Genomic DNA, 57671 nt, shown 5'->3' on the forward strand with positions numbered 1-57671 from the left:
CTATTTTTATCCAGGTATTGATGTAGGCTATCAGTTGGGTGATGGGCATAAAGTTTTTGGAAACCTTGCCAAAGTAAATAGAGTGCCTTCATTTTTTGATATGTACTACATTAGCGGTACCGAACTGGGCAACCCAGACCTAAAACCAGAAAGTGCCATTTCCTACGAAGCAGGTTATCAATTCCTTAAAAACAACACCGAAATTAAAGCCAGCTACTTCGTGAGAGATTCTAAAAATGGCATCGATTGGGTGCGAAATGCTACTGCCGACCAATGGCGTTCTCAGAATGTGGGCAACCTCTTCACGCAAGGTATAGATGCAGAAATCAGCCAACGATTCCACGGCTTAGCAGAAAAATTCTCCGTAGGCTATACTTATATTGATACCAAAATAGACCAGCAAACCAGCTTCTCCAAATACTTAGCAGAGCATTTTCGCCATCAGTTGGTAGCAAAATGGGACGCTAAACTGGGCAAATACTTCCATAATCAGCTAACCTACCGTTACCAAGAACGCATCACGGGCTATAGCTACAATCTTTTAGATGAAAAACTGAGTTTCCAGAAAGACAACTGGACGGTGTATGTCCTCATCAACAACCTTACCAATGCAGACTATGTAGAAGCCTTTGGCGTGCCAATGCCTAAGCGATGGTTTCACCTCGGGGCAAGCTGGGATATAAAGTTTAGAAAGTAATCTTCTCTAATAACCACCACACTTAGAGGGTAGCAGAGTTACCACAAGGCGGTTTCCCAATGCTAACAAAGCTACGGAGTATCCCGCAGGGGTCTTTCTTTACAGCGAGAGCCTTGCGGGAGTTTCCGCAAGTGTCTTTCCGAGCGGCGAGAAGGTTTCGGAAGTTCCGCAGGAGTCTTTCTTTACAGCGAGAGCCTTGCGGAGTTTCCGCAAGTGTCTTTCTGAGCGGCGAGAAGGTTTCGGAAGTTTCCGCAGGAGTCTTTACATAGAGCTTTGCGATTCTTGTCATCTTAGCGGTTGATGATTTTTTTCAATAGGGTCGGGTTTTAACCCGACTTTTGATATGTCTTGTCCAAAAGGCTTTAGCCAAATTAAAAAAATCTTGCAGGGACAGCATTTCGTATGATAAATGGAATTACCGCTTAAAGCCCCCTGCATAATTTGATTCAAGGTTTAAGGTTGAAATATTCAAAGAATTAGAGGTAAAATAATCTCATTGTACATTCCCTCTCTACGATTTTTAGCAATTGATATTTTTTACCGCAAAGGACAAGCCCCCTAACCCCGAAGGGGAAACCACCAGCCACCGACGACCAACAACCATCAACTAATTCCAATATTCCTTTTTTTATTACCCTACAATTTATATCTTCGCTAAAAATAAAATGTTCCAATGAAAAAAATAACAATTTTTGCCTTTTTACTCAGTGGTTTTTGGGGATTTTCGCAAAGAAATCTCACCATTGCTGAGGCTACATCGGGTGCCTACACCTCGTTTAGAGCAGAAAACATCGTGGCTCCTCAATGGAAAAACGATAAAGCATTTACACATCTAAGCAATGATTATCAACAGCTAATGGTAGCTTCGGCAGATACCAACTGGAAGTCGAACGCCTTGCTTTCTAAAAACGATATTCAAGAGGCTTTGAAACAAAAATTCCCTTCAGATACCTTTTCGCTCAACATTTTCCCTTACGAATACGAATGGCTTTCTGATGGCGTGATTCAGTTTAAAGTGGCTTCAAAATCGCACCAATACGATGTGATTTACGATAGCAACAGTAAGAAAATCACTTCTGCCTTTGCCTTGGGCAACGATGCTAAAAACCAAATCTTTTCAAAAGACAGAAAATATGCCGCTTGGCTTATCGATAACAACATTGTTTTGACCGATGAGGCTGGAACGCTTACACAGGTAACGCAAGATAAAGACAAAGCCATCCTCAACGGTAGCGACTATGTGCACCGTCAGGAGTTTGGTATCAACCGAGGAATGTGGTTTAGCCCCGATGGTAAAAAACTATTGTATTACAGAAAAGACGAAACAATGGTTGCCCACTACCCTTTGGTAGATTTCAGCACGAGAATCGCTACAGAAAACGACCTTAAATACCCTATGGCTGGTGAGAAAAGCGAGGAGGTAACTTTGGTGGTTTTTGATATTGAAAACAAAACTTATACAACATTACAAACCGGATTGCCAAAAGAGCAATACCTCACAGCGGTAACTTGGGGTGCGGATAGCGAAACGGTATATGTAGGCGTGCTCAACCGCGGACAAGACCATCTGAAACTCAACAAATACCACGCTAAAGATGGGAAATTTATCGCTACTTTGTTTGAAGAAAAATCCAATAAGTATGTAGAACCTCAGCACCCATTGTACTTTAACCCTGCCAACGGAAATGAGTTTGCCTACCTTACGGATAAAGATGGCTACAGACAGTTTTACCTCTACAACACCAATGGTAAGCTATTGAAAAAATTAGGGTATCAAGATGTAGTGGTCTTAGAATTTATCGATTTCAAAGACAACAAAATTTGGTATAAAGGAACGGCTAACAAAGGACTAGACAATCACCTCTATGCCGTGGATATCAAATCTGGAAAAACAGAAAAAATCACCGACGAATCTGGCGTACACGATACCTACCTAAGCACCAACAAAACCTATTATATAGACCAATATTCCAATACCAATATCCCCAATGTGGTAGATGTGGTGGCAACAAAATCGGGTAAAGAAACCAATCTTTTGGAGGCTAAAAATCCGTATCAAGGGGTTATCCATATGCCGAAGACAGAATATATAACCCTGAAGGCTGCAGACGGAAAAACAGACCTCAACGGACGATTGATTTACCCTACCAATTTTGATGCGTCTAAGAAATACCCTGTAATGATTTATGTCTATGGCGGCCCTCACGCCCAGTTGGTAACCAACTCTTGGCTGGGTGGTGCTTCGCTTTTTGACTATTATATGGCACAGCAAGGTTTTGTAGTATTTACGCTAGACAACCGCGGAAGTGCCAACAGAGGTAGAGATTTCGAACAAGTGATTCACAGGCAATTGGGCGTTAATGAAATGGCAGACCAAATGAAGGGGGTTGAGTTCTTGAAATCCAAATCTTTTGTAGATGCGGATAAAATTGGGGTGTACGGTTGGTCTTTCGGAGGATTTATGGCAACTTCGCTAATGCTTCACCATCCAGAAGTTTTCAAAGTAGGTGTGGCAGGAGGCCCTGTTATCGACTGGAAATGGTATGAGGTGATGTATGGCGAACGCTATATGGATACGCCTCAGGACAACCCTGAGGGCTATGCCAAAACTTCTACCCTAGACAAGGTGCACAACCTCAAAGGGCGATTGCTGATGATTCACGGAGCCCAAGACCCAGTGGTGCTACAGCAGCATAGTATGGAGTTTATAGAAGCCTGCATCAAGGCTGGTAAACAAGTGGATTATTTCCTCTACCCTACCCACGAACACAATGTACGCGGCAAAGATAGAATCCACCTCAACGAAAAAATCGCAGATTATTTCATCACCCACCTGAAGAAATAGTTTTTGCAATTCATACACAACAAAAGAGGTTGTCCGAAAAAGGACAACCTTTTTTGATAATTTTGCTCATAAAGATAACTTTACTGTAAGGAAAGAAGAATCTCAAATAACTAGATGAGATAATAGCTTTTTTACTTATAGTTATTGATGAAATCATAATTTATTGATGCTGTATTATGTCTTTTTTTATATCAAATAAAAAAGGTGTACCTCTGCACGATAATTAAATATTACGATTATTTCATTTTTAAATGATCGATTGATAAGTAACATTTTAAACACTTTTTATATATGAACACATCTTTAAAACAAGCCCTATGGCTTTTAGTATTGTTCTTTACTAGTATCGGTATACAGGTAAAGGCACAGACAGTAGAGTTTCTCCGTATGGATAACTCCTTGATTACAGACCTAAATGAGGTTTATAATGGTGGTAATGGACAAAATATCCAGATTAAAGTAAGGGTAACTTATCCATCGGATGCCACAAACAAAAAAATGAAACTTACTTTAGGTAACTTCTTATCATTATTAGATGATGGGACTTCTGATGAAAATACAAATTTATTTATCAATGGGATTACCCCAAATATAAAACAAAACCAAGCAAGAGTTTATACCAATTCTATAGTACCTAATGCTGGCGGACAGTATTATAATGCAGTAGGAGTGGTATATACTTCTATACCTACAGCAGAACAGTATGTTTATACGATGAATGACGTCGTTAGTGTAACCATTCCTCTTACCTTTAAACTAAATCCAGATCTAAGATTAAATGGTATTGCAACAGACGGAACTATTAATGGTTCTAGTGAGGGAATTGAAAAATCAACTCCTATTACCGCTGAAGTATTGTACGACCATCAAGGAAGTTCTTATGCACAAAGTGCGGTCTTAAATAAGATTAAAGTTACTCCATTGTATTCTCGTAAAGTAGATGTATATCGTGAGATTTATAGCAATGCTACAAGTCAAAATGGGAATACAGAACATATGAGATTTGTCCTCATCAATACACAAGGGTATTCTATGCCACCATTCATAGAAGAATTTGAATATGAAATGCTATTGCCTCAAGGAATTTCTATAAATGTACTAGATGCACTTACAAGAAATGCTTTTGATATCACTACAGAAGTTTTAGGTACAGGTCAAACTAAAATGACTTTCGTGAAAAAGCCAACCTATTCGTATTCATCTAGAAATGTAGCAATGAATATAGCCATTGCTGAAAGTTTGGTTGCGGATGTACCAGCTGGAGGAACTAGAACCTTTAACATAGAAGTTACTTATAAAAAAATTAGATTAAGAAACTTTACAGCAGATACCAATCTTGCTAATAATTCTGGTTCAATAGGAAATGTTACAAGCTACTCCATCTTTCCTGTAACATATACAAGACTATCTGACACTGAAACAATAGGATATTTTGGTACGACACAGGGAATGGCGATTAACAGCGAACAAATCACATCAGGTATTATATCTTATGTAAGATCGGCTAATACTGTAAATAACTATACTGATTTTTATACAGCCTTAGGTTATCTTCCTTATGATTTCTTTTTGGTTAATATGGATACTCAGAATGCCACCCGTCCTAAAGAGGTACTTTTTGAATTTCCTACATCAGATAAGTTTGAAGTAAAAGGAATACGCTTGTGGAAAAACACGGGTTATACAATGACAACCATAAAAGTAAAAACCAAAAACAACCCTACTCAACAGACACATACCGTAAATTATAGTGGGAATGATTTGAAATTTGTAGATGTGGTTTCTTTAGGATATAGTGCAGATGATGTGCTTACGGAGGTAATTATGCCTATTGGAGCCATTCCTGCCAAAGGGAGTATTAAACAAGATAAGTTTGGTCGCCAAGCAGATGTTTTTGGTATATTAAAGGTACCATCAGCTATATCTAATTCTCCTATTCAATTAGACAAGATTACTATAAGAGACGAAAACTATGATGCTAATAGTGTAGATAGAAATTATTCTCAATTAGCATTAAAACAATTAGTAGAAATTAGCAATGGTTCCACAAGAAATAATGTGCGCATAGATATGCCTAATTCTCAAGTAGTAAATGGCTATGAAACTGCTACTTTAAATTATATTATAAAAAACAAAATACTAGATGGTGGACAACACTGGGGAGATCAGAATGGTTTTACCGAAGTGTCTAAAGTAGCTGTTGTTTATCCTAAGGAAATTACTGTAAAATCGATAACTTTTACCAATAGCAATGGTGTCACCATTACAGCTACCCCACTAGCAGTAAGAGAGCAAGATGATAAAAAAATCTATACTTATGATCTAAGTCAGACTTCCGGCACAGATAATATTATAGGTTGGATAGGTACGCCTGGGCAAGGTTTTAATGAAAATTTTATCACCGCTAAAGTAGAAATAGAAAATACTTCATTTTCTACTACAATTTATCCACTTACCAAAACCCTTTATGTAGAAACTTTACAAAATAGACATTTCTTCAATTCAGGCTTAGTGGCTAGAGGGCAAGATATTTATGACATCAACCAAAATGGTGCTACCAATGATGCAACTGTATATACAAATGCCTCAAGCAGTAATACGCTAACTTTAGTAGCAATAGAACGTGTACAACTGGGAATTGAAGCAAAATTAGAAAACGAAACCAATTATCAACCGCTACAACAAGGTGAAAGTTTTAACCTGAAAAGTACAACAGATAGAGTAAATATTAAGTATAACATATCTAACCCAACCAACAAAGAATTAGGGGATATAGACTTGTTTTTGCCTATTGCTAAACTTAATCAAAACTGGGGAACAAACTTCCAAGATGAAGCATTTAAGTTTGATATGAACTTACAAAATACTCTAGTAGGGGATACTACTTTCAACCAAATATTTGATGTAAGTTATGCTCATATCAGTAATCCTCAACAATACTCTATCGATCAGCTAAAAAATTTCAATTGGGGAGTTTATACGGGAGAGTCAGCCAATATGATACGTATCAAGACTAAAACTGGTCAAAAATTGGCGGCTAATACTACATATCCTATTACAGGAACATTTCAAGTAGCAAATGCTGAAAATGCAGTAGATGGGTCTATGAATTCGTGGAATGCATTTTATCGTATGATATTGGATAGCTATGGTTCTTTGGATGTAAAAACAGAAAAACTCAATGTAAAAATTGCTCTTGGACGCATAAATGTAGTAGCTTTTAACGACATCAATATGAATGGTATAAAAGATACTGGCGAAGTAGCAATAGAAAATCTGAACATAAAAGTACTATCTCAAAATCCAACTCAAGGAGAAACTCCAATAGTAGAAGGAAGTACAGATAATGCTGGGAATATGAATATTCAAGGATTAGTATCACAGACTACATATACTGTAAAAGCAAATAACCTAGATGTTGATACATATCGATTTACTAATGGTAATACAGATGGTAACGAAACTGCAACATACCAAATTTCGGCAACTGGAATAGGGCAAAATGTGCCTACTGTATATGTGGGAATTACCAATGCAAAAGCAGTAGTAAAATTCATTACAGAAATAGACAAAGGATTATTTTCAGATGACGATACAGCCCTCCTAACAGAAAAGACCGTTACCAAGTTTTGGAATGAGAAAATCACACCAGTACCAACAATTGTAAACCAAGGTACTTTTACCTTCAACGGATGGATAGACTCTGTGACAGGAGCAATATTGCAAAACAGTGCAATAGAAACAATGGACTTAGGTCGTTATGTAGGTAGAACTTTCACTGCTAACTACTCTGATATCCAAGCTAATTCATATTGTATTACTACACGAATTCCAGATCCTTTAAAGCAAGGTGATGAGGCAGATGCAGCACTATATATAGAACCATCTGGATTACCAGAAGGGGTTACATATGAGTGGATGGATGGTACACCATCTACTTGCCCTCAGACATCTGGAGTATATTATACAAAACAACGAGTAAAAGTAACCTTTCCAGCAGACCAATCAGCTAAAATAATTGATGTCGTTGTACTATTGGAACCTCGTAATGATTTATATGGAGTAGAAAATATTACACACGAACTTCGTACAGGGCAAATATTAACTCTCACTACAGGAGTAACTCCATCTGAAGACGATTTTACTTATCAATGGGAAAAAAGTACCAATCTATCAGAATGGACAGCAATAGAAAATGCTACTGCTCCTACTTATGAAGTAATAAATCAAGAAGTCGTTACTACTTATTATAGAAAAGTATCCACAAGAAATAATTGTAATATCACAAGTTACCCTATAAAAGTAACCGTAAAACAAGCAAGAGCATTCATTAATGCAATCGGGACAAAAAGATAAAATTTTTACCTTTTTGAAAGAAATAAAATATAACAAAAAAAAGAAATAAAATGAATAAATATATTATCATAATTTTGATGCTATCAGGAGTATTAGCTCACGCACAGGAAGGGAATGTAGGAATTAATAATATGAACCCTCAGGCTACTTTACATATTTCAAAATCAAGTATATCAGGAAAGAATCAAGGATTAATTATTCCGAATGTAGAAAAAAGTGACATTAAATCATTCAGTAGCAATGTGGAATCTACTTTGCTATACGCTACATCTGGAGATATATCTGATACGAGTGCAAAAACTCAAGAAATAACCAAAAAAGGGTTCTATTACTATGATGAAAGCTCTAGTAAATGGGTTAGTCTAGCTCCTAAAGCCCAATTTTATATGCCATCAATAGAAATACCTATGACAAGTAATATAACCCATAGTATTGATTTGTATGACCAATATCAACAACAGTATGATACTCAGGTGGTAGCTAAAAACCCGAGTGCCAAAAATCTACGAGTATTTTCTAGAACAGAGTTAGATTATTATATAACATACAATTCTGGAGTATTTATAGATGTTATGGTAAGTGATGATGGAGTATTAACTTACAAGGTATCCGCTACAGCGACAGCAGATCAGCTAGATAGAGCTTATATGAATGTTGTATTTCAAGAGAAATAAATTATTTAGCCTAAGTTCGGATTAAGGAAAGTTTAGAAACAATTGACCGTCATTCACCTTTTAAAGGTTGAGTGACGGTTTTTTTAATAAATAGTATTCACAACTATCCGAAACTTTAAAAATAAAAATTGCCTGAGAATGTCGTATATTTGAAATATACTGTCCCCCAAATTTAGACCACAGTTAAGCGGATTTAAGTTGATAATTGGGTTCAAATTGAATTAAATCTTTTGGTTTTTGATAGTTAATTCCTTGATGTTTTCGGTTGTTGTATCCTGCAATAAATCCCTAATCCCTTCGTATAGTTCCAATCCTGATTCCATAGGATTGAGATAAATATAATCATACTTTATCTTCCTGCTTTTTTCATTTTTCCACGAGTCAAAATCAATATTTTTTTAACTTAACTCGTGGTCTGATATTTTTGGAGAACATTATAATCATCCAAATACGAAAAAAAGGAGTTGAACGATTCTTGCAAAGATCTCATATTTTTAGAAAAATTAGCCTCCCAAAATTTAATGGCATAAAAAAAGCTGCCCTTTTCGGACAGCTTCCTACATTACGAAATCCATTGGTCTTCTCCGAAGTTTGGCTTTCGCTTCTCTAAAAAGGCATTGCGACCTTCTTTGGCTTCGTCGGTCATATAGGCAAGGCGGGTGGCTTCTCCGGCAAAAACTTGTTGACCTACCATTCCGTCGTCGGTGAGATTCATTGCAAATTTTAGCATACGGATAGAAGTTGGTGATTTTGCCAATATCTCTTGAGCCCACTCATAAGCCGTGTTTTCCAGTTCAGCGTGAGGCACTACTTTATTGACCATACCCATTTCAAAGGCTTCTTGTGCAGAGTAGTTTCTGCCTAAAAAGAAAATCTCGCGGGCTTTCTTTTGCCCTACCATTTTTGCTAAATATGCCGAGCCATAACCACCGTCAAAACTAGTAACATCGGCATCGGTTTGTTTGAAAATAGCGTGTTCTTTGCTTGCCAGCGTGAGGTCGCACACCACGTGAAGTGAGTGCCCGCCACCTACTGCCCAGCCGTTTACTACGGCAATCACCACTTTGGGCATAAAGCGAATGAGGCGTTGCACTTCTAAGATATTGAGACGATGTCTGCCATCTTCCCCCACATAGCCTTGATGTCCGCGTGCCTTTTGGTCGCCACCGCTACAAAATGCGTGTCCGCCATCTTTGGGGCTTGGACCTTCGCCGGTGAGTAGCACTACGCCGATGCTTGGGTCTTCATACGCATCGTAAAAAGCATCGTAAAGCTCCGATGTAGTTTTTGGGCGAAAAGCATTGCGAACCTCTGGTCGGTTAAAGGCGATTCTTGCCACGCCACCTGATTTCTTGTAAGTAATATCTTCGTATTGTTTTACGGTTTTCCAATTTTTCATTTCAATAAATTTTTGGGTAAAAATAAGGAATTTTAGCGTGATGAGAGCAATATACAGAGTCCATTTTAGACAAAAAAGGCTTCAACATTGCTGTTAAAACCTTTGGTATGCTATGGCGTTAGAAGGTCAGGCTCTATCAGATTATTATTTCGCTTTATGGATTCTTTTGCTTGTGTTTCTCTTTTTCTTATAAATTCATTCATATCTATCGGATTGCCGCTGGCATCTTTAACATACATAGTTGCTCCACTTTGATACATCATACGGAGAGATTTAATAGGGTCTTTTCTATAGTCTGAAATCGCCTTTTTATATTGTTCTCGTTTTATAGGAATATATTTTTTGCTGCCACTTTGCTCTGCTTCACTTTTCCATTCTTGGTCTTTTAAAGATTTTGAAGCTTTTAGTTCCATTTTATGAGAGCCTGTAGCATCTTCCACTTTCACTATTAAGCCTGGTAAGCCGTGAAATTTGTAAGGTCCATCTACAACGGGAATTTCCGTAGCAAACCACGCATACCAAGTTCTCCCCCAAAGTTGAGTTTTGGCTTTCTGGGCATCAAATTCTCCTATTTTTTCTTTATCTGGTAAGATTTCCCAATTGATTTTTAAGTTTTCCTTCACCAAATATTTATCTGAACTAACACTATTGAAGAATTGTATTTCAAAATCTGGATAAGTTTTCTCTACGATATACCCCACTTTTCCTACTTTAATCCCGCTCATATCAATGCGAACATCAGTAGATTTTGTGGCAAATTGCTTTTGGATTTGTGCTTCAACGATAGAATCTGATTTATATTTCCCATAGCTATAATATTTAGAGCCTTTGGGAGAAATGTCCAGATACATTATTTCTTCTGATATTTTTTCTTTGTTGGTAGAATCTTGAATCCATCGGTATTCATACACGAATCTTTGATTTTGAGCTAGTAGCCAAGTGGTAAAACTTAACATCACTAATGTCATTAATCTTTTCATATTTTACTTGTTTTTAAAATTAACGCTACTAATATAATATTTTTTTGAATACCCAAAAAAAGCAACCCATCTCTGAGTTGCTTTTGTTGTTCTGATAAGATGTATTATTTTCTTAATCCTAATTCTGCGATGATCGCTCTGTATCTTTCGATATCCTTATTTTTAAGATAATCTAACAATCTCTTTCTCTTACCTACCAATTTCACCAATGATCTTTCAGTAGCGTAATCTTTATGATTAGCTCTCAAGTGCCCTGTAAGGTGGTTGATTCTGTAAGTGAACAATGCGATTTGTCCTTCCGCACTTCCTGTATCTTGTGCAGATTTTCCGTGTTTTGCGAAGATTTCAGCCTTCTTTTCTGATGTTAAGTACATTCCAATATTATTTAAATGATTATTATGTAACGAGGTGCAAAAGTATGATATTTTAATTTCTCCACCAAAAATTTGGCTTCTTTTTTACTCAAAAATTTTTGATTTCTCAGAAACATTTCCTTTCTCTTCCCTCAATAGCCTTAAAACATATCTGCATTTTCGCCTTTGCCCACAGGATATTGCTCTGTAAAGCATCCGAAACAATGCTTGTCTGAACCCAAAATTTCTTTCAAATGGTCTAATGATAAAAATTCTAAAGAATCTACGCCCAAGTAATCTTTCAATTCTTCTTTGGACATATTGGCAGAGATTAAATCATCTTTGGTAGGGGTATCTATTCCCAAAAAGCACGGGGCTATGATGGGTGGCGATACGCTTCGGAAGTGGATTTCCTTAACGCCTGCATCTTTCAATATTTTCACCAATCGTTTGGAGGTTGTTCCCCTCACAATGGAATCGTCTATGATGACTACGCGCTTGTCTTTAATTTCCGAAATAATAGGGTTTAGCTTTAGATTAACAATACGCTCTCTCATCTCCTGTGTAGGGACAATGAAACTTCTACCAATGTATCTGTTTTTAATCAAAACAGGGCGGAAAGGAATGCCCGAAACTTTTGAAAATCCAATGGCTGCTGGCACCCCAGAGTCTGGTACGCCTATCACCATATCGGCATCTACGGGGGCTTGTTCCCAAATTTTTTCTCCAGATTTTTCTCTAATCTCGTGAACATTGATGCCCTCTAGGCTGGAGTCTGGTCTTGCGAAGTAAATGTATTCAAAAGAGCAAATGCTATTCTCACAGTTGTCTTTTACCAAGAAAGATTTTAAACCTTCTTCGTTCTCGCTGGTGTAAACGATTTCGCCTGGTAAAATATCCCTCACATACTGAGCTCCCACGGCATCTAAGGCTGCACTTTCTGAGGCTACTACATAGGTTTTGTTATCCATTGCACCCAATACCAACGGACGAATGCCGTGGAAATCTCGGAAGGCAAAGAATTTATTTCTCGTAATCCCTACCACAGAGTAAGCACCTTGGATTTTATCCATTGTAGCTTTGATGGCACCACGAAGACCTAAATCCAAGTTTTTCTGAATTAGCCTTAGAATAACTTCAGAATCCGAAGTGGCACGAAATACCACCCCCTCTGCTTCCAACTCTTTTTTGAGTTCCATTGCATTGGTAAGATTACCATTGTGAGCGATGGAAAGGATAATCTGGTCGTACTCGTTTTTAGCAAAAAATGGTTGATAGTTGTATTTCTTCTTATCTCCTGCTGTGGTATAGCGGGTATGCCCTATTACGCCATTGCCCATAAAGGTTTCTGGCTCTTGGATTTCTTTATAAACATCCAATACCAAACCTTCATCTTTGATATTGAATATCTTATTGCTATTCATCACTGAAATACCGCAAGCTTCCTGCCCGCGGTGTTGCAAGGCAAATAATCCAAACTGAGAAAGTGAAAAGGTATCCAGATTATGTTCAGAATAAAGCCCAAATATACCACACTCCTCGGTAGGGGCATCTATGGCTTCCTCTTCTGATGTACGGAATAGGTTTCTTCCGTAGTTTCTGTTTTTAAATTGGTTAAGATATTCTTCTCTGTGCTTTGCTAGATCTTTCATTATTGTACTCGGGGACAGATTATTTATTTAAAGCAGATTTTAATCTTTCGTAAATTTCTAAATAAGCTTCTGTAATTTCGCCTAAATCTCTTCGGAAACGGTCTTTGTCTAATTTCTTCATCGTATCTTTATCCCAAAGTCTGCAAGTATCTGGCGATATTTCGTCTGCTAAAATGATTTTACCATCAGAAGTTTTTCCCAATTCTATTTTGAAATCTACGAGAATGATGTTCATTTTATCAAACAATTCTTTCAGCAATTCATTAATTTTCCCAGTAAGGGCATACATCTCATCTAGCTCTTCTCTGGTAGCTGCACCAAGGAAAATAGCGTGATAGTCGTTGATTAGAGGGTCTCCCAATTCATCTTTCTTATAGCAAATATCAAAAATAGTCACAGGAGATTTTGTCCCTTCCTCTACGCCCAATCGCTGAGCCATACTTCCTGCGGCGTAATTTCTCACCACCATTTCCAAAGGGATAATTTCCACTTTTCTTACCAATTGCTCTCTATCATTAAGGTGCTTGATGAAGTGGGTATCCACACCTTTTTCTTTCAGATATTCAAATATCAAAGTGGTGATGGCGTTATTGAGCTCTCCTTTTCTATCGAAAGAACCTTTTTTCTGTGCATTGAATGCCGTAGCATCGTCTTTAAACTTTACGATCACTTCCTCTGGATTGTCTGTAAGGAAGATTTGTTTTGCTTTTCCTTCATAAAGCATTTCTCTTTTCTCACTCATAAGATTGGTCTTATTACTATTTATATTAGATTTATAGATTGTTTTGCAATGAATTTGCCCAACAAAAATACGCAAATTAACATTATGTTTAAAAATATTATATACTATAACCAAAAAACCTTTCATCAAGTATTGTTTAGATGAAAGGTTTGGGATTATACTTTTAAGATATTTCTACTCCCACTCTATGGTTGCAGGCGGTTTGCTGGAGATATCATACGCCACACGGTTGATGCCTCTTACCTCGTTGATAATTCGGTTGGATACCAATTCCAAAAACTCGTATGGAAGTTTGCTCCAAGTTGCCGTCATAAAATCGATGGTATTGGCAGAACGCACTACGGCGGTATATTCATAGGTTCGCTCGTCGCCCATTACTCCCACAGATTTCACGGGTAGCAATACTACAAACGCCTGAGAAACTTTCTCATAAAGCTCGTGTCTGTACAATTCTTCTATGAAAATATCATCGGCCTCTTGTAGGATTCTTACTTTCTCCGCATCCACTTCGCCCAAGACTCTAATACCTAAGCCCGGTCCTGGGAATGGATGGCGATATACCAAATGATGTGGAATGCCGAGCTCCTCGCCTACTCTACGCACCTCATCTTTGAAAAGTTCGCGTAAGGGTTCCAAAAGTTGAAGTTTCATATCTTCTGGCAAGCCTCCTACATTATGGTGAGACTTTATTACTGCCGAAGGTCCTTTCACCGATTGAGATTCTATCACATCAGGGTAAATAGTTCCTTGAGCCAAAAACTTCGCTCCTTCCATTTTGTGAGATTCTTCATCAAAAACGGCAACAAATTCGTTTCCTATGATTTTTCTCTTCTGCTCTGGGTCTGAAACACCTTTTAATTTAGACAGAAATCTCTCGGAGGCATCTACCATTTTAATGTTCATATTAAAATGCTCACCGTAGTTTTCCATCACCTTTTTGCCTTCGTTTTTACGCAAAAGTCCCGTATCTACGAAGATACAAGTGAGTTGGTCACCAATGGCTTTATGAATGAGCACCGCTGCCACGGAAGAATCTACGCCACCAGACAAGCCCAAAATCACTTTTTCTGTGCCTACTTTTTCTCTGATTTCGGCAACAGTTCTCTCTATATAGCCCGTCAGTTTCCAATTTTTTTCTGCTTTACAGATGTTCAAAACAAAGTTCTCTAGCATTTTTCCGCCCTCTTCAGTATGGGTTACCTCTGGGTGAAACTGCACGGTATATATTTTTTTATCTTCGTTCGCCATTGCGGCAATCACACCACTTTTCGCTGAAATTTCAAAGCCTTCTGGGGCTTCTGCCACCTCATCGAAATGGCTCATCCATACGATAGATTTTTCAGCAACACCATTGAATAATGCGTTACTCTTCACGATTGCCAATTCTGCTTTTCCGTATTCTCCTTTTTCGCCTTTGGTCACTTTGCCTCCTAAGAGGTGAGCGGTAAGCTGCATTCCGTAGCAAATGCCCAATACAGGAACGCCTGCCTCGAATAGCTCTTTTTCTACCAAATGAGCATCTTCCGCATTCACCGAGCTTGGCCCTCCTGAAAGGATAATCCCCGATGGCTTTTTGGCTAAAATCTCAGCCAAAGGTGTATTGAAAGGTATAATTTCTGAATAGACTTCCATCTCACGGATTCTTCTACCAATCAGTTGATTGTATTGAGAGCCAAAGTCTAATATGATAATTCCATTATTCATTTCTTAATTTTATGATAGGCAGGTTAATTGTTAATTGTTAATTACAATGATAAATTTATTATAAATATATTGCATTGAAATTAACGCTTATAGCTTACGGCTGAAAGCCTACTGCCTATTTGAAACGACCATTAACAATATACTGCCTTTGATTTAAAATTTTGCGATGTCTTCTCTATAAAATCCGTAATCGAAATTGATGGTAAGGGCATCTTCATACACTTTTTGCCTTGCTTCCTCATAGGTATCTCCTGTGGCTACCAGATTGAGCACTCTACCTCCTGCCGTTACAATTTTATTTCCTTTATACGCCGCTCCTGCAAAGAGAACCTGACTGTCTTTTACTTTATCTATTCCTACTATCTCAAAGCCTGTTTCTATATTTCTTGGATAGCCACCAGAACACATTACCAGACAAACCGCTTTTTCATCTTTAAACTTCAAATCCAATTCTTTTCCATCCAAACAATCTTGGATAACATCCAATAGATTATTTTCTAACAATGGCATTATAACTTGTGTTTCAGGGTCGCCCAGACGCATATTGTATTCTAGAAGATGGCAACCATTTTTAGTTACCATCAGACCAAAGAAGATAAATCCTTTGAACTGAAGATGCTCAGCTTTTAGCCCCTCTAAAGTTGGTTGCAAAATATTTTTCTCAAAATCTTGCATATGCTCATCATTAAACTGAGGGCTTGGTGCTACACTTCCCATTCCACCGGTATTGGCACCCTTATCACCATTACCTACTTTTTTATAATCTTTTACAGGGATACAAGGAAATAGTTTTTCACCATTAGAAAACGCAATAATAGACGCTTCAAATCCTTCTAAATAATCTTCTATAATCACCTGAATACCAGAGTCGCCATAGATTCTACGAATCATAAAATCTTCTAATGTGGCGTCTGCTTGCTCTAGGTTTTCACAAATCACCACCCCTTTTCCACCAGCCAATCCACTGGCTTTGATTACCAAAGGAAACTTTTGCTTTTGTAGATATTCTTTAGCATCTGGATAAGAATCAAACACAACCGCTTGAGCTGTTTTGATGCCATAAGTCTGCATAAATTTTTTAGAAAAAGCCTTGCTCCCCTCTAATGTTGCAGCTCTTTGCTTGGCTCCAAAGATTTTAAGCTCGTGATTGGTAAACTCATCTACAATACCATCTACTAATGTAGCTTCTGGACCTACAATGGTGAGATCCACTTTATTTTTGATGGCAAAATCTCTCAGTTCTACCACCGTTTTAGCATCATAGACATTTTCTCCCAATTCTTCTGTGGTAGCATTACCTTTCGCAAAAAACATCTTGGTAATTCTGCTATCTCCCGCTAATTTCTTCGCAATGGCAGACTCTCTACCACCGTCACCTACAATAAGTATTCTCATATTTACTTTTAATTTTATCTAAATATTTCTTCTCTGAAACAAAAATAATGATTTTAATTTAATTCTAACTCTTACATTTCATTAATGAAAAAAATGTCTCATTCCTGTGAAGATCATTGGTATGCCGTGTTCATTGGCAGCAGAGATACTTTCTTCATCTCTCATACTTCCTCCAGGCTGAATGATGGCCTTAATACCTTCCTTAGCACAAGTATCTACCACATCGCGGAACGGGAAAAACGCATCAGATGCCAAAACTAAATCTCCACTGAATTTTTCTTTAGCTCTTTCAATGGCTTGCTGTGTTGCCCAGATACGATTCACTTGTCCGCCTCCTACACCTAAGGCTTGTTTTCCATTGGTAACCACAATCGCATTGGATTTTACATATTTTACGACTCTTTGCGAGAAGAGAAGGGCTTTTCTTTGCTCTTCGGTTGGCTCTACATTGGTTACTGTTTTAATATCAGTAGAGAACTGGTCATCTGCGTTTTGAACGAGCATTCCACCATCTATTTTTACCCAAACCCGTTTATCCGCCACAGGATTTTTAATCTTGATAACCCTTAGATTTTTCTTTTGTGATAAAACCTCCAAAGCATCAGCATCAAAATCGGTTGCCATTACAATTTCCAAGAAAGTTTTATTGAGTTCCTCCGCAGTGGCTTTATCCACTTTGTAATTCATTGCTACAATTCCTCCGAAGATAGACACTGGGTCGCACTCAAATGCCTTTTGGTAAGTTTCTAAAGCGGTTTCACCAATGGCTACACCACAAGGAGTAGAGTGTTTTACAGCACAACAAGCCATCTCGTCTTTAAATTCATTCACTACCTTCCAGCATAAGTCCATATCTCTCAAATTATTGAAAGATAATTCTTTTCCGCCCAATTGTTCAAAATCTTTCATCGCTCCATTTTCTACAGTGGAAACATAGTACGCTGCCGACTGATGTGGGTTTTCACCATAGCGAAGGTCTGCAACTTTTCTATAAGAAGCATTGAGGTATTCTGGGTATTCTTCCTCTAAAAGCATTTTGGAAATAGCAGCATCATAAGCCGAAGTAAGGTTGAACACCTTTCCTGCCAAGGTTTTACGCGTTGCCAAAGTGGTATCTCCTTCCCTTTCTATTTCGGATTTTACTTTTTCATAATCCTGAACATCAGTAATTACTGTTACGGAATTAAAATTCTTCGCTGCCGAACGAAGCATAGAAGGTCCACCGATGTCTATAAACTCTACTTTTTCATCGAGGGAAATGTCTTTATTGGCGTTTTCAAAAAACGGATAAAGATTCACGATGACCATATCAATTAGCCCGATGCCGTGTTCTTGCACGGTGTTCATATGCTCTTCATTGGAGCGAACAGCCAAGAGTCCGCCGTGTACTTTTGGGTGTAGGGTTTTTACCCTTCCGTCTAGCATCTCTGGGAAGTTGGTCACCTCATCAATTTGGATTGGCGAAAGCCCCGCGTCTTTCAAGTGTTTGAAAGTTCCCCCCGTGGAAATAAGTTCGTAATTGTTTTGCTCTAAAAATTGTGCAAATTCTATCAGCCCACTCTTGTCTGATACTGAGATTAATGCTCTTTTCATTTTTATTTATTATTTCTTCTATGTTTTTTTATTTCGGCTAAAGCCCAATCCTATTGATGATTTTAATTGTTCAATCTTTAAATCATTTAATTCCTAAATCCCCTCTTTTAAAATCATTGCTATCGCCTTTGGGAAAATATCGTATTCCACTTGGTGGATTTTCTCTGCGAGGGTTTCGGGTGTATCGGTTTCTACTACGGAAACCTTCCCCTGCAAAATGATTTCACCCTCGTCTATACCCGCTGTTACGAAGTGTACTGTGGCTCCGCTTTCGGTTTCTTTGGCGTTAATCACGGCATTATGTACATTCATTCCCCACATACCTTTACCTCCAAACTTAGGCAATAACGATGGATGAATATTGATGATTTTCCCCTTGTGTTTTGTTACAAACTCTTGGGTGATGATGGACAGAAACCCCGCACATACGATTAAATCTGTATCTTTGGGGAGAACTTCATCCAAATTCTCACAAAAATCTTTCCCTCTTTTGATTAAAAGATGAGGAATATGATGATTTTCGGCTCTCACCAGTCCATAGCATTCTCTATCTGCCACTACGAGGCTGATTTTTGCATTGGGAATTTCTCCTTTATCTATGCTATCTATAATGCGTTGGAGGTTGGTGCCTCCGCCTGATACTAAGATTACGATGTTTTTCATTATAAGCCCCCTGTCCCCCAAAGAGGGCAAAACCGCGAGGGCAACGGTTTTTTATTTTTAGTATAATATTTCTTCTTTGGAGGTAAATTAGCTTTTCACAAACTTGCTAACGCTCTCTAATAGTTGTGGCTTGTCTTCCAAAGCGATTTTAGCAATGGCATAGAACTCTCGCACCCATTTTTCAAGGTTGGCAAGAGCTTGGTCTTTATCCTTTGTAGCTTGTTGGCTCTCGCCTTTTTCCTTGGTATAGGCTTGGTATAGGGTTTTTACCTCCTCCAAGAGGGCAATTTGTGTATCCAAATACCCTTCATTGATTTTAAGTCTTTCCAAAGGTTTTCGCAAATCCTCATTGGATTTTAATTGTTTGTAAAGTGTATCGGCATTGTCCAAAATCTGATTGATACGCAAGCTTGCCACACCTTTTACGCCCAATGCACTGAGGGTACGCTCATCTTCTTTATAGATAATTTTAGTTTTTTTGCGGTCGGTAGTATAGGCTTTTTTCAGTTCCTCAAATTTCTGGCTAAACTTATCGTATGCCAATTTTTCCTCTGTGGTTTCGGTTTTGTTGGCGTCTATTTTTTGGGCAGCGGTATCGTATAGGGCTTTTCCTTTGGCGAGTTCTACCTCATCATAGCCGTATTCTGCGAGTTCGGTTTTGAGGATTTCGTTGTTTTTGATATTCTCAAAAATGCTTCCGTAGTGTAGGAAGTCTTTGGTGGTGATGTAGTGTTTTACTGACATATTTTTAAATATTTTAATATTAATATTCGTTACCCAGCACTTTATCTTGCATTCCCAAGATTTGATATTGTCTTCCCAAGACTTTACTTTGTGTTCCCAGTAGCTAATATTGTCTTCCCAAGGCTTTATCTTGTATCCCCAGCAGTTAATATTACTTCTCCAAGACTTTATCTAGTGTTCCCAGAGGTTAATATTGCTTTACAACGAGTTGATGTCGTTTCCCGACAAGCTGATACTGCTTTTTTTTCAATCTTTGTCAAAGTTCTGGGCTTTGACAAAGGTATAAGGTTTTTGTTAATTATCTTACCAATCGTGGAGTTGTTTTTTCTATTTTAATTTCTTTATTTTATTTACCTTGTTGATGAAAAATTATCGGTTTCCTGCGGCGTAGTTTTCTGGATTAATGTCCAAAACTTCTCGTTTTGGGTCTATAATGGCAACTTCATATTGACATTTCCACTTGATATTTTCATTCATTATTCCGTTTTCATCAAGCCCTGCAACAGTTTCTCCATCAGTGATAGGAACATCATTTTCAAACTGATAAAAGGCAATATCGTATGCTAAACTTACTACATCATTAGGATTAAGAGAATGAAAATGAATTTGAACATCGGGAACTCCAAAAGTATGTAATCCCAAAGTATCCACAATGAAATCATCGGAAGTTCCAATTCGGAAAAAACGAGCGTTCAGACCGCCATAAAGCACACGATTTTCTTCTGAAAGGGGATTGTTATTTAGGGTTTCTACATCTAAAATGTTCTGACTTCCCTCAAACCAAACAGCTTTGCAGGTTGGGAATAATTCTAAGGCGATGTATAACCAATCCGACAAAATTTTGGTGCGTATCTTCGGTGGATGATTCATTGACATAAAATCACTAATCATCACTTGCCATTGGCAGGAATTGATTAAATCCTCGCTATTTGGAGTACGCCAAAACTGAGTTTTTGCTATTTCATCGCACAGAGGTTTTTCTCTCTGAACTATATCAAACATCATCAATTGGAAAGGGGCATTCTTGGCATCTGAAAAATCTACCGTGTATTCAGGTAAATAAAAGATACGAAGCGATTGATTATTCGCCTCCCATTGAGCATCTACTTGATAGCCTTTTTCGGAAAGTTTTTTGGCGATTTCCTCATTTGAAGGCATTTCGCACGGCTTGTCAAACAAGAGAAACATCATTGACATTTTTCTACCTTCAAGATTGTTTTCTAAATTTTCGTTTGTCATAATTTCTGTTGTTTTTTACATCCCCCTCGCCCCCTTCAAAGGGGGAAGTGATGGGCGTTTTATTTTTTTATTTCAGTTGTCGACAAATTGTCGACATTTCAATTTTTCTTCCAATGCTTTAAGTCATCGGCAGTAAGCATAAAGCCTACCGCCTATGGTTTAAACTTTGTTTCTTACTTTAAAACAATTTTTTCTTCATTCTCCACAATCTCTCCTATTTCATAAGCATCATCAAGGAGGGAAAGGACTTTCTCGGCATCGGTTTCCTCTACTACCACTACCATTCCCACGCCCATATTGAAAGTACCGAACATCTCCATTCTATCAATATTTCCGCGTTTTTCGCATTCTAGCATTATACTTGGGATTTGGATTTTTTGGGTGTCAATTTTTGCACAAAGTCCATCTGGAATAATTCTCGGTACATTTTCTATCAGTCCGCCACCTGTGATATGGGCAATACCTTTCAGCTCCACTTCTTTTAGAAGTTTGAAAATGCTTTGATAATACAATTTGGTAGGGACAAGAAGCGTTTCGTAAAGTGGTTTTCCTTCAAACTCCTCATTGAAATCTGGGAAAATTTTTCTCACCAAAGAAAAGCCATTAGAGTGGAATCCCGAGCTTGGCAATGCAATAATTTTCTGTCCTTTTTGGATTTTAGAACCATCGATAATTTCGTCTTTCTCTACGATGCCCACGCAGAAGCCTGCCACATCATAATCGCCTGGTTGGTACATCCCTGGCATTTCAGCAGTTTCGCCACCTATTAGGGCACATTCATTATCTTTACAAGCTTTGGTAATGCCTAGAACGATTTCGGCAGCCACATCAGAATCCAATTTACCACAAGCCAAATAATCTAAAAAGAAAAGCGGTTTAGCCCCGTGGCAAAGAATATCGTTGGCACACATCGCAAAGCAATCTATTCCGATGGTATCAAACTTTTTGGTATCGATAGCGATTTTCAGTTTCGTTCCTACGCCATCGGTTCCGCTCACTAGAACGGGATTTTTATACCCTGCAATTTGGTAAAACGCTCCGAAGCTCCCAATGCCATTGAGGACATTTTCGTTATGGGTTTCGCTCACAGCTTTTTTTATTTTCTCTACCGTTTGGTAGCCTTCTTCTTTATCTACGCCTGCGGATTTGTAAGTATTGCTCATAATGTTTGTTAAAAAGGTTATAGGGTTATAAAGTTAGTTATCATTTTTAAAACAAAAAGCCGACAATCGGGCAGATGTCGGCTCACAATGTTGCTATATTGCGTGGCGTAAGATTCACCTCCAATGAGTTGGAAATACACCTTCGCCATATCAATAGTTTTCGGGTTCAAATTTTACTTTTTTATTTTCTGCGAAAATAGTGTTTTTTTGTGTAAAATCAAACTGTTTTCAAATCTTCTAAAATACACTCCATACAGTATTCTGCCACGGCAGTGATGGTAACAAATGGGTTTACGCCAATGGTGCCAGGTATTAAACTACCATCCATAATATAGAGGTTTTTATGCCAATTGAGTCTACCGAAATTATTAGTAGCTTTGCCCAAAACAGCACCTCCAAGCGGATGGTAGCAAATATCGTGTCCAAAGCCATTATGAAACAAAAAATGCGTTCTTGTTCCACCATTGATTTTGTTCAATTTTCGGATAAGATATCTAGCATTTTCTTTCATTTTAGTTGTATGTTGTTTTGTCCAATTGAGATCTATCGCATTTTTTTTAGGGTTCCATTCTACGCTTCCAAATTTATCTAATCTATTTATCATCAAATAGAGCGAAGTAGCCACATTCAATCCCATTGGCAAAGGAGCAATCTCTGCAAAAAATGGATTTTCAGCATCATCCCAATGATCTATTGCACCCACAGGAATAGTAGATTGTTTAACACCCGTACCTCCAGAAAAGGGATTTACAAAGTTGCGTCCAGTCATAAAATTACCATTATTCCCCCACTCTTTTCCAATATTGTCATCTATACTGATTTTTTTCTGTGCTTTTGATTTTAGCAGTAGTTCCATTGTTCCCATAGTTCCAGCAGCCAAAAACAGCATTTCGCAAGAAATTTGTTTCTCTGCAACAGTTTCGCCTAAAGTATTAATTTCTGATACAGCAAGAAGATATCTATTCCCCTCTTCTTGCTGAATGCTTTCCACCTTATGCAAATCTAAAATTTCAAGATTTCCGGTAGCCAAAGCTTTTTTCAGATAGGTCTGATTTAGCGTTTTTTTTCCGTGATTATTTCCATAAATCACCTCACCTGCAAGAGCAGATTTGGGCACTTTTCCTGCATATTCATCTTCCATATATTTGAAATCATAAACATTGGGAATCCTAACCGTTTTGAACCCCGATTTTTGGGCTTCTATCTCTGCTACTCTACTGAATTTATAATAATCACATTCCTTCAAAAACTCTTCTGATGGGAAGTTAACAGCGAGTTCACTATTTGCCAAAGGAAAATATTTTTGATAAAACAAATCTGCATCCAACTGAGGAAAAACCTCTTTGAAATATTCTTTCTTTGGTGTAACCGCCATACCTCCATTAACCAAAGAACCTCCGCCAACACCTCTCCCCATCCATATTTTGATATTTTCGTAATCCAATCTATCTAATACACCTGTGTATTTTTTCAGTGGAAAGATATTAAAAAACGGTGCTATTGTCTTGTTTTTTAACCACGCTGCCGATTTTCCTGGAGAAATCATCGGAGAGAATTTTTCTTTAGATTTTTCCCAATTGAGCCCCATTTCCAGCATACACACCCGATATCCCTTTTCGCAAAGTCGCAGAGCTGCCACTGCACCACCATATCCTGAACCAATGATGATGATTTTTTTATGAATACTATTTTGCTTTAAGTGTTTGAAAGGTTTTGCTTTGAAGAAATTGACACTTGGCAAAAAGCAAGCTCCTGCAAGTAGTACTGCATTTTTCAGAAAGGTTTTTCTATCCATTATAATATCTATTATATTTTTCAAGATAAAGGTAAGCATTTAAAATCTATTTGTCTCAAAAATTCTTTACATTTGCCGAAAATTTAAACTATGGCTTCAGGATTTTTTGCAATTTTAGATGACATTGGTGCTTTGATGGACGATGTGGCTTCGGCTTCCAAAATAGCGACCAAACAAACGGCTGGTATATTGGGCGATGACCTCGCTGTAAATGCCGAAAAAGCAACTGGTTTCCTTTCCAATAGAGAGATTCCCGTGCTTATGTCCATTATGAAAGGTTCGTTTATCAATAAACTGATCATCGTGCCTATTGCGTTTTTATTACAAGCAATTTTTCCTCCTGCCATTAAGATTATTCTGGTGATAGGTGGGCTTTATCTCGCTTTTGAAGGTGTGGAAAAAATTATAGAATTTCTTTTCCATAAAAAAGAAGAATCTGGTGAAGAGGTGATAGAAGTGCATAGCGAGCAAGAAGGCTTGGAGCTGGAAAAAGCAAAGATAAAATCTGCCATTATGACGGATTTCATCTTATCCATAGAGATTGTTATTATTGCCTTAGGCTCTGTTTTGGAAGCTCCTCTGATGACGCAAATTCTCACCGTTTCTGTGGTGGCCATCATTGCTACAGTGGGTGTATATGGCATTGTTGCCCTCATTGTAAGGATGGATGATGCGGGATACCAGCTCATCAGAAAGTCTAATAACAAAGGTTTTCTTACCACTCTGGGTAATCTTTTGGTAAAGGCCTTGCCTATCGTTATCAAATCTTTGGGCGTTATTGGTACCGTTGCTTTAATTCTGGTAGCTGGCGGTATTTTTGAGCATAATATCGATTATCTACACCACGCATTACCTAATGTTCCTTCGATGGTAAAACAAGTTCTCTACGGTATAGCAGGTGGACTTCTGATGTTGCCTATTTTTCTAGGAGCTAAAAAGATTTTTAAATCTAAAAAGGAAGCGTAATTGCAAAACGATAAATGAAATAGAGGTACTTTCTGGTATCTCTATTTTTTTTATAGACAAAAACTATAACAGCGGTACTTTTCTGATTCAAAAAAAATGATTAGCTTTATCGGAGTTTATTGTTTTATATTTCTAAACAAAATTATTAATTATGAGAAATTCGCACATTTACGACTTACCAGATTATTTTAAACAATACAAAAAATCCATTAAAAAACCCAAAAAATTCTGGGATAAAGTGGCCGATGAAGAATTTGTATGGTATCAACGCTGGACAAAAGTGGTGGATTTTGATATGGAAAAAGCCAAAATAAAATGGTTTAAAAACGCTAAACTCAATATCACCAAAAATTGTATTGATAGGCATCTCGCTGAAAGAGGCGACAAAACAGCCATCATCTGGGAACCCAACGACCCGAAAGAAGACGCACTACATATCACCTATAAAGAACTTCACGAAAGAGTCTGCAAAATGGCAAATGTATTGAAGGAACTAGGCGTGGAAAAAGGAGATAGAGTCTGTATCTATCTTCCTATGATTCCAGAATTAGCCATCACAATGCTAGCGTGTGCAAGGATGGGAGCCATTCATTCGGTTATTTTTGCAGGATTTTCAGATACGGCAGTAGCTTCCAGAGTGAACGACTGCGAAGCCAAAGTTATCGTCTGCTCCGATGGAAGTTTCAGAGGAAATAAATCTATTGATCTTAAAGGCATTGTGGACAAAGCGATAGAACATTGTCCTTCGGTAGAAAAAGTTTTGGTGGTAAAAAGAACCCACACACCCGTAACAATGAAAGAAGGCAGAGATGTTTGGTTAGACAGTCTTTACCCTCAGGCATCCACGGATTTCATTTCCAAAATAATGGATGCTGAAGACCCTCTATTTATCCTATATACTTCTGGCTCCACAGGAAAACCCAAAGGAATGCTGCATACCACAGCAGGCTATATGGTTTATACGGGTTATACATTCAAGAATGTGTTTAACCACCGAGAAAATGATATCTTCTGGTGTACCGCTGATATTGGCTGGATTACAGGGCATTCCTACATTTTATATGGCCCTTTAGCCAATGGGGCTACAACAGTGATTTTCGAAGGAGTACCAACTTATCCAGAGCCCAACCGATTTTGGGAAGTTATTGAAAAACATAAAATTACTCAATTCTACACCGCCCCTACCGCCATTCGTTCTTTGGCAAAAGAATCTTTGGATTGGGTAGAAAAGCACGATTTATCTAGCCTAAGGGTCATTGGTTCCGTAGGTGAACCTATCAATGATGAAGCTTGGCATTGGTTCAATACCCATATCGGGAAAAAGAAATGTCCTATTGTGGATACTTGGTGGCAAACCGAGACGGGAGGCATCCTCATCTCTCCTATCCCTTTTGTAACTCCTACTAAACCTACCTATGCTACCCTTCCTTTACCAGGAATACAACCCGTATTAATGGATGATAAACGAAATGAAATCACGGGGAATCAAGTAGATGGTAATCTTTGCATCCGTTTTCCTTGGCCAGGTATTGCAAGGAGCATCTGGGGCGACCACCAACGGTATAAAGAAACTTATTTCACCGCCTTCCCTGGGAAATATTTTACTGGCGATGGAGCGTTGAGAGATGAAACGGGATACTATAGAATTACGGGGCGTGTGGACGATGTTATCATCGTATCGGGGCATAATCTGGGGACAGCTCCTATAGAAGACAGCATCAACCTACACCCTGCCGTAGCAGAATCTGCCATTGTAGGCTATCCACACGACATCAAAGGAAACGCTCTCTATGGCTTTGTAATGCTGAAAGAGTCTGGTGAAAGTAGGGACAAAGAAAATCTGAGAAAAGAAATCAATATGCTCATTTCGGATAGCATTGGTCCTATTGCAAAACTAGATAAGATACAATTTGTTTCCGCATTACCTAAGACCCGTTCAGGAAAGATTATGCGTAGAATCCTTAGAAAAATTGCCGAAGGTGATTTTGAAAGTTTTGGTGATATTTCCACCCTTATCAATCCTGAAATTGTGGAGGAAATCAAAAACGAGAGAGTTTAACACTATTTTTTTTTACATTTTTTTTTCGCCCTTTCATCTATTGATGGAGGGCGTTTTTTTAGTTCAACTCAAAATTAATGTATTGAAGTTATCTCAATTTGAAAAAAAAAATAAAATACCAGATGGAGATACAATAATCAAAAAGAACATCCCATATCACTCTAAAAAGAAACACGATATCAAATTAACAAAATCAAATAATTGAAATTCCACACATTAATATGATTATCAATAACATACAATACAATTACATAATTCTACATCAATCGATTTAACATAATACAGCTTTAAGTGTCTCTGCTTGTCCTTGGCTGGCACTTTATGTCACTTCTTGTCCTACATTTTAGGGGCTTTCTTCGGGAGTTCTTCGAGAATCCTTCCCAAGTCTTCCCAAAAAATGCGATTTTTGGGAAGGATTCCGCAAGGAAACCCGAACAAAAATGGAGTAAAAACCTATGTTCAAATAATAAATCAAAGCTAACTGATTAGTCTCTATAGTTTCATTTTTTTAAGAAGATTTCTTTGGAAGAAAATAACATGCAGTGATACATGCAATAAACTTAGTCAATATGTTTCCAAAAGTACATATCTAGAGTGCCTCAAATTATTTATGACATTGGTAATGAGTAGGATTCTGTTCACAAAAATCAATTGTCATAATAATTATGATAAACAGTTATTAAACATTTAGATGTTAATTGGTTGTGAATGTAGATGTTTTGCTTATTATGCTATATTTTTGCTCAAAAATTTTAATCGTACTCAGGTTAAAAACAATCTCCAAAAGATTTCGTTACTTTTTATCTAGGCTTTTAGTAATAGTACCTATTATTTTATCATTAACAATCTTTAAATTAACTTGATATGTGATATTATTATTTGACATTTTTCATTATCTTTGTGGATATAGTGAGTCTATTATGGTTTGGAATTTCATAAAATATACTATTGTAGTACCTTTAATGGTTGTATTTATTATACCTATCGCTATCTTTAACCTTTTAAAGAGAAGTGTGGAATACACAAGAGATTGTATGAGGTAATCTCTATTCCCCACCTGTTATTTTATAATTAACAATCTTTAAATTAAACTGATCTGTAACATTTTTTTTTACCTTTGTAAGGACATTTAGGCTTATGAAAGGATTATTACAACTTGTAGGAATTATATTAGGGGTGTTCTTCTTTTTAGGGATACTACCCGTAGTATTTCCTCCTTCAGTTTTTGTTGTTTATCCTGTGGCAGGCATTTTGGGGTATTACTTACTTCGTAAAAACTATCCTAATGATAACTGCCTTTAATCCCCACCAAACAACACTTTAAACAATTCCACCTGGTTTCTCAACCGCCATCTTCTAACCAAAAGGCTTTGGCATAAAGTTTACTCCAATCGCTTAATTGCAGGTTTTCGGGGTTAAAATGAAAATTTACCTGTATCAGTGCATCACCTTTTCACCGCTCGTGTTCCGACTGCTAGCCTTATAGCGAGCACATAAGTTTTTGCCTCAACAATGATTAAAAATTCTATACCGACTGAGCTGAAAAACAGTCATAATAGTGATGACTTTGGAGTGGCTCCTTTTGGTTTCTTCTTTGGAGGATTTCCAATTAAAAAGGTTAGGTAAATTTTCCAAATTCAGTACAAAATATATCCACTACATATAAAATATCCGTAAATTTATCGACGATAATTTTGAGAAACGGTTATTAAACATTTAGAATATTAATAGGTTATGAATGTAGATGTTTTTCTTATTATACAATATTTTACTCAAAATTTTAATCGAACTCAGGTTAAAAACTATTTTTCATCATATCAATTATCCCATTTTTGTTGGAAGACAGTCAAAACAAAGATGAAACCGATAATAATAACTTGCAAAACATTCTTTTTTTTAGTATTTTCGTTCCCAAAGTATTAGAAACTATGCCATACGATTTAGAACAAGAAAACAAAGAAATTCTGGCAAGGTACAAAGACCTGATTTCAAACACCTATAGAACGCTGAATGATGAGCAGAATAAAATGATTCGTAAAGCGTTTGATTTGGCGTTAGATGCTCATAAAGACCAAAGAAGAAAAACGGGAGAACCCTATATCTTCCATCCCATAGAAGTGGCAAAGATTGTTGCCAACGAGATTGGACTAGGGACCACTTCCATTGTCTGTGCATTGCTTCACGATGTGATAGAAGACTCTGACTATACCTACGAAGATATAGAGGAACGCTTTGGGAAAAAGGTGGCAGACATTGTACAGGGACTTACCAAAATATCGGGCATCAACCAGCAAAATATCTCTGTACAATCTGAGAATTACAGAAAACTCCTGCTGACACTTTCGGAGGATTTCCGCGTGATACTCATCAAGATTGCAGACCGACTACACAATATGCGGACGCTGGAAAGTATGAGGCCTGATAAACAAAAGAAAATAGCCTCAGAAACAGTATATATCTACGCCCCTCTGGCTCACCGTTTGGGTTTTTATAACATCAAATCTGAACTGGAAGACCTTTCTCTGAAATACAATAATCCTGATGTTTATAATGAAATTATTAGCAAACTTCAAATCGCAAGTGGAGAAAGAGAAAAGTATGTAGAGGAGTTTAAAAAAGAAGTTTCCGAAAAACTGAAGGAGGAAGGGCTCAATTTCACCATAAAAGGACGGGCAAAGGCCATCTCTTCTATCTACCGAAAAATGCTGAAACAAAATGTAGCCTTTGAGGAAGTCTATGATAACTACGCAATAAGAATTATCTATAAATCTGATGCTAAGAATGAAAAATTTCTTGCTTGGAAGATTTACTCCATCGTTACAGACCTCTACCATAGCAATCCCCACCGAATGCGAGACTGGATTACCCGCCCGCGCTCCACAGGCTATGAAAGTTTGCACCTCACGGTTTTAGGCCCTGATAAAAAATGGATAGAGGTTCAGATTCGCTCCGAAAGAATGGACGAAATTGCAGAGAAAGGAGTTGCGGCTCACTACAGATATAAGGAAGGCTTCAAGGCGAACTCCGATGAGCATATCTTTGACAATTGGGTGAGGGAAATCCGAGAGGTTTTGGAAAATCAGCAAGACCTAAGCACCTCCGAGCTATTGGATAACATTAAGCTCAATCTTTATTCCAAAGAAGTTTTTGTCTTTACCCCAAAAGGTGAAATTAAAATCTTGCCCGTAGGTGCCACGGCATTAGACTTCGCATTCTTTGTGCATAGCGACCTTGGCACCAAATGTCTGGGGGCAAAAATCAATGGTAAATTGGTTCCGATTTCCTATGTCCTACAAAATGGAGACCAGATAGAGATTATCTCTTCTCAAAACCAAAAACCTAAGCTGGATTGGCTGGATATTGTAGTTACCTCAAAAGCCAAAACCAAAATAAAGCAAGTCCTCAATGCTACCAAAAAAGATGAGACTTTAGAAGGTAAGGAAATTTTGCAAAGAAAACTTCGCCACGCTAAAATCAATTTTAGTGATGATGAGGTAAACAAAATGCAAAAGTTTTTTAACCTAAAAACATCGCAAGAGCTTTTCCTTGCCTTTTATAATGGAACACTGGATACGGCAGACCTTAGAAAATATATGGACAGCCGAAGTGTCATCAGCAATCTTCTCAATAGATTCAGAAAAACACCTACCCCAAAAGCAACAGTAGATGAAACGCCAGCCTCCAATCTGGATATGATTGTCTTTGGGAAAGATGAAGAAAAGCTCAATCATAGCTTTGCCAAATGCTGTACAGTAATTCCTGGTGATAAAATTTTCGGTTTCATCACCATCTCAGACGGGATTAAGGTGCATAATGATAACTGCCCTAATGCCATTAACCTAAGAGCCAAATACGATTACCGTGTAGTGCCTGCCAAATGGGTGAATGCGGAAAGCTTCAAAAACCGAGTAAAAATAGAAATAGAAGGGCTAGATAGACTAGGAATGATAAGCGATATTACCCAAATCATCAGTAATACAATGACAATGGATATGAAGAGTCTTTCAATTTCTTCTAATAATGGAGTATTTTTAGGAACCATCAACCTTGAGGTTAAAAATAAAAACCAACTGGAAGAAACTTTAAAACAATTGAAAAAAATAAACGGCGTTACTAGAGTTAAACGATTATAAACGAAAACAAGAATGAAATTAACACAATATTTTAAAAACTTTTTTCACAGCAGCCAATCTTCGGGGGTGATACTCATAGCCTGCGTGATTTTCTCTCTAATGATTGCTAACTCCTCTATGGGAGAAAGTTTTCAAAATTTTCTAGACCAGCGGATAGGCGCTTACTCTGTAAGCGTTTGGATTAATGATGGCTTAATGGCAATTTTCTTTCTTTTGGTGGGATTAGAAATCAAAAGAGAAATAGTAGAGGGAGAGCTTTCCAATGTTCGCAATGCCTCGTTGCCCATAGTGGCAGCACTTGGCGGGATGGTGGTACCAGCTCTCATCTATATGCTCTTTACCCATAATACCCCTTACGAAAACGGCTGGGGCATACCAATGGCAACGGATATCGCATTCTCTCTCGCCATTATTTCCCTTTTAGGAAAGTCTGTACCAGCATCCATCAAGGTATTTTTAGCAGCTTTGGCTATTGTAGATGACTTAGGAGCCATATTGGTGATTGCCATCTTCTATACAGAACAGCTCCATTGGAATTATCTTTTTCTAAGCGGTGGCATAGTTGTCTTATTGGCATTATTAAATTATTTCAATGTTAAGAAGCACATCTTCTATCTGATTCCTGGAGGATTCCTATGGTACTTTATGCATCATTCTGGCATACACGCTACCATTGCAGGGGTTTTACTTGCCTTTACCATCCCTACCAATGAATCTGAAACCGAGATTTCACCATTAGAAAAATTGGAACATCATTTACACACTCCTGTGAATTTCATCATTATGCCCATCTTTGCATTGGCGAACACCAATATTCTGTTTAAAGCAGGGATGGTAGATGGCTTGTTTAGTAACTTTGGTTTTGGTATCATTGGCGGATTAGCATTAGGAAAAGTATTGGGCATCAATTTATTTTCTCTAATCGCTATCAAAAGTGGGCTTAGCAGTTTGCCATTCAAAAGCAGTTGGGGACATATGATAGGAACAGGATTTTTAGCGGGAATAGGCTTTACAATGTCTATTTTCATTGCATTACTGTCTTTTAAAAATGATATTACCCTACAAGACGAAGCCAAATTTGCCATCTTGATAGCCTCTGTCTTATCAGGCTTCATTGGCTACTCTATTTTAAGATTTATGGGAAGAAAGAGAGGGTAACTTGCAACTTTGATTTCATCAATTGCATTGGGCTTTAGCCCAACCATAGCAAAGGCATAAAAAAGGCTTTAACCAAGATGATTTGGCTAAAGCCTTTTGCTTTTTCTCTGTGGGTATCGGGCTAAAACCTGACGGTATTGATGGTTTTTTATGTCTTTTATTATACTCTATAACGGCGTTTTTCTAACCCAAAAAGGGTCGTTATACGCTATAACGATGTCCATTGAATATTAAAACAAGACTTTTACACCCTATAACGGCGTTATTTTAATCAAAAAAAGGGTCGTTATACCCTATAACGATGCCCTTTTAATACTAAAACAAGACTTTTACACCCTATAACGGCGTTCTTTTAACCGAAAAAGGATCGTTATACCCTATAACGATGCCCTTTTAATACTAAAACAAGGCTTTTACACCCTATAACGGCGTTCTTTTAATCTGAAAAGTGGTCGTTATACCCTATAACAATACTCTTTTAATACTAAAACAAGACTTTTACACCCTATAACGGCGTTATTTTAATCAAAAAAAGGGTCGTTATATCCTATAACGATGCCCTTTTAATACTAAAACAAGACTTTTACACCCTATAACGGCGTTCTTTTAATCAAAAAAAGGGGCGTTATACCCTATAACGACACCCTTTTAGCCTAAAATATTGTTGTTATCCTCTGAACACTCTCTGGCTTGTATTTTTTTATTTATGGGATGGAGTGGGACACCCGCACCCACAGGAGTTACAAATTAGATGGAGTAAAATCTATTTTTTCTATGAAAACCGGGGTTTCTCTATTCATTACAAGAAATTCTTCCACCCCATTTAATTTTCCTACAATCTCATGTCCGATATTTGTTTTCCGCATATACAAATCAGTGATTTTACCTAAGCCTTCAAAACTATGATATGAAACCTTATATTCAAATTCATTTTCGTTATTTTTAATACAAGTAATTACATCAGCTAAATTTGCTATTTTATAAGCTATATAAGTATCTTCCATTTTATTACACGAAAAAGTAGTCATTCCTCTAATGATTGTGTATTTTGGATTAGTGTATTCTTTTCCGCCTAAGCTATTGGTGGTTTCTATGGTAGATTTATCAGAGATATGTTGCCAATAACTATTATCATAGTAATAAAATCCCTCTATCTTGATATTTTTTACTTTATCATTTGGAGTAGAGGTAGTATAGTCTGTGTTATTTACATATACCAAAGTTCCAGTTTTTAGGCTGTCATTGTGTATATTAGCAACTCTTGTTTTGCTTAGTCTTGGGATAAGAATACCTTGATTGGTATCATTATTTTCATTCACATTTGCCATATTTATTTCCAATGTGGCTTTTGGGTTCACCGAGTTGATACCTACATTTCCTAGCTGAGCATAACTAATAAACGATAAGAAAACGAATGTTAAAATTGAAATTCTTTTCATTATTAAAATGTTTTTAAGTCTCCACCGAAACCCAAAGCAGAGAGTTATACTTAATTTTAATTTAATAATGAAAGAAAAGGCGTGGGTTTCATTGTTTTTATCCGAAGTAAACAATTTCTTATTTATATTAAAAGAGGTTCTGGAATACCTAACGATGTATAAATAAGAAGAAACCCACGCCTATATGAGGCGTGAGCGTCTTCACTATTTATTCTGCATCGTTTTGAAATTTTCCAGATTTCTTTTAACAGAATAAAAGCAAACGCTTTTTCTTTTTTCGTAAATGTTGGTGGCAAAGATAAAACTTATTTTTACTTTACCAAAAAGTATATTTGAAATTTATCGGCTAACCGCCTCGGTTTCCCTCCCCAGAAACTCTCCTGTCAAGGACTTTTTACACTTCACAATTTCCTCTGGGGTTCCTTCAAAAACGATGGTGCCACCGTGCTTACCACCTTCGGGGCCTATGTCTATAATATGGTCGGCAAGTTTTATCACATCCATATTATGCTCAATAATGATAAACGAATTGCCCAACTCCACCAACTGATGAATGGCGTCCATCAGAATTTTTACATCTTCAAAATGCAAGCCCGTAGTAGGCTCATCAAGGATGTAGAGGGTTTTCCCTGTTTGCTTTTTAGAAAGCTCTGTCGCCAGTTTTATCCTTTGGGCTTCCCCACCCGATAGCGTAGTAGATTGTTGCCCCAGCGTAATGTAGCCCAAGCCCACATCTTTCAGGGTTTTTACCTTATTGTAAATTTTCGGTATCGGTTGGAAAAACTCTGTGGCTTCATCTATGGTCATATCCAGCACATCGGAGATGGATTTTCCTTTATAGCGAACTTCCAAAGTCTCTCGGTTGAAGCGTTTGCCATTACAGGTTTCACAATGCACATAGACATCTGGCAAGAAATTCATTTCAATCACTTTCAGTCCACCCCCTTGGCAAGTTTCGCATCTTCCACCTTTTACATTAAAGGAAAAACGCCCTGGTTTATAGCCACGGATTTTAGCCTCTGGCAACTCTGCAAAAAGATTTCTAATATCCGAAAATACCCCCGTATAAGTGGCAGGATTAGAACGCGGCGTACGCCCAATAGGCGTTTGATCCACATCTACCACTTTGTCTATATGCTCTAATCCCTCAATGCTTTGGTAAGGCAATGGCTCTTGCACAGCACGATAAAAATGGCGATTGAGAATAGGGTAAAGTGTTCCGTTAATCAAGGAAGATTTTCCACTTCCCGAAATACCCGTAACTACCACCAATTTGCCGAGTGGAATTTCCAAATCTACATTTTTCAGGTTGTTGCCCGTAGCCCCTTTTAGCACAATGTATTTCCCGTTGCCCTCACGCCTTTTTTCAGGGATTTTAATTTCCCTTTTGCCCGTGAGATAATCGGCGGTAATGGTTTTCGCCTTCATTAAATCCTTCGGAGAGCCTTGCCAAAGCACTTCCCCACCGTGTTTCCCAGCCTTTGGACCAATGTCTAAAACCTCATCAGCTTCTAAAATCATATCCTTATCGTGCTCCACTACCAACACCGAATTGCCCAAATCTCGTAGGTTTTTCAGGGAATTAATCAACCTTTCGTTGTCCCTTTGGTGCAATCCAATGCTCGGCTCATCTAAAATATACAACACATTCACCAACTGTGAACCGATTTGTGTAGCCAAACGAATTCTTTGAGACTCCCCACCTGAAAGGGTCTTGGAACTTCTATTAAGGCTTAAATAATCTAACCCAACATCTAATAAAAACTGCAATCGGGTTTCTATTTCTTTCAGAATTTCGTGGGCAATGATTTTATTTTTTTCGCTAAATTTTCCTCTAATGTCTTGAAGCCAATCTTTCAAATCCAAAAGACTCATCGCATTGACTTCCGCAATGTTTTTTCCAGCAATTTTAAATGCCAAACTTTCAGGCATCAGCCTTGCACCCTTACAACTTGGGCAAGTTTCTTCCACCGTGAAATCGCGTTCTATTTGTGTAGCTCCGTAATGCTCTTTATCTTCAATGGCTTGTTCCAAATAAGGGATTAACCCCTCAAAATTGATTTTCGTTTTCTTGGAAATCCCAGCGTGTTTTAGCTCTTTTACAAATTCTTTTTGACAACCGTAGAAAATATAATCCAACGCCTCTTGTGGCACTTGCTCATAAGGGGTTTTTAGGTCTAAATCAAAAACTTCAAGAATTAATTTGATTTGATTGACCACCCATTTGCTAAATTGGTGAGTTTCTAATGGTAATAATGCCGACTGCACCGATAGTTTCGGATCGGAAACCAAATACTCGGGGTTGATTTTTTTTACCATTCCCAAGCCTTTACAAGTGGAGCAACTGCCCTTTGGCGAATTGAAAGAAAATGTGTTCGGCTCTGGTATAGGCAATGCCTTCCCAGATTTCACATCCATTAGATTTTTAGAAAAATATTGATAATCCTCCTCTCCAAACTTTTGAATCATCACCACGCCATCGCCCATTTGTAGGGCAGTTTTTAGGGATTGAGCCATTCTCGCCTCCGAAGAAGCCTCGCCTACAATCCATCTATCCACCACTACTTCTATATCGTGAGTTTTATAACGGTCTAATTTTAAATCATATTCTATATCTTGAAGCGATCCATCTATCCTCGCTTGGGAAAAACCTTTCTTTGCCAACTGCACAAACAACTCGTGGTAATGCCCTTTCCTTGCCCTAACCACAGGGGCTAATAGCATTACTTTCTCGCCTTGATAATTTTTTTGAATGCTTTCCAAAATCTGCTCTTCGGTGTAGCTCACCATCTGCTCACCTGTTTCCAAAGAATATGCATCTGAAACACGAGCATAAAGCAAACGCAAGAAATCATACAATTCCGTTACCGTACCCACCGTAGAACGCGGATTTTTGTTAGTTGTTTTTTGCTCAATGGCAATCACTGGTGAGAGCCCTTCTATTTTATCCACATCGGGGCGTTCTAATCCACCGAGAAATTGCCGTGCATACGCCGAAAAAGTCTCAATATAGCGTCTTTGCCCCTCCGCAAAGATAGTATCAAACGCCAAGGAAGATTTCCCAGAACCCGAAAGCCCCGTGATGACCACCAATTCATTTCGTGGAATTTTAACATCTATGTTTTTCAGATTATGCTCTCTGGCACCGTAGATTTCTATGTATTCTTTGGCTGCTGGTTGTTGGCTGCTGGTTGCTAGTTGATGATGGGCTTTTTTACTTTTCATTTCGAGGAAATTAAATCTTGCAAATTTAGCTTTTTTTAGGTAAGTAAAAAAGCCATTCTATTTTAGAACAGCTTTTAAATATTCAATAAATCTATTTGATTTACAACTACTTGATTACTCCCTTTTTCTTTCTTCCAAATACTTCTGCCATTGCCAAGTGGTTCTTAGAGCTTCTTCCAATGATGTTTCTGCTTTCCATTGCAGTTCCTTTTCTGCTTTATCGGCATTGGCATAGGCTATGGTAATATCCCCTGCCCTTCTATCACAGATTTGATAAGGCACCTCTACATCATTGGCTTTTTCAAATGCTTTTACCACTTCCAAAACCGAAGAACCTTTTCCTGTTCCCAGATTGTAAATATCTACCACGGTATCTTCCTGAGCATTCATCAACTTTTTCAATGCTGCTACATGAGCTTTTGCCAAATCTACTACATAGATATAATCTCTAATCGCCGTGCCATCTGGTGTAGGATAATCATCTCCCCAAATGGATAGTTTCTCTCTGATGCCTGCTGCTGTTTGGGTAACATAAGGCACTAGATTATTGGGTATACCGAGGGGCAATTCTCCTATTTTGGCTGATGGATGAGCACCTATGGGATTGAAATACCTTAGCAAGGATACCTTTTTCTGATGAGCTTTGGCAAAATCTTGCAAGATTTCTTCGCCCATTTGTTTGGTTTTACCGTAAGAGCTTTCAGGCGTTTTCAGAGGTGTCGTTTCCTCTATTGGCATTTCATCAGCTTGACCATAAACTGTGCAAGATGAACTGAAAATGAAATTGGAAATATTTCTTTCTTTAAACTCCTGTAATAGATTGATTAATGAAAATAAATTGTTTTCGTAATAATCCATTGGTATCACTTGGCTCTCTCCCACCGCTTTGTATGCTGCAAAATTGATACATCCTTCAATATTATGAGCGTCTAAAAGCTGTTTCAGCAAATCTCTCCTTTTCAAATCAAAGGGATAAAATACTGGTTTTTTGCCTGTGATATCTTCTATATTTTGAAGAATAAATTTCTCCGAATTGGACAAATCATCTACAATGACCACCTCAAAACCTTCATTCAAAAGTTCTACTACCGTATGAGAGCCAATATACCCCAGCCCGCCTGTTACTAATATACTCATATATAATATTTTAAGATTTAAAAAACTCCAAAACAGATTCTGTAATGTAAGACAATTGCTCATCATCTAGCTCGGTATGCATCGGTAGAGAAATCACTTGCTCTATGAGTAGGTCCGTATTTTTAAAATCTTCTGGATTGCTTTCTTGGAAATAAGCTTTTTGGTTTCTCAAAGCAATAGGGTAATAAATCATCGCTGGAATGTCTTTCTCAGCTAAAAACGCTACCAAATCGTTTCTTTTTCCATTTAAAATCCTTAGTGTATATTGATGGAATACGTGGGTAGAGTGTTCTGCTCTTTTAGGCAACAAAATATCTGGATGATTGGCAAACGCTTCATCATAGAAGTCGGCAGCCTTTCTTCTGGCTTCATTATAACCATCTAAGTGTGGTAATTTCTTTCTTAAAACGGCTGCTTGTATACTATCTAATCTAGAATTAACGCCAATGACATCGTGGTGGTAACGCTGGTACATTCCGTGGTTTACGATGCCTCTTATCTGGTGTGCCAGTTCATCATCATTGGTAAAGATAGCACCGCCATCACCATAGCATCCTAAGTTTTTGGAAGGGAAAAAAGAAGTGGTTCCTAAAGTTCCCATTGTACCAGATTTCTTCACAGAGTCATCAGAAAAAGTATAGTCTGCTCCAATAGCTTGAGCATTGTCTTCCACTACATAGAGCTGATGCTCTTTAGCGATTTTGAGAATTTCCTCCATATTGGCACATTGCCCGAAAAGGTGAACGGGAATGATGGCTTTGGTTTTATCCGTAATGGCTGCTTTTATTTTTTCAGTATCGATGGTAAAAGTGTCATAGTCCACATCTACCAATACCGCTTTCAGTTTAAGCAAATGAATAATTTCTACCGTTGCAGCAAAGGTAAAATCACTGGTAATAATCTCATCACCTTCTTTTAGGTCCAATGCCATTAGTGCAATTTGAAGAGCATCGGTACCATTAGCACAAGGGATAACGTGCTTCACACCCAAATAATCTTCCAGCTCTTTTTGGAAAGATTTCACCTCTGGGCCATTGATGAAAGCTGCAGAATCCATCACATTCAAAACGGCATTATCTACATCTGATTTTATTTTATAATACTGGCTTTGCAAATCTACCATCTGTATCTTTTTCATAAAAAATAAATTTTCGTAAAAATAATAATATTTATCGGATTACGCTTTATGATTTTTATTCAGCTTTATTAGCGTTTTTCTCTATTGGAGAATTTCTGCTCAACATCGCTACCAACAGAAATGCTACCAATGAAGGCAAAAGCCATTCTAAACTATACTCACTCAGCGGAATAGCATTTTTTAATTGATACAATCCTGAAACAGGAAGCTTTAAATTTTCTGCTACGGAAATCAAAGAAACCAATCCTGCCACTACTATCCCTGCAATATAAGGCTGTCTGCTTTTCACCTTCTTACCAAAAACCAAAATGTAAAGCATCATTGCAAAAGTGATAGGATAGATAAAAAGTAAAATATTAATAGCATAGCTGATGATGGTATCCACACTATTGATGGACAGCAATATAGAAACTACCGTACAAAGCAATACTCCTATCTTATAGCTAAGCTTCCCTTTGGTGAGTTTTTCAAAAAAGGCTCCTGTGGCAGAAGTAAGTGCAATGGCGGTAGTAAGACAAGCCAAAGCGATAACAATGGAAATGATAAAAGCTCCTTTTTTCCCCAGCACCGAATGTGAAATGTGCAAAAGCAACGCCGTTCTGGAAACTTCCCCTTGCGTCTGATAATCGGTAGTTGCCCCCAAATAAATCAGTCCTCCATAAATCAAAAGAAGAAAAACCGTGGAAACCACACCTGCCCAAATGGTGATATTAATCCGCTCCGAAATGGAAGCGTAGCCGCTCTGCATCACTGCCGCTATAATCATCCCTGCAAAAATTACCGATGCCAAAACATCCAAAGTCTGATAGCCCTCTACAAATGAAAAAGTGAAAAGCTCTGCCCCCGTCATCACAGGCGTTTCTGGTATTTTCATAGGATTGAATACTCCCAGAAAGACTAAAATCAGTAATGAGATTAATAAAAATGGCGTAAGCACCATCCCGATGATGTCCACTATCTTGGTCTGAGAGATGGACAATGCAAGTACCACAGAGAAAAATATAATGGCAAATAACACATTATTAAAATCGGGAAAGAAAGGTAAAACACCTATTTCAAATGTAGTAGCTCCCGTTCTTGGAATGGAAACCAAAGGCCCAATGCATAAAATGATGAGCAATGCCAAAACATTGATAAACTGAGGATGAATACGCTTGCCCAAATCTACAAAAGCCGTCCCAGATTTAGCAACCATCACAACACCCAAAAAAGGAGATAATATGGCTGTGATGAAAAATCCAAACAATGCCAACGACCAATCTGCACCAGCCTTCAGCCCGATGTAAGGAGGTAAAATAAGGTTGCCCGCTCCGAAAAACATTGCAAAAAGAGCAAAACCAACAGTAAGTACGGTGAATAATTTATTCTTCTTCATTAGCTTAACTTTTTTAAGTTAAATATTTAGCAATTTTTGATTGTTTTATTCAATTAATGACAATTAAATCTGTTTTAAAGGTCGTAAGATAATCATTTTATTCCTAATATCTAAAATTTATAATCCCCAAAAAGTGCTACCCTCTGATTTTAAACTTATTAAAAATACTGAAGTGGTATAAATCTTCGTTTTCATCGTACGCATTTCAATGAATAGGATTAGAAAATAGACAAATTTTGAATGACCGAATACCTTACAACATTGTGTAAATTCCAATAAAAATACTCTTGCGTATCCTTTAGAATTTGTACTTTTGAAGTAAAATATACAGTTATGCTCAACTTTGAACTTAAAAATCCTACCAAAATTATTTTTGGAAAAGGTGAAATTGCAAAATTAACCAATGAAATCCCTACCGATGCTAAGATTCTAATGCTCTATGGCGGTGGTAGTATTATGAAAAATGGCGTTTACCATCAGGTGAAAGAAGCTCTAAAACAGCATCAGGTGGAAGAGTTTGGGGGCATCCCTGCCAATCCAGAATATGAAGTTTTAATGGATGCTCTGAAGGTCATCAAAGAAAAAAATATCAATTATCTTTTAGCAGTAGGTGGTGGCTCTGTGATAGATGGAACCAAATTTCTTGCCGCTGCTGCCAACTATAATGGGGAACCTTGGGATATTCTGAAACAGCAAATACGCACTTATGAAGGTGATGCTTTGCCTTTTGCTACGGTGCTTACGCTGCCTGCTACGGGCTCTGAAATGAACTCTGGCTATGTGATTTCTAGAAGAGCTACGGGGGAGAAATTGTCCTCTGGTGGACCAGGCTTATTCCCTTTGGTATCTATCCTAGACCCAGAGGTTATCCGCACCATTCCAAAACATCAGATTGCCAATGGCATTGCCGATGCTTACACCCACGTTTTAGAGCAATATATGACTTATAAAACGGCTGCTACATTGCAAGACCGCTTCTCAGAAAGTATTTTGCAAACCCTACAAGAAGTAGCACCTAAGGTATTGGCAGAAAATTTTGATTATGATGCAGCTGCCAATTTTATGTGGTGCTGCACAATGGCTCTGAACGGACTCATTGCCAAAGGAGTGCCTACCGATTGGGCGGTGCATAGTATGGGACACGAACTAACGGCTCAGTATGGTATAGACCACGCGAGAACCTTGGCTATTATTGCCCCATCCCACTACCGTTATTATTTTGAAAATAAAAAGGAGAAATTGGCTCAATATGCTGAACGCGTTTGGAATATCTGTGATGGAAGCACCGAAGAAAAAGCAATAAAAGGGATTGAGCAATTGGAACAGTTTTTCCACAACATCGGGATTAAAACAAAACTTTCTGATTATACCGAAGAATATTCTGAAACGGCTGAAAAGGTTCAGAAAGCCTTTGAGGAGAGAAGTTGGCTTGGCATAGGTGAGCACAAAACCCTTACACCACAAGATGCTTTTAAAATCGTGGAGATGAGCTATTAAACCCAACCAATATATTTCTAAACCAAAATCCCCGAATGTTACTTTTCGGGGATTTTATTCTTACTGTATTTCACTCGTCAAGCCTCTGGACAGCAACTTCTCGTGCATTGGCTCTATAAGTTCCAGACTTCCTGTTTTTACGGTACATTTACCTTTATAATGCACCAGCATCGTACATTGTTCTGCTTGCTCTAAAGTGTGATGGCAAATTTCTATTAAGCATTGGATGACAAAATCAAAGGTATTGACATCATCGTTCCAAAGTACCAATCGGTTGTTTTCCTCTATATCCTCCATCACCGCAACATCTTCCTCATATTCCCTCTGAGGATTGTCGTAATCGTGGATATGATTAAAATATGGATTTTGCATCTTCGTATTTTTTAAGCCAATGGTTCTTCGGAGCTGATGGTTTCGTTATCAGCGATATCATATACCAATTCTACCAGTTCAACACTTTTATTATTCATTTTTAAAATCTTGAAATGATAGCCATTCATATCAAACTCTTGGTTTTCTTCTGGGATATCTTCCAATTCGTGCAAGATGTAGCCTGCTAAAGTATTAAACTCTCCTTCCTCGGAAAGTGGGAATAACTTGGGCAAATACTCATTAATCTCTTCCAATGGTTGGGTGGCTTGTACCCAATAGGTATTTTCTCCTACTTTATCTACTATTTTATCTTCATCATCTTCCTCATCCTGAATTTCTCCTACCAATTCTTCCAAAATATCTTCCAAAGTGATAATCCCTTCGGTACCTCCAAATTCATCAATTACGATGGCTAAGTGCTGTTTTTTCTGTTGGAAAACCTTCATCAGGTCTGAAATTTTCTTGCTTCCTACCACAAAAAACGCTTCACGCATTAGTATTCTTAGGGTTTCGTGGTCTATATCACCTTTTCTCTTGATGTATTCTCTGATGATTTCCTTAGCATAAAATATCCCAATGATATTGTCTATAGAATCTTCATAAACTGGAATACGAGAGTAGCCACTTTCCATTATCTGATTGATGATATCCTCTACAGAATCCTCTATATCAATGGATAAGATATTCTGCCTTGGTACCATAATTTGCTTAGCCGAGTGGTCTGTAAAATCAAAAGCATTTTTAATGATTTCGTAGTTTTCCTCTTGTATTTCCCCAGAATCTGCCGATTGCTTCACTAGTAGCTGGAGCTCTTCGGTAGAATGAATTTCATTTTCTGAAGCAGGATGTATTTTGATTAATCTCAAAAAAGCATTAGACATCTGATTCATCGCCCAGATAAAAGGTCTGAAAATGGTGTAGAAAAACCTAAGCGGAACAGCAATAGCCATTGTGGTAGGCTCTGCTTTTCTTATGGCGATAGATTTGGGGATAAGTTCACCAAATACAATATGCATAATGGTGATAATCAAAAAACTGAGTACCAAAGATATGGTGGTAATCAGTCCTTGGTCTGTAGTCCAATCGAAATAGACAAATAAGTTCTCTATAATATGGTGCATAGCACTCTCTCCTACCCACCCTAAGGCTAATGATGCTAAGGTAATCCCCAGCTGTGTGGCGGAAAGGTATTCATCCAAATGCTTGATGATATGCTCTGCTTGCTTTGCGATAGAGTTGCCCTCAGCGGCTTTCAGCTGGATTTGAGAGTAACGAACCTTTACGATTGAAAATTCTGCGGCTACGAAAAAGCCATTGAGTAATACTAAAAATAATGCTAATAAAAGCTTGACTATGTCCGAGTCCATTTAAAAGTTTAATAACTATTATGTTGCAAAGATAGGATTTTTTATTTAATCTCCTTCCTCAATTATTCTAATGCTTTAGTAGCCTTCCCTATATTTTTGATACCCGAAGGTGTTTTTTCATAAACTTCTAAAACATAGTTCCCTCTTTGGAAGTCATCATTTTCCCATTGGGTGGTTACCGTTACATTTGTCCCATTGATATAGTTTATTATCAGTTTTTCAGAATATATTTTCTGCTCTCCATTTAATAAAAATGTTCCCGAGGCTTTATTAGAAAAAGTTGCCAATGTCTTATCTGGAAGATGAACCACCAAATAGAGTTCTTTCTCTCCCGTCTCTGCCAAAAGGTTTTCATTGATATCAAAACTCACTTCCAATTTATCTATTCTGGAAGCCTTATCGGTCTGTACTTCTTTTCCGTTTCGCCTCACTTTTACACCTTTTAAGATAAAATTAGAGATAGACAGTTTAGAAGCGTATTTGATGAGATTATCCTTCTTCAGAGAGTTTAGTTTCTCTCTTTCTATCTGCTGATTAAGATTTTTTTTATCTTTTTCTAATGTTTTTATTTGAGCTAAAAGTGTTTTTTGTTTCTCAGCATCTTTTTCTGTTTGTAGGTTTAGGGCAGCCTTATCTTTCTGGAGATGTTCTATCCTTTTATTGTATTCTTTCAGTACATTTTGAGAAATTTCACTCATCAATTGTTTTGCTACCAAAAGTTCTTCTTCTGAAATGGCATTTTTTTTCAGAATGGTTTCTATTTGAGATTTCTGCATCAGAATCGTATTATTACTGATGGCCAAATCTTTCATATTATTTTCTAAATCTACTTGCAAAAGTTCATAATCTGATTTTAGATTGATAAACTCTGTTTTGATTTCGGCTTCAGACATATCGTCATTGGTACTATCATAAAACAAATACGCAGAAAGCCCTACTACTAATGCTGAAAGTGATATGATTATTTTGTTTTTCACGGTTAAAATTTATAAAATTCTATAAAAAATGTTGTTCCGAAATTCGGCTGAGATTCAAACCAAATTTTTCCTTTATAATCTTCTACAATTTTCTTTACCATTGATAAGCCCAAGCCCATTCCCTCAGATTTTGTGGTAAAATTAGGCAAGAATACTTTACCTTTTTGCTCATCTGAAATTCCTAATCCATTATCTGTAATAGAAATAGTGAATTTTTCCGATTGATTAATAAGCTCTACCTCTACCCTTTTTTCCCTATCATTTGGGATTGCTTGCAAGCCATTTTTCACAATATTGGTGATAATCCTAGTGAGGTAAAGTGGGTCTATTTTATAGTGTAGTTGCTCTACATTCTTAGTAAATGCCACTTCATTGGGTGGAAAAATAGCAAGTGTATTTTGTATAACTTCCACTATTTCAATATCTGTTTCTTCATTCAGAGGCATTTTAGCAAAGTCTGAAAAAGATTTTGTAATGGCACTGATAAGGTCTATCTGATGAACCACTGTTTTGGTAAGTGTTTTTACTTTTTCCATATTATCTGGATCATCTGCCTTGTAGCGTCTATGGAAATTTTGTACCGTCAGCCTCATTGGTGTCAATGGATTATTGATTTCGTGAGCTACTTGTCTTGCCATTTCCTTCCAAGCTTCTTCCCTCTCTGTTTTTTGCAACATTTTTTTCTGCTCTTCCAGCTGCACAAGCATTTGATTGTAAGCTATAACCAAAGGCGTTATCTCATCATTTTCTTCATATTCCAATGGACTTTGCAAGTTATTAACATCTGTACTAAGTACCTTTTGGGAAATAGCCACTATTTTTTCTGTTAGTTTTTTTGAAATCCACCAAGAGAATGCTGCACAAAGACACACCAAAAATAAAACGAGTAGAAAATTTTGTTTCAATAAAACTCCTATTTTAGGAAACATAGAATAGCGAGATTCTACCAATTGAACCACTAAAATCGCTGTATTCTTATGTTGCTTATCTTTCAGGAAAGTAAAGGAATTTACCAGTGTAGCATCTAAATTGTCTATGTTATGTTCCTCTGTATAAAGTAACTGCACTTTCAATTGCTGTAAGACCTTTGGCGAAACCGATTTCAAAGAATTATGACTACTAGAATATAAAGCACCATCTAAACCAAATATAGAAACCTTAGCATTATGCAGATTGGCAAGCTCATAGACCTTCTCCACTAGAAGCGAATCTGTGTATTTCCAATTATTTTTATTGGTAGCATACTGCAATCCTTCTGCTATATTTCTGCTAATTTTCTCTACATTTCTATTTCTAAGTGCCTCAAAATTTTTCTGATTCTGATAAAAATTTAGACTTATAATCAATATCAAAAATAACAACCCTGTAAAAAAGGCTGCTAAGAACATTTTCCCTCTAAAAGTTAATCTTCTTATCAAAAAATATCACTCTAATTATAATGCAAAAATAATTTATTTTACTGAAAAAACAGTTCACCAATCATAAAATTTATCTCAAAAAAAAACTAAAAACTGCCCTCGTCAGAAGGCAGTTTCATTAGATATTTCAATTTGAAAATCAAAAGGTTAATTATTTCCCTTCCATTTTCTTTTTAAGTTCTGCTAACGCATCGATATCTCCAAGAGTTGTTTTTTCCTCTCCAGAAGAAGCTGTTTTTGCAGATGCTTCTTTCACATTTCTCTTCTCTTCATCTCTGAAAAGACCTGTGTGAGATACTACTACTCTCTTGAATTCTTTGTTGAACTCGATTACTTTGAAGTCAGCTACTTCACCTTTCTTGATTTTAGAACCATCTTCTTTTTCTAACAATCTTGAAGGGCAGAATGCTTCTACTTCTACATCTTCAAACTGAACTTGAGCACCTTTATCAAAAACTTCTACTGCGGTACCGCTATGTACTGTACCTTCAGCATATTTAGTTTCAAATTTATCCCAAGGGTTTTCAGATAATTGCTTGTGTCCAAGAGACAATCTTCTTGCAGCAAGGTCTAGTTCTAGTACCACAACATCCAATTTGTCTCCTACAGAGCAGAATTCAGATGGGTGCTTAATTTTCTTAGTCCAAGAAAGGTCTGAGATGTAAATTAATCCATCAATTCCTTCTTCTAATTCTACGAAAACACCAAAGTTTGTAAAGTTTCTTACAGTTCCGGTATGCTTAGAATCAACAGGGTATTTAGATTCGATATTTTCCCAAGGGTCTTTAGTTAATTGCTTGATACCCAAAGAGATTTTTCTCTCCTCTCTATCCAATGTTAATACTTCTGCTTCTACTTCGTCACCTACTTTTACGAAATCTCCTGCGCTTCTCAAGTGAGTAGACCAAGACATTTCAGAAACGTGGATAAGACCTTCCACACCTGGAGCGATTTCTACAAAAGCACCATAGTCTGCAAGTACTACTACTTTACCTTTTACTTTATCACCTACTTTTAGGTCAGCAGAAAGGGCATCCCACGGATGTGGTTCCAACTGCTTCATACCCAATTGGATTCTTGTTTTCTCATCATCGAAATCAAGGATTACCACTTTTACAGTTTGTCCATCTTCAAGGATTTCAGATGGGTGGTTTACTCTGCTCCAAGATAAGTCTGTAATGTGGATAAGACCATCTACGCCACCAAGGTCAATAAACACCCCGTAAGAAGTGATGTTTTTAACGGTTCCTTCCAATACTTGTCCTTTCTCAAGCTGAGCGATGATTTCTTTTTTCTGACCTTCGATGTCTGCTTCGATAAGTGCCTTGTGAGATACCACCACATTTTTAAATTCAGGGTTGATTTTCACCACCTTGAATTCCATAGTTTTACCTACGAACTGGTCGTAATCTTTAATAGGCTTCACATCGATTTGAGAACCTGGCAAGAAAGCTTCAATACCGTGTACATCTACAATCATACCACCTTTGGTTCTAGATTTCACAAAACCGTTTACGATTTCTCCACTTTCGTGAAGTTCGTTTACTTTATCCCAAGCTTTTAGCGTTCTTGCTTTTCTGTGAGATAATTGTAACTGACCAGTTTTGTCTTCTCTTCTATCTACCATTACTTCTACCTCGTCTCCTACTTTTAGGCCTTGGTTGTAACGGAATTCATTAAGAGAAATAACACCTTCTGATTTGAAGTTGATGTCCACGATAGCTTCTTTATCAGTAAGTCTTACTACTTTCCCGATAAGAACATCGTTTTCTTCAAGGTCGCTCAAAGAACCTTTGTAGATTTCTTCAAGATCACTTTTTTCTTTTCTTGCATCAGCATCTAATCCAGATTCAAAAGAATCCCAATCAAATTGTTCAGGTGCTACGTTTTGGTTCAAAAGAACCTCGTCTTTAAAATTAGACATAAAATTTAAAAATTTGTATTCCTTCTTTTTAAAGGTCTGTACCGTAGGATTTTAAAAATCGGGAAGATGTTAATGTTTTGTTAGATTTACTTTTTCAGACCTTCTCCTACAAAAAGTGGTGCAAATTTACGAAAAACATTTTAATTATGAATATCTTACGATAAATTTATTCCAAATGATGCAGTAGGCTTTAGGCAGCAAGCAATAAAACTGAATTTCAATGAGATAAACTTTAACCTATTGTGCAATATTATTCACATTGCTCTGTTTAAGCAAAAAAAACCTGCACTACCTATTGGGGTAATGCAGGTTTTATATTAATCAACAGAAAAGACTATCTATCAATACTTCCCATCACTTTTTGGGCAAAGCCATTGAGAGCATCTTTTTCAGACATCCCGTTAGCTACATTGGCGTGAACTTCTAAGGCTCCACAGATATTGGTAATCAGCTCTCCTGCTACATTAAGGTCTTCTTCTGTAGCTCCACGAAACTCTGTGAACGCTTCCAAAACTTCTAATGTTTTTTCAAGATTTTCTACGCTTTGATTTTGATAGAATTGTCTTATAATGGGTAATTTCATAAGATATTGAATTAAAAATAATTATAAAAACCTTTCAGAAAGCTTCCGAAAGGCTTAACGATTTTGATTAGTTCAACTCGCTGAACAAGTTGTTTAAGCTTTCCGCTTGGTTGGTTTGAATCTGATTTACCAACTCACCATTTTTGAAAATAGCAAAGGTAGGCAGATTGTCCACTTTAGCCAATTTTCTACTTTCTGGCAATTTCTCAGCATCTACATAGTAGAATGGAATTGCATCGTTTTCAGAGGCTAATTTTTTAAACTTAGGCTTCATAATTCTGCAGTTACCGCACCAAGAAGCTCCGTATTGCACAACCACTTTTTCGTTTTGGGCTACCAATTCTTGTAGGTTGTCTTCTGATAATTCTGTGTACATTTTAATTTGTGTTTTAAATTTAAAAAAAGGTGATAGAGCATTCTACCACCTTTCTATTTTGTTTTTAGATTAGTGGTTTGCAAGGTATTCCGCAGTAGATTTTCTATCTGCAGACATTGCATCTTTACCTTCTTCCCAGTTCGCAGGGCATACTTCCCCGTGGTTTTGTACGTGTGTATAAGCATCGATTAATCTGATGAACTCTTTTACATTTCTTCCTAATGGCATATCGTTTACTGCTTCGTGGAAGATTTTTCCTGTTTCATCGATAAGATAAGTTGCTCTGAAAGTAACATTAGACCCTGTGAAGATTTCGTTACCATCTTCATCATACTCAAAATCCTGCTCTACAATACCCAAAGTATTAGCCAATTGTCTGTGAGTATCTGCAAGGATTGGATAAGTTACCCCTTCAATACCACCTTGATCTTTAGGTGTGTTTAGCCACGCAAAGTGTACCTCGTTAGTATCACAAGAAGCACCGATTACCTTAGTATTTCTTTTTTCAAACTCTCCCAAAGCTTCTTGAAAAGCGTGAAGCTCTGTAGGACATACGAATGTAAAATCTTTTGGATACCAGAACAAAAGCACTTTCTGTTTGTTGTTTACTGCTTCTTCAAGTACATTGATTCTCAAGTTATCCCCCATTTCAGAGATTGCATCTACTGTAATGTTTGGAAATTTTCTACCTACTAATGACATAATTTTATTTATTTTGATTATAATTCTTCCTTGATTTATGATTGCAAATTTACAAAAGGGCTATCTATTTAAAAAATAATTCCAATTAATAAAAACTATTAAGTTGATTTAATCTATCTTATTTTATTCATTCACAAAGTTTTGAACTGACAGCCATCAATAGAATTATTCTATTACGGCTTGTTCCAAGCACATTTTAATTCTTTCCATCGCTTCTTTCAGGTTGGTTTCAGAGGCGGCATAAGAAAAACGAATACATTCTGGACTTCCAAAAGAAACACCACCTACACAGCCCACATAAGCATTTTCTAATAGAAACATTGCAAAATCATCGGCATTCTTTATCAAAGTTCCATTGATGGTTTTTCCTATATAATAAGAGATGTCTGGATAGAGATAAAAAGCAGATTTAGGCAGCGTTACCTTGAAACCTTTGATATCTTTCATTAAATCAAAAGTTAAATTACGGCGTTTTTCAAAAGCTTCCACCATATATCTATATTCGGAAGGATGGGTTTTCAGAGCCGTGATGGCAGCCCTCTGTGCAATGGTATTGGCACCGCTGGTGATTTGCCCTTGGATTTTATCACAAGCTTTAGCCAGCCACTCTGGACACGCCGAGTAGCCAATACGCCACCCCGTCATTGCATAACCTTTGGACATTCCATTGATAATAGCCACTTGTTCATAGATTTCAGGAAACTGTGCGATAGATTCGTGGGCACCATCATAGTTAATATACTCATAGATTTCATCTGAAATTACGGTAAGGTTCGGATATTGGGCTATTACTTCTGCTAAAGCTTTTAGTTCTTCATAGGTGTAATAACTACCCGATGGATTACAAGGCGAGCTGTACAGCAATACTTTAGTTTTCGGAGTGATGGCTTGCTCCAATTGTGCTACCGTAATTTTGAAATCGGTTTCATAGGTGGTTTTGATGAAAACCGAAGTTCCCCCCATCATTTTCACCATTTCATCATAGCTTACCCAATAAGGGGTAGGTAGAATCACTTCATCACCATCGTTGATCAATGCTGCCAAAATATTACTGATGGCTTGTTTAGCCCCATTAGAAACGCAAATTTGGGTAGGTTTATACTCTAAATGATTATCTCTTTTTAGCTTATGAGCAATCGCCTCACGAAGTTCCAAAAATCCTGGAATGGGAGAATAATGGCTAAAGTTTTCATTAATCGCATCAAAAGCAGCTTGCTTGATATTATCTGGTACATCAAAATCGGGTTCTCCCAAAGTAAGGCTGATAACATCTATCCCCTGAGCTTTCATTTCCCTTACTTTATTGGACATTACAAAGGTCTGAGAGTATCCCAAACGATTAACGCGGTCTGAAAATTTTTCCATAATCAAAAATATAGTCTTTCTCCACAAATGTAAGATTTTTCTGAGGAATTAATGTATATTTGGAAGATGAATTTTTATGAACTTTTTATAAAACCTTATGAGGGGTACGAAAACTATCAGATAGCCCTAGAACTCATCGCCACTTGCTTTGGGCTTCTCAGCGTGTATTTTTCTATCCGAAAGAAAATCTGGGTCTATCCCACAGGGATTATTTCCACAGTACTGTATGTGTACATCTTGTTTGTTTTCGGGCTTTTGGGCGATATGATGATTAATTTTTACTACACCATTATGAGCCTCTACGGCTGGGTACTTTGGTCTAAAAGCTCTGATGACCATATCAATGTCAATGTATCCTATGCTACCCCGAAGGAATGGCTGTATTCTGGGTTGCTGTTCATTCTAAGTTTTGCATTGGTGGTTTTGGTGTACTATTACAAACCCTTCATTGATAATCAATTTTCAATGATTGATGTAGATTTGGGACTTTATCATTTGGATTGGGCGAATTGGTTAGATGTTTTTACCACCTCCATTTTCCTTGTCGGAATGTGGCTTATGGCAAAGCGTAAAGTAGAAAATTGGCTCTTTTGGATTATCGGGGATATGATTTGCATCCCAATGTTCATTTACAAAGGCTTAGGCATCACCGCCGTACAATACGCTGTTTTCACGGTAATGGCAATCATTGGTTATATAGAATGGAAAAAGAGTCAGAACGCGTAATTCTTTTTTTTATGATTTTATTAACATCAGTTTGCCCACACGCTTAGTATCTTTGCCCCTCACTATAATAATGATGACTACAATAGAATTTTATAAATACCAAGGGACAGGTAATGATTTTGTGATGATAGACAATCGGGATTTATCATTTCCAAAACAGCAAAGTATCATTGCTCAGCTATGTGATAGACGCTTCGGCATTGGAGCCGATGGACTGATTCTATTAGAAACCGACCCCGAAACCGATTTTAAAATGGTGTACTACAATGCCGATGGCAACGAAAGTACAATGTGCGGCAATGGAGGAAGATGCCTGGTTGCCTTTGCCAATTTTTTAAAAGTCTTTGATGGACAATGTACCTTCAATGCTATAGATGGGTTGCACGAAGCAGAGATTAACAACGGACTGGTAAAACTGAAAATGATAGATGTAGAAAACATCAGTAAAGATGGCGAAGATAGCGTTCTCAATACAGGCTCTCCTCACTTTGTAAAGTATGTGGAAGATGTGGAACATTTTGAGGTTTATCAACAAGGGAAAGCCATCAGAAACTCTGAACAGTACCGTAAAGAAGGCATTAATGTGAATTTCGTAGAAACCCTTTCTGATGATGAAATCTTTGTAAGAACCTACGAACGCGGTGTGGAAGACGAAACCTACAGCTGTGGAACAGGAGCTACAGCATCTGCCCTGACCTTCTTACAAGATAAAAATAAAGAAATGGTAAAAGTAAAAGTCTTGGGGGGAAATCTGAAAATCTATGCCGAACAACAAGGAGGTACATTCCGTAATATTTGGCTAGAAGGTCCTGCTCAGCAAGTGTTTAAAGGGTTTATTAATATTTAAAAAACAGAATTAATGAAAAAAATCATCGCCATAGCATTTCTCCTTTTGTTTGCCATAGGCGGCTGGTTTGGATACCGCTATTATCAAACATACAAGGCTAATAATGTAGCTCAAGAAGGCACTTTCCATATTCCTACGGGAGCAGAGTATCAGCAGGTGCTAGATAGCATACGCCCTTTCGTTAAAAATTTTGAACATTTTAAAACCGTAGCAGAGAAAAGAAATTTAGCCCAAAATATTCATCCTGGGAAATATAAAATTGTGGATAACAAGAGTAATTCTGAACTGGTGATGATGCTCAAAAATGGACTTCAAATGGACATTCCCTTCCGCATCGGAGATTTTGGAGATGTCTATCAGATGATGGGTCGCGTAGCAAGAAAAACCGAGGTGGATTCTCTTACCTTCATCAAAGAGTTTGATAACATCGCAAAAAACAAAGGATTGAACAACGCCGAAGACCTCAAAAAGTATTTCTTTATAGATACTTATAATTTCTTTTGGACAGTAAAGCCTTCCGAGTTTTTCAAACGCTTTGAAGACCAATACAACCAATTTTGGAATACAGAAAGAAAAGCTAAAGCCCAACAATCGGGGTTAACGGAATCTCAAATCTACGCATTAGCATCCATTGTTTATAAAGAATCTGGCGGTAAACCAGACGAACAAGCCACCATTGCTGGACTTTACCTCAACCGCTATAGAAAAGGAATGAAGCTGCAAAGCGACCCTACGGTGATTTATGCCATTAATAAAGATGTTAATTTTACCAAGCCTATCAAGCGGGTACTTTACAAGCATCTTACCCACCCCTCACCATATAATACCTATGCCAATGCAGGGATTCCACCAGGCCCCATCTGTGTGGTGGATAAAAACGCTGTAGATGCAGTACTAAACCCAGAAAAGCACAACTATATCTTTATGGCTGCCGACCCAGATAAATTGGGCTACCACCGCTTTACTGCCAGCGATGTGGAACACGCTAAAAATGCGAAAGATTACCAAGCTTGGCTAAATTCTAAAAACATAAAGAAGTAAGTCTTGGTTCAATTTTTAACCCAAATTCTGCAGTAAAATTCTTTTGAGATTCAATACCTTCTCAATCATTCTAAATAGAAGATGTAGAGATTCATTTTTATCGTAACAAAATCCTAAACGAGACGCCTCTCGTTAAAAAAAAGACCTGTCTCGTTTGAAAAAAGACGCGTCTTTTTTTCGTATTCACTAATAGTAGCCCCGTTTCAATAGAATCAGATTTTAATCCGACTTTTGAGATGGATTATCCAAAAGGCTTTATTTCAATTAAAAAATCTTGCTATGGCCACACCATTCTGAGCGGAAAATAATATATTTAAAACCTAATGCATAATTCGGATTTAAATGTTCTATGATTCCTCATCATTAATTCCCCAAAAGATTGCTTTCAGATTTCGGTAAAAATCCCGATTTTTGCACGCAGATTTAGAAATATGTCAGATTTAATCAAAGAAATACAAAAAAGAAAAACCTTCGGGATTATCTCTCACCCCGATGCTGGTAAAACCACGCTTACCGAGAAACTTCTCCTCTTCGGGGGAGCCATTCAAGAGGCTGGTGCCGTGAAGTCCAACAAAATAAAAAAAGGAGCCACTTCCGATTTTATGGAAATTGAACGGCAGAGAGGAATTTCTGTGGCAACTTCCGTTTTGGCTTTTGAATACAAAGGTTATAAAATCAACATCTTAGATACCCCAGGGCATAAAGATTTTGCCGAAGATACCTACCGAACGCTTACAGCGGTGGACTCTGTAATTGTGGTGATCGATGTGGCAAAGGGTGTGGAGGAACAGACAGAAAAACTCGTGAAAGTCTGCCGAATGAGAAATATCCCTATGCTGGTTTTCATCAACAAATTGGATAGAGAGGGAAAAGATGCCTTTGACCTTCTGGATGAAGTAGAGCAAAAATTAGGACTTACCGTAACGCCACTTTCCTTGCCTATTGGTATGGGAAGCCAGTTTCAAGGGATTTATAATATTTGGGAAAAGAATATCGAGTTCTTCCTAGAAGAAAAGAAACAAAAAGTAGGAGAATCGGTAAAGATAGACGATGTCAACGCCCCTGAAGTGGACGAACTCATCGGTGAAAAGGCGGCTTCTACCCTTCGCGAAGAATTAGAATTGGTGGAAAGTGTTTACCCTGAATTCAGCCGAGAGGATTATATGAAAGGGGATTTGCAACCTGTGTTCTTCGGTTCTGCACTTAATAATTTTGGGGTAAGAGAGCTTTTAGATGCATTTATAGAAATCGCTCCTATGCCTCAGCCTAAGGAATCTGATGTAAGAGAGGTGAAACCAGAAGAGAAAAACTTCACCGGATTTGTCTTTAAAATCCACGCTAATATGGATCCTAAACACCGCGATAGACTGGCTTTCGTGAAGATTGTTTCTGGAACTTTTAAAAGAAATGAAAATTACCTCCTCGTTCGCGAAGGTAAAAAGATGAAATTTTCTTCACCTAATGCCTTTTTCGCTGATAAAAAAGAGGTGGTAGATGAGAGTTTCCCAGGCGATATTGTCGGTCTTCACGACACAGGAAATTTCCGCATTGGCGATACCCTTACCGCAGGAGAAAAACTCAATTTTAAAGGAATTCCGAGTTTCTCACCAGAGCATTTCCGTTATATTAATAATGATGATCCGCTGAAAGCGAAGCAATTGGCAAAAGGCATTGACCAACTGATGGACGAAGGGGTTGCCCAGCTTTTTACTTTGGAGATGAACGGGCGAAAAGTCATTGGTACAGTGGGTGCTTTACAATACGAAGTTATCCAATACCGATTGGAGCACGAATACGGTGCCAAGTGTAGCTACGAACCGCTTTCCATCCACAAGGCGTGTTGGGTGGAAGCCGATGAAAAATCTGAAGAATTCAAAGAATTTGCTAAACTGAAACAGCGTTTTTTAGCAAGAGATAAATACGATCAGCTGGTATTTTTAGCAGACTCATCATTCACGATTACGATGACGCAGGAGAAATTTCCGAATGTAAAACTGCACTTCATCAGTGAGTTTAAGGGAGTATAAATATTTTAAAGAAAACCTGTTTCATTACTTCTGAAACAGGTTTAATATTTTTAATAGTCTTTAATACATCTAATGGCTACGTCGTATTGTCGATTAGGTTCAACTGTAATTTGTAAGCCATTTCCATATATTGTTCCTGCTGGTTGTTTATTATCATTAGCATAGGGAGATCTTGCTCCGTACCCATTATATCCATCAGAGTTTCTTGATAATTTTAAGCTTGTTCCATATAACCCCGCTAGGTTTTTAGGATTTACAAAGGTTAAAAAATGTTCCCATTCTGATAACAAAGGAATAGGTAGCCTTTTGGACATAAAGAGGAATTAGCAATAGAATAAACAGGTCCATCTCCCCCGTTATCCATTACGCTTGTAGGCCGGTCTAAAGGATCCTAAATTCCATTAGTAAGTGCAATTTTTGGGATAGATTTTCTCTCTTTTGAATGTAGGCGTAGCCGAAATGAAAAAGAGAGAAAGTAGGAAAAACTTTCTCTCTTGAAGAAAATGTTATATCTTAGTTCAATAACAACAAAAAAAAATGGGATATAAACATTTAACATTGGAGCAAAGGTATGAAATAAAAGCTTATCTGAAATGCAATAAACCACAAAAATTTATTGCCGAGCAATTGGGAGTGTCCGAAAGTTGCATCAGCAGGGAACTTCGGCGTAATAAGCTCAAAAGAGGAGGCTACAATGCAGATAAAGCTCAAGAACAAGCCAATATCCGTAAGGAAAGATTTGCAGTAAACAGGAAGTTTAGCCCAAGGATAAAGGATTTTGTAGAAGAAAAAATAAGGCAGGAGCAATGGTCTCCCCAGCAGATAGTGGGCTACTGTAAAAAACATAATATCACAATGGTAAGCGTCGAGAGGATTTATCAGTATATTCGTGATGACAAGAAAAAAGGAGGCAACTTATACCAATATCTCAGACACCAGCTCAAGCATAGAAAGCGTCCTGTATCAGGCAAGCACGAAGTGATTAAAAACAAAAAAAGTATAGATTTACGCCCCGAAATTGTTTTAAGCAATGAAGAATTTGGGCATTTTGAGGTTGATTTAATCATCGGAGCAGAGCAAAAAGGAGCTATTTTGACGATAGTTGAACGCAAGACTAAGTTTTTGTTTATGGAGAAATTAAAAGGGAAAAATGCAAAAGAATTAGCTAAATCTATGATTGATATTTTGATACCCTACAAAAAGTATATTAAGACGATAACTAGTGATAATGGGACGGAGTTTGCTCATCATCAGTTGATTAGTGAAAAATTGGGTTGCGATTTTTATTTTGCACATCCTTATTGCTCTTGGGAACGAGGGTTGAATGAAAACACCAATGGACTTATTCGGCAATATATCCCGAAAGGTACTTATTTTGAAAAAGTTAGCAAAGAAACAATGAAAGAAATACAACATAAAATTAACCGTAGACCTAGAACTGCGAAGCACATCACGAACACCTTATTTCAATAACAATAAAAAGTGAGTATTAACATTAGATTTTGAGGAACCTACAAGTTTATTCTATAAAATTTGCAACCTAAAAATTGCACTTGGGGGTTGAATCTGCCAAGGAGCAAATTTTTGCTCCTTATGTGTTGTAATATTCTTTAAAATTCGTAATCATTTATAGCTGGTTTGATAGTGCTATTTGTGTTATATACAAATTCTTTTTGTTTAGTAATTGGATTATTAGTTACGATAAATCTATTTAGTAAACTCTTATCCTTTAGTTTATTTTCTCTACTTGGATTTACTGCTAGTATCAATTTATTTGGATTAGAAATTGTTCTTATAACTCTACCTGTAATATGCCTAAATTCTA

45 protein-coding genes (2 of these 45 only partly in view) are annotated in these 57671 nt (G+C 37.4%); 15 read left to right on the forward strand and 30 right to left on the reverse strand.

Annotated features, from left to right (window positions below; genetic code table 11):
- On the forward strand, positions 1-697 hold the final stretch of the coding sequence (locus ACFFUE_RS00745; protein ID WP_376831928.1) for a TonB-dependent receptor plug domain-containing protein. 1145 nt of this gene lie to the left of the window's left edge; only the last 697 of its 1842 coding nucleotides appear in the window; its start codon lies off the left edge, out of view; it ends in the stop codon at positions 695-697.
- 22 nt (positions 698-719) lie between these two features.
- Here ACFFUE_RS00745 and ACFFUE_RS00750 read toward each other — a convergent pair whose 3' ends face one another.
- Positions 720-986, reverse strand: a complete 267-nt coding sequence (locus ACFFUE_RS00750; RefSeq protein ID WP_376831930.1) for a hypothetical protein — start codon at positions 984-986, stop codon at positions 720-722.
- 384 nt (positions 987-1370) lie between these two features.
- Between ACFFUE_RS00750 and ACFFUE_RS00755 the strand changes: the two genes are divergently transcribed.
- The 3 genes from ACFFUE_RS00755 (at position 1371) to ACFFUE_RS00765 (ending at position 8572) form a co-directional block, all read left to right on the forward strand.
- Positions 1371-3542, forward strand: a complete 2172-nt coding sequence (locus ACFFUE_RS00755; RefSeq protein ID WP_376831932.1) for a S9 family peptidase — start codon at positions 1371-1373, stop codon at positions 3540-3542.
- Between the two features lie 291 nt (positions 3543-3833).
- Positions 3834-7898 (forward strand): DUF8696 domain-containing protein, encoded by a 4065-nt coding sequence (locus ACFFUE_RS00760; protein ID WP_376831934.1) that lies wholly within the window; start codon positions 3834-3836, stop codon positions 7896-7898.
- A 50-nt stretch (positions 7899-7948) separates the two neighbouring features.
- Positions 7949-8572 (forward strand): phage tail-like protein, encoded by a 624-nt coding sequence (locus tag ACFFUE_RS00765; protein WP_376831936.1) that lies wholly within the window; start codon positions 7949-7951, stop codon positions 8570-8572.
- Positions 8573-9134: 562 nt separating this feature from the next.
- On the opposite strand, the gene ACFFUE_RS00770 is transcribed toward ACFFUE_RS00765, so the two are convergent.
- The 13 genes from ACFFUE_RS00770 to ACFFUE_RS00830 all read right to left on the reverse strand — a co-directional run bounded on the left by ACFFUE_RS00770 (position 9135) and on the right by ACFFUE_RS00830 (position 24033).
- Complete coding sequence (locus ACFFUE_RS00770; RefSeq protein WP_376831938.1) at positions 9135-9971, reverse strand: 1,4-dihydroxy-2-naphthoyl-CoA synthase; 837 nt, start codon at positions 9969-9971, stop codon at positions 9135-9137.
- Between the two features lie 110 nt (positions 9972-10081).
- Positions 10082-10951 (reverse strand): GLPGLI family protein, encoded by an 870-nt coding sequence (locus ACFFUE_RS00775; protein WP_376831940.1) that lies wholly within the window; start codon positions 10949-10951, stop codon positions 10082-10084.
- A gap of 104 nt (positions 10952-11055) precedes the next feature.
- Positions 11056-11325: a 30S ribosomal protein S15 gene (gene rpsO, locus ACFFUE_RS00780; RefSeq protein ID WP_327984696.1), complete on the reverse strand. Its 270-nt coding sequence runs from the start codon at positions 11323-11325 to the stop codon at positions 11056-11058.
- Positions 11326-11465: 140 nt separating this feature from the next.
- On the reverse strand, positions 11466-12956 hold the full coding sequence (gene purF, locus ACFFUE_RS00785) for an amidophosphoribosyltransferase (protein WP_327984697.1): 1491 nt from the start codon (positions 12954-12956) through the stop codon (positions 11466-11468).
- 19 nt (positions 12957-12975) lie between these two features.
- Positions 12976-13698 carry a phosphoribosylaminoimidazolesuccinocarboxamide synthase gene (purC, locus tag ACFFUE_RS00790; RefSeq protein WP_376831942.1) on the reverse strand — a complete coding sequence of 241 codons (723 nt, stop codon included), beginning with the start codon at positions 13696-13698 and terminating at the stop codon, positions 12976-12978.
- 174 nt (positions 13699-13872) lie between these two features.
- A complete protein-coding gene (gene guaA / locus ACFFUE_RS00795) occupies positions 13873-15402 on the reverse strand; it encodes a glutamine-hydrolyzing GMP synthase (protein ID WP_376831944.1) in 1530 nt (509 codons plus the stop codon).
- A gap of 153 nt (positions 15403-15555) precedes the next feature.
- Complete coding sequence (gene purD, locus ACFFUE_RS00800) at positions 15556-16797, reverse strand: phosphoribosylamine--glycine ligase (RefSeq protein ID WP_376831946.1); 1242 nt, start codon at positions 16795-16797, stop codon at positions 15556-15558.
- Positions 16798-16878: 81 nt separating this feature from the next.
- Positions 16879-18390 carry a bifunctional phosphoribosylaminoimidazolecarboxamide formyltransferase/IMP cyclohydrolase gene (purH, locus tag ACFFUE_RS00805; protein WP_376831948.1) on the reverse strand — a complete coding sequence of 504 codons (1512 nt, stop codon included), beginning with the start codon at positions 18388-18390 and terminating at the stop codon, positions 16879-16881.
- A 93-nt stretch (positions 18391-18483) separates the two neighbouring features.
- Positions 18484-19053, reverse strand: a complete 570-nt coding sequence (gene purN / locus ACFFUE_RS00810) for a phosphoribosylglycinamide formyltransferase (RefSeq protein ID WP_376831950.1) — start codon at positions 19051-19053, stop codon at positions 18484-18486.
- Positions 19054-19140: 87 nt separating this feature from the next.
- On the reverse strand, positions 19141-19797 hold the full coding sequence (locus tag ACFFUE_RS00815) for a PQLLE family protein (RefSeq protein ID WP_376831952.1): 657 nt from the start codon (positions 19795-19797) through the stop codon (positions 19141-19143).
- 369 nt (positions 19798-20166) lie between these two features.
- Complete coding sequence (locus ACFFUE_RS00820) at positions 20167-21036, reverse strand: DUF4261 domain-containing protein (protein ID WP_376831954.1); 870 nt, start codon at positions 21034-21036, stop codon at positions 20167-20169.
- Between the two features lie 173 nt (positions 21037-21209).
- A complete protein-coding gene (gene purM, locus ACFFUE_RS00825; protein WP_376831956.1) occupies positions 21210-22199 on the reverse strand; it encodes a phosphoribosylformylglycinamidine cyclo-ligase in 990 nt (329 codons plus the stop codon).
- A gap of 217 nt (positions 22200-22416) precedes the next feature.
- Positions 22417-24033 (reverse strand): GMC family oxidoreductase N-terminal domain-containing protein, encoded by a 1617-nt coding sequence (locus ACFFUE_RS00830; protein ID WP_376831958.1) that lies wholly within the window; start codon positions 24031-24033, stop codon positions 22417-22419.
- Positions 24034-24084: 51 nt separating this feature from the next.
- Here ACFFUE_RS00830 and ACFFUE_RS00835 point away from each other — a divergent pair, with 51 nt between their 5' ends.
- The 5 genes from ACFFUE_RS00835 to nhaA all read left to right on the forward strand — a co-directional run bounded on the left by ACFFUE_RS00835 (position 24085) and on the right by nhaA (position 32310).
- Positions 24085-24960 carry a DUF808 domain-containing protein gene (locus ACFFUE_RS00835; protein ID WP_327984704.1) on the forward strand — a complete coding sequence of 292 codons (876 nt, stop codon included), beginning with the start codon at positions 24085-24087 and terminating at the stop codon, positions 24958-24960.
- Positions 24961-25111: 151 nt separating this feature from the next.
- Positions 25112-27019, forward strand: a complete 1908-nt coding sequence (gene acs, locus ACFFUE_RS00840; RefSeq protein WP_376831960.1) for an acetate--CoA ligase — start codon at positions 25112-25114, stop codon at positions 27017-27019.
- Positions 27020-28156: 1137 nt separating this feature from the next.
- Entirely contained in the window at positions 28157-28321 is a 165-nt protein-coding gene (locus ACFFUE_RS00845; RefSeq protein ID WP_376831962.1) for a hypothetical protein, read from the forward strand.
- Positions 28322-28947: 626 nt separating this feature from the next.
- Complete coding sequence (locus ACFFUE_RS00850) at positions 28948-31152, forward strand: RelA/SpoT family protein (protein WP_376831964.1); 2205 nt, start codon at positions 28948-28950, stop codon at positions 31150-31152.
- A gap of 12 nt (positions 31153-31164) precedes the next feature.
- Positions 31165-32310 (forward strand): Na+/H+ antiporter NhaA, encoded by a 1146-nt coding sequence (gene nhaA, locus ACFFUE_RS00855; RefSeq protein WP_376831966.1) that lies wholly within the window; start codon positions 31165-31167, stop codon positions 32308-32310.
- A 740-nt stretch (positions 32311-33050) separates the two neighbouring features.
- On the opposite strand, the gene ACFFUE_RS00860 is transcribed toward nhaA, so the two are convergent.
- The 5 genes from ACFFUE_RS00860 to brnQ all read right to left on the reverse strand — a co-directional run bounded on the left by ACFFUE_RS00860 (position 33051) and on the right by brnQ (position 40624).
- Positions 33051-33749, reverse strand: coding sequence for a phage tail-like protein (locus ACFFUE_RS00860; protein WP_376831968.1), 699 nt, complete (start codon positions 33747-33749; stop codon positions 33051-33053).
- Between the two features lie 339 nt (positions 33750-34088).
- Positions 34089-36974: an excinuclease ABC subunit UvrA gene (uvrA, locus tag ACFFUE_RS00865; RefSeq protein WP_376831970.1), complete on the reverse strand. Its 2886-nt coding sequence runs from the start codon at positions 36972-36974 to the stop codon at positions 34089-34091.
- A gap of 114 nt (positions 36975-37088) precedes the next feature.
- Positions 37089-38111 (reverse strand): UDP-glucose 4-epimerase GalE, encoded by a 1023-nt coding sequence (galE, locus tag ACFFUE_RS00870; protein ID WP_376831972.1) that lies wholly within the window; start codon positions 38109-38111, stop codon positions 37089-37091.
- Positions 38112-38121: 10 nt separating this feature from the next.
- Positions 38122-39249, reverse strand: coding sequence for a DegT/DnrJ/EryC1/StrS family aminotransferase (locus tag ACFFUE_RS00875; RefSeq protein WP_376831974.1), 1128 nt, complete (start codon positions 39247-39249; stop codon positions 38122-38124).
- A gap of 55 nt (positions 39250-39304) precedes the next feature.
- On the reverse strand, positions 39305-40624 hold the full coding sequence (gene brnQ / locus ACFFUE_RS00880; RefSeq protein ID WP_376831976.1) for a branched-chain amino acid transport system II carrier protein: 1320 nt from the start codon (positions 40622-40624) through the stop codon (positions 39305-39307).
- Between the two features lie 333 nt (positions 40625-40957).
- Between brnQ and ACFFUE_RS00885 the strand changes: the two genes are divergently transcribed.
- Entirely contained in the window at positions 40958-42121 is a 1164-nt protein-coding gene (locus ACFFUE_RS00885; protein ID WP_376831978.1) for an iron-containing alcohol dehydrogenase, read from the forward strand.
- Between the two features lie 60 nt (positions 42122-42181).
- Here the strand turns inward: ACFFUE_RS00885 and ACFFUE_RS00890 are convergent, their stop codons facing one another.
- The 9 genes from ACFFUE_RS00890 to ACFFUE_RS00930 all read right to left on the reverse strand — a co-directional run bounded on the left by ACFFUE_RS00890 (position 42182) and on the right by ACFFUE_RS00930 (position 51205).
- Entirely contained in the window at positions 42182-42493 is a 312-nt protein-coding gene (locus ACFFUE_RS00890) for an ATP-dependent Clp protease adaptor ClpS (protein ID WP_327984714.1), read from the reverse strand.
- Between the two features lie 11 nt (positions 42494-42504).
- Positions 42505-43860, reverse strand: coding sequence for a hemolysin family protein (locus tag ACFFUE_RS00895; RefSeq protein ID WP_376831980.1), 1356 nt, complete (start codon positions 43858-43860; stop codon positions 42505-42507).
- A gap of 62 nt (positions 43861-43922) precedes the next feature.
- The gene (locus ACFFUE_RS00900; protein ID WP_376831983.1) at positions 43923-44837 is read right to left on the reverse strand and encodes a DUF8428 domain-containing protein; all 915 of its coding nucleotides are present in this window, start codon (positions 44835-44837) and stop codon (positions 43923-43925) included.
- Between the two features lie 2 nt (positions 44838-44839).
- Entirely contained in the window at positions 44840-46255 is a 1416-nt protein-coding gene (locus tag ACFFUE_RS00905; RefSeq protein WP_376831985.1) for a sensor histidine kinase, read from the reverse strand.
- A gap of 151 nt (positions 46256-46406) precedes the next feature.
- Positions 46407-48179: a 30S ribosomal protein S1 gene (gene rpsA, locus ACFFUE_RS00910; protein ID WP_376831987.1), complete on the reverse strand. Its 1773-nt coding sequence runs from the start codon at positions 48177-48179 to the stop codon at positions 46407-46409.
- A 334-nt stretch (positions 48180-48513) separates the two neighbouring features.
- A complete protein-coding gene (locus ACFFUE_RS00915; protein ID WP_327984718.1) occupies positions 48514-48762 on the reverse strand; it encodes a DUF6952 family protein in 249 nt (82 codons plus the stop codon).
- Positions 48763-48829: 67 nt separating this feature from the next.
- A complete protein-coding gene (locus ACFFUE_RS00920) occupies positions 48830-49138 on the reverse strand; it encodes a thioredoxin family protein (RefSeq protein ID WP_327984719.1) in 309 nt (102 codons plus the stop codon).
- A 69-nt stretch (positions 49139-49207) separates the two neighbouring features.
- Positions 49208-49840, reverse strand: a complete 633-nt coding sequence (locus ACFFUE_RS00925) for a peroxiredoxin (RefSeq protein ID WP_327984720.1) — start codon at positions 49838-49840, stop codon at positions 49208-49210.
- A gap of 165 nt (positions 49841-50005) precedes the next feature.
- The gene (locus ACFFUE_RS00930) at positions 50006-51205 is read right to left on the reverse strand and encodes a pyridoxal phosphate-dependent aminotransferase (protein ID WP_376831990.1); all 1200 of its coding nucleotides are present in this window, start codon (positions 51203-51205) and stop codon (positions 50006-50008) included.
- A gap of 66 nt (positions 51206-51271) precedes the next feature.
- On the opposite strand from ACFFUE_RS00930, the gene pnuC reads away from it, so the two are divergent.
- From pnuC to ACFFUE_RS00950, 4 genes are all read left to right on the forward strand, one after another.
- Positions 51272-51931 (forward strand): nicotinamide riboside transporter PnuC, encoded by a 660-nt coding sequence (pnuC, locus tag ACFFUE_RS00935; protein WP_376831992.1) that lies wholly within the window; start codon positions 51272-51274, stop codon positions 51929-51931.
- A gap of 70 nt (positions 51932-52001) precedes the next feature.
- Positions 52002-52778 (forward strand): diaminopimelate epimerase, encoded by a 777-nt coding sequence (gene dapF / locus ACFFUE_RS00940; protein ID WP_376831994.1) that lies wholly within the window; start codon positions 52002-52004, stop codon positions 52776-52778.
- Between the two features lie 12 nt (positions 52779-52790).
- Positions 52791-53819: an endolytic transglycosylase MltG gene (mltG, locus tag ACFFUE_RS00945; protein ID WP_376831997.1), complete on the forward strand. Its 1029-nt coding sequence runs from the start codon at positions 52791-52793 to the stop codon at positions 53817-53819.
- A 431-nt stretch (positions 53820-54250) separates the two neighbouring features.
- Positions 54251-55846, forward strand: coding sequence for a peptide chain release factor 3 (locus ACFFUE_RS00950; RefSeq protein ID WP_376831999.1), 1596 nt, complete (start codon positions 54251-54253; stop codon positions 55844-55846).
- A gap of 50 nt (positions 55847-55896) precedes the next feature.
- Here the strand turns inward: ACFFUE_RS00950 and ACFFUE_RS00955 are convergent, their stop codons facing one another.
- Positions 55897-56160: a hypothetical protein gene (locus ACFFUE_RS00955; RefSeq protein WP_376832000.1), complete on the reverse strand. Its 264-nt coding sequence runs from the start codon at positions 56158-56160 to the stop codon at positions 55897-55899.
- Between the two features lie 223 nt (positions 56161-56383).
- Between ACFFUE_RS00955 and ACFFUE_RS00960 the strand changes: the two genes are divergently transcribed.
- Complete coding sequence (locus tag ACFFUE_RS00960; RefSeq protein ID WP_376832002.1) at positions 56384-57319, forward strand: IS30 family transposase; 936 nt, start codon at positions 56384-56386, stop codon at positions 57317-57319.
- 137 nt (positions 57320-57456) lie between these two features.
- Here ACFFUE_RS00960 and ACFFUE_RS00965 read toward each other — a convergent pair whose 3' ends face one another.
- Positions 57457-57671: the 3' portion of a hypothetical protein gene (locus ACFFUE_RS00965; protein ID WP_376832004.1), read on the reverse strand. It continues 1561 nt past the right edge of the window; 215 of the gene's 1776 nt are visible here — the last part of the coding sequence; the start codon falls outside the window, past its right edge; its stop codon occupies positions 57457-57459.

The organism is Bergeyella porcorum, assembly GCF_042427575.1.
GTDB lineage: Bacteria > Bacteroidota > Bacteroidia > Flavobacteriales > Weeksellaceae > Bergeyella > Bergeyella porcorum.

Coding starts and splice junctions, on each gene's coding strand:
- purD (WP_376831946.1), bottom strand. CDS start 16,797: ATGAGAATACTTATTGTAGGTGACGGTGGTAGAGAGTCTGCCATTGCG.
- ACFFUE_RS00885 (WP_376831978.1), top strand. CDS start 40,958: ATGCTCAACTTTGAACTTAAAAATCCTACCAAAATTATTTTTGGAAAA.
- brnQ (WP_376831976.1), bottom strand. CDS start 40,624: ATGAAGAAGAATAAATTATTCACCGTACTTACTGTTGGTTTTGCTCTT.
- ACFFUE_RS00925 (WP_327984720.1), bottom strand. CDS start 49,840: ATGTCATTAGTAGGTAGAAAATTTCCAAACATTACAGTAGATGCAATC.
- ACFFUE_RS00930 (WP_376831990.1), bottom strand. CDS start 51,205: ATGGAAAAATTTTCAGACCGCGTTAATCGTTTGGGATACTCTCAGACC.
- acs (WP_376831960.1), top strand. CDS start 25,112: ATGAGAAATTCGCACATTTACGACTTACCAGATTATTTTAAACAATAC.
- purM (WP_376831956.1), bottom strand. CDS start 22,199: ATGAGCAATACTTACAAATCCGCAGGCGTAGATAAAGAAGAAGGCTAC.
- mltG (WP_376831997.1), top strand. CDS start 52,791: ATGAAAAAAATCATCGCCATAGCATTTCTCCTTTTGTTTGCCATAGGC.
- ACFFUE_RS00875 (WP_376831974.1), bottom strand. CDS start 39,249: ATGAAAAAGATACAGATGGTAGATTTGCAAAGCCAGTATTATAAAATA.
- nhaA (WP_376831966.1), top strand. CDS start 31,165: ATGAAATTAACACAATATTTTAAAAACTTTTTTCACAGCAGCCAATCT.
- ACFFUE_RS00895 (WP_376831980.1), bottom strand. CDS start 43,860: ATGGACTCGGACATAGTCAAGCTTTTATTAGCATTATTTTTAGTATTA.
- ACFFUE_RS00755 (WP_376831932.1), top strand. CDS start 1,371: ATGAAAAAAATAACAATTTTTGCCTTTTTACTCAGTGGTTTTTGGGGA.
- guaA (WP_376831944.1), bottom strand. CDS start 15,402: ATGAATAATGGAATTATCATATTAGACTTTGGCTCTCAATACAATCAA.
- ACFFUE_RS00815 (WP_376831952.1), bottom strand. CDS start 19,797: ATGTCAGTAAAACACTACATCACCACCAAAGACTTCCTACACTACGGA.
- ACFFUE_RS00920 (WP_327984719.1), bottom strand. CDS start 49,138: ATGTACACAGAATTATCAGAAGACAACCTACAAGAATTGGTAGCCCAA.
- galE (WP_376831972.1), bottom strand. CDS start 38,111: ATGAGTATATTAGTAACAGGCGGGCTGGGGTATATTGGCTCTCATACG.
- uvrA (WP_376831970.1), bottom strand. CDS start 36,974: ATGAAAAGTAAAAAAGCCCATCATCAACTAGCAACCAGCAGCCAACAA.
- ACFFUE_RS00765 (WP_376831936.1), top strand. CDS start 7,949: ATGAATAAATATATTATCATAATTTTGATGCTATCAGGAGTATTAGCT.
- ACFFUE_RS00760 (WP_376831934.1), top strand. CDS start 3,834: ATGAACACATCTTTAAAACAAGCCCTATGGCTTTTAGTATTGTTCTTT.
- purC (WP_376831942.1), bottom strand. CDS start 13,698: ATGAGTGAGAAAAGAGAAATGCTTTATGAAGGAAAAGCAAAACAAATC.
- ACFFUE_RS00850 (WP_376831964.1), top strand. CDS start 28,948: ATGCCATACGATTTAGAACAAGAAAACAAAGAAATTCTGGCAAGGTAC.
- rpsO (WP_327984696.1), bottom strand. CDS start 11,325: ATGTACTTAACATCAGAAAAGAAGGCTGAAATCTTCGCAAAACACGGA.
- ACFFUE_RS00860 (WP_376831968.1), bottom strand. CDS start 33,749: ATGAAAAGAATTTCAATTTTAACATTCGTTTTCTTATCGTTTATTAGT.
- purN (WP_376831950.1), bottom strand. CDS start 19,053: ATGAAAAACATCGTAATCTTAGTATCAGGCGGAGGCACCAACCTCCAA.
- dapF (WP_376831994.1), top strand. CDS start 52,002: ATGATGACTACAATAGAATTTTATAAATACCAAGGGACAGGTAATGAT.
- ACFFUE_RS00890 (WP_327984714.1), bottom strand. CDS start 42,493: ATGCAAAATCCATATTTTAATCATATCCACGATTACGACAATCCTCAG.
- ACFFUE_RS00820 (WP_376831954.1), bottom strand. CDS start 21,036: ATGACAAACGAAAATTTAGAAAACAATCTTGAAGGTAGAAAAATGTCA.
- ACFFUE_RS00835 (WP_327984704.1), top strand. CDS start 24,085: ATGGCTTCAGGATTTTTTGCAATTTTAGATGACATTGGTGCTTTGATG.
- ACFFUE_RS00750 (WP_376831930.1), bottom strand. CDS start 986: ATGACAAGAATCGCAAAGCTCTATGTAAAGACTCCTGCGGAAACTTCC.
- rpsA (WP_376831987.1), bottom strand. CDS start 48,179: ATGTCTAATTTTAAAGACGAGGTTCTTTTGAACCAAAACGTAGCACCT.
- ACFFUE_RS00950 (WP_376831999.1), top strand. CDS start 54,251: ATGTCAGATTTAATCAAAGAAATACAAAAAAGAAAAACCTTCGGGATT.
- ACFFUE_RS00915 (WP_327984718.1), bottom strand. CDS start 48,762: ATGAAATTACCCATTATAAGACAATTCTATCAAAATCAAAGCGTAGAA.
- ACFFUE_RS00960 (WP_376832002.1), top strand. CDS start 56,384: ATGGGATATAAACATTTAACATTGGAGCAAAGGTATGAAATAAAAGCT.
- ACFFUE_RS00775 (WP_376831940.1), bottom strand. CDS start 10,951: ATGAAAAGATTAATGACATTAGTGATGTTAAGTTTTACCACTTGGCTA.
- ACFFUE_RS00830 (WP_376831958.1), bottom strand. CDS start 24,033: ATGCTTACCTTTATCTTGAAAAATATAATAGATATTATAATGGATAGA.
- pnuC (WP_376831992.1), top strand. CDS start 51,272: ATGAATTTTTATGAACTTTTTATAAAACCTTATGAGGGGTACGAAAAC.
- ACFFUE_RS00955 (WP_376832000.1), bottom strand. CDS start 56,160: ATGTCCAAAAGGCTACCTATTCCTTTGTTATCAGAATGGGAACATTTT.
- ACFFUE_RS00770 (WP_376831938.1), bottom strand. CDS start 9,971: ATGAAAAATTGGAAAACCGTAAAACAATACGAAGATATTACTTACAAG.
- purH (WP_376831948.1), bottom strand. CDS start 18,390: ATGAAAAGAGCATTAATCTCAGTATCAGACAAGAGTGGGCTGATAGAA.
- ACFFUE_RS00845 (WP_376831962.1), top strand. CDS start 28,157: ATGAAAGGATTATTACAACTTGTAGGAATTATATTAGGGGTGTTCTTC.
- purF (WP_327984697.1), bottom strand. CDS start 12,956: ATGAAAGATCTAGCAAAGCACAGAGAAGAATATCTTAACCAATTTAAA.